Here is a 57671-nt window from a genome sequence, read left to right as displayed (position 1 = left end):
AGGCGCTGATATGTGATAAGGCGCTCAGCATACCGGCGTCCAACGACGTAAAGCTCTCGGATGACGACCTGGCGGGCGCGCAGGCCCTCTTAAACGTCTCGGGAGAAAAACGCCCGTCTCTCTTCCAGCGGATAACAAGCACGGAAAAATCGATTTGCCTGAAAAAGCTGGACCTTGCCTACAGCGGGCCGACCGACGACCTGGACGGCTTTATGCAGGATTGGGCCAGCAAGCTGAAAGCTTTATACGACGAGAAAAAATAACTAATAAAAAGGAGTTGATTTCAAAATGAAGCACTTAAGGGCACTCATTATTCTCGCATTCCTCACCGTGTGCACCGTGGTGTTCGCGCCTTCGGCGTTTGCTTTGGGCGAGAGCACGACTCTGACCGTTAAAACGGTGATCGACAACGCCTCGGAATACCCGACACAGGTCGCCGGCCTTTCGGCGAGGTATACGGCGTCACGGATTTATCTGATGAAGTATTCCGCCTCCACCGCCAACGCGCCTTCCGGTATCGACAGCAAGGTATTCGATATCGTCAATAATCAGTCGACCGCGATAAAATACAATAGCGTTTCGGGCGCCAAATGCGACACCTTCTGGTTCTGCGCCAATCAGTATACGGACAAGCACCTGAGCCTTAAATCCGTGGAGTACACAGCGGCGAATAACCTGAAGCAGTACCAATACGACCCGGCTTCTTCCCCGAACCAGTATTCGAAGACACCTTTCAACTGGGTCCAGACCATCGACAGCAAGAAAGTGTCGAGCATTACGCTCCATTTCCAGTATAACCCCGATATCGGCAGCGCCGCGCCCGACCCGGACCCCGACCCCAGCTACACAAAGACGGTTGACTATCTGGGCGACGGCGCCGCAAATCCCGATACGACGGTAAACGGCGTCAATGATTACCGGCTCTATCTCGACCTTTTGACACAGCAGGCGATGGAAGATAACAAAGCGGACATCGTCTTTGTGCTGGACGTCAGCGGCTCGATGGGAGACGCGCTGGCGTCCGGGCAGACAAAGATCAATCTTTTGCGGTCCACGATGACGGACGCTATCAACAATTTAACGACCAATCCGAACAACAGGATATCCATCATTAAATTTTCCAGCGGCTCGGAGGTCCTTGTTTCCGGCAGTTCAAACAAAAATACGCTCCTCAACGCTGTTTCAAGCCTGACGGCAAACGGCGGCACGAACTACTATGCCTCCCTGGCCGACGCTGTCGCGCAGGTCAACGCACTGACGTCGAGCGACAACCAAAACCGCGACAAGGTCGTTATTTTCCTGACAGACGGCGATCCCACCTTCGCGTCTCCGGCGGTAGAGACCACGACGAACAACACCTATGCCGGCATGATATTCGCCTGTGATTCGGCGAGAAAGTTCAGCAATGTCGACAAATTCTATTCGGTCTTCATCGGAGACAACTCAGGCAGCGCCTCGACCCTGCAGACCATAACGCAGATGGTTCCTGTCAGCAACGAAAGATACATGGTGCAGGCCACCAACGCGCAGCAGCTGACGGATACGTTCAACCGGTTTATGTCAAAGATGAGCAATTCCCTTTACCACGTGACCCTGACGGACGGCTTATCCGATTATGTCGCCTATACGGGCGGGCTGAAGGTCACCAAAACGACCGGCAGCGGCGCTCCCGTTCCCCTGACGCTCGGCGCCGATTATTCGGTCAGCACCGGCGCCAACGGCCTGTCGGTAACATTCCTGGATACGCTGAAGGCGGATACAAGGTATGCCATGTCCTTCAATGTCAGAAGCAGCGACAAGGCGCTTGACGAGTTTTACGACAGCCAAAGCTATCCAAATCTCGGAGACCCGGGCACCGATTATGCCGGCAATGCCACAAGCGCCGGGAGGGCGGGCTTCTACTCCAACTCGGCCGCAACGCTGAAATATTCCTTCGGAACAAGCGGCTCGGCGGAAAAGGCATACAACAAGCCGGTCGTTCAGGTAGTGGAGCCGGCGCCGATCTCCGCTGAGATCAAGCTGACAAAGGTCCTGAACGGCATGGAGCTGAAAGGCGGCATGTTCAATTTTGACGTCACACAGGTGACGGACCAGGGCGACGTCCCGCTGGGCACCGTGTCCAACGCCGACGACGGCAGCATCAGCTTCGACACGCTGGACAAAATGATCAGCATCAGCGAGCCAGGAACGTATACATACAAGGTCAAGGAAGTGATCCCGGCAACGCCCCAGACGGGCATGGTTTACGATACGAGGACACTCGACGTCGTCGTGACTGTCACGAGAGCCAATGACGCTTTGGTGACGGAGGTCAGCTACCCATCCGGGCAGGAATTTGTCAACTCCTACGCCCCGCAGCCCGTGTACGTCACGCTGGAGGCGCATAAGGAACTGAGCGGCAAACCCCTGGCGGCAGACATGTTCAGCTTCAGCCTGCTTGAAGGCAACGGCACGGCAGTCGATACCCAGCAGAACGACGCGCTGGGCAACATACAATTCAAGCCGCTCCCCTTCACCCACGCCGGAAAATACACGTATTTGATACGCGAGGCCGTCCCCTTCCCCGTCGACCCCCGCATCAACTATGATCTGAAAACAGTCACCGTGACAATCACCGTAACGGATATAGGCGGAGTTCTGGATGCCGACGTCGCGTATTCCCCGGACGCGACCTTCCGGAATGAATACGTCTACGCGGCGGCGGACGCCACCGTTCAGGTCAAAAAGATCCTCACCGGCATGCAGTTAACCACGGGCATGTTCAAATTTGAATTAAAGAATCTCGACACGGGCGCCACGATGACCGAAAGCAACCTGGCCGACGGCACAGTCTCCTTCAAGCTGAAATACACGACCCCGGGGACCCACACCTACAGCATCCGGGAGATTACCCCCACCACCCCCTTGGCGCATATGACATACGATACGCATACGGTCAAGATCACAGTCAATGTCACTGACGACGGCAGCGGCGCGCTGACGACCACGACTGTTTATCCGGAGGACCCGAACTTCTATAACAGTTATCAGATCCGCGGAGGCATTTGGTAAAGACTGCTCCTGAAATTTCACACCCATACACCCGGGAAGGCGGCAGGTTTCACGACCTGCCGCCTTCCCACTGTCCAAAGCCTGTGCTCCCCGCGCACCGGCAGGTATTTTATTATGATGAAGATCATATAATAAATAAAGCCTCACCGCCCAAAAACATCAGCAATTGCAGCGACTTTTAAAATATTGCTTGCAGCGGCATTATTCTCTTGACATTATCGCATGTCTGTGCTATTCTATGTAAGCATCAAAAATACAGCAGCGACAGACGCTGTTGCTGCAAGCTTTCAACTTCATATCGCGGAGTGGAGCAGTCCGGTAGCTCGTCGGGCTCATAACCCGAAGGTCGTAGGTTCGAATCCTGCCTCCGCAACCAAAAACAAACGTCAATATTGATACAATGTTGACGAGTGAAAAAGTCCAGTTTTACTGGGCTTTTTTGCATTCCATATGAAATTTAGGCTGCGTTTCGGGGTGGCCTTTTTCTGTTTTTTGAACTTATATCGTGAAAAGATGCACCCCGCCCCGCTACGCGCGCCTACCTATCATGAAAAGGTTTGGATTTTCGTGAAAAGGTTCGAGGTATCGTAAAAATGTGCATCCACAGAGAGCTTTTCCATTATGCTAACAGATTCTTAACAATAGCTTTGCTGACTTGATATTATTCGTTTGAGCGTATACAATAATGTCAGCAACGGAGGTGCCTATATGGACTATATTATTCCGAAAGAAGCCGCAAAAAAGTGGGACATTTCCGAGCGCCGAGTACAAAAGCTATGTGAGGATGGCCGCATACCCGGTGTGATACGATTTAGCCGTGTATGGGCTATTCCAAAAAACGCTGAGAAACCCGCTGACGGACGAATGAAATCCGAGCGCAAGAAATCTTAGAACTACAGGGAAAATACAGATTGCTACTGTATCCTTTCTGTGGAGGGATGATTATGTCAATACGAATTCTGCTTGTCGAGGACGATGAGCATATCCGCAATACAGTAAAAGCCTTTTTATCAGAGGCGGGATATAAGGTGGATGCCTGCTTGGACGGAGACGAAGCGCACAACAAGTTTTACGACAACACCTACCAGCTTGTCATTCTCGACATCCTGCTGCCGGGAATGAACGGTCATGAGCTTTTGCGGGAGTTTCGCAAAATAGACGACACCCCCATTCTGATGATGACAGCTCTTTCCGATGAGAAGAATCAAATCAAGGCGTTTGACGCGGAAGCGGATGATTATGTGACAAAGCCGTTCAAGATCCAGCTTCTGCTGAAACGAGTGGAAGCCTTGCTCCGGCGAAGCGGCGCATTGGCAAAGGAAGTCCGTTGCGGCAAACTGACGCTCCTGCCTGAAGATTTCAAAGTTACCTATAATGGCGAGGAAATTGTTTTGACTCTCAAAGAGTTTGAAATCCTAATGCTGTTGGTTCAGAGCAGGGGCAGGACGCTATCTCATGAAATTATTCTATCCCGCGTTTGGGGCTATAATTTTGACGGAGACGGCAGCACCGTGCATACGCATATCAAGAATCTGCGGGCGAAACTGCCGGAAAACATCATCAAAACAGTACGGGGAGTGGGCTACCGATTGGAGGAAGAATCCTAATGAAAAATCGCGGGATTTTTACTAAGGTATTTACTTATACAATAATCTCTCTATTGCTGCTTGTCGGCGTGACGGCGGCACTATTTTCGCAACAGTTTATGTCATTCTACAGAACGAAACAGGCTGGGCAAATCATAGCTTCATACCAGCCTTTGGTGGAACAGATTCAGGGAAATAGCAACAGCGACGTTGCTGAATTGGCACGGCGCTTTTATGAAAGCAATCAGTCTTTTGAGTTCAATATTGTTGATAAAGATGGCAACTCAATATATGCCACGCCGAATGCCGACACGTCGAACAATTTTAACGGTGATTTTTATTATGTTGTGCATAACGATAACAGCTTGTCCATTGTTGCCCAAAGCATGACGGGCTTAGAATCGTTTTATCGGGAGTTAATCATTCGTGGAGTCGCCGTGTTTGCCGTAATGCTTGCTCTCTGCCTCATCTGTGCTTTTGTCTTTGCGCGGCAGATGACCAAACCAATCAAGCGCCTCGCGGACAGCGCCGGAAAGATGGCCAATCTCGAAGAAGTCCCGCCGCCGTTGGAGCATAAAGATGAACTTGGCACATTAGCCCGCGACGTTTATTCCATGTACGTCAAGCTGAAGGAAACCATCACCAAATTAGAGGACGAAATCCTGCGGGAACGCGAATTGGAGGAATCGCAGAGGTATTTCTTTTCGGCAGCTTCCCATGAACTGAAAACGCCTATTGCTGCTACCAGTGTACTGCTGGAGGGAATGCTCGAAAATGTGGGCGATTACAAAGACCACCCCAAATACCTGCGCGAATGCGTGAAGATGATGGATGCGCTGAGCAAGATGATATCCGAGATACTGGAGATTGTCAGCTTAAACGACGGGAGGATCATACCCGCTTTTGAAAAACTGGACATACGGCATACAATTGCTGATATACTGCCTGACTTTCAGACTTTATCTGAGGCAAACGGCCAGCGTATTGTCACGGATATTCCTGACGGGCAAAGCTGTCTTGCCGACCCCCAAATGCTCCAAAAGGCACTTTCCAACGTCATATTGAATGCGGTGCAGAATTCGCCCGTAGACGGCGAAATACGGATATGGAGCGAGCCTATGACCCAACAACACCGCCTTTGCGTATTGAACACAGGAGCAAGGATTGACGATGCTATTCTGCCAAAGTTGTTTGATCCGTTCTACCGCATGGATCAAGCACGAAGCCGGAAAAACGGACGAAGCGGCTTGGGGCTGACCATTGTGCAAAAGGCGCTGGAATCTATGAAAATTGATTTTGCTTTGGAAAACGCCTAGACGGTGTTTTGTTCTGGATGGACTTGCCAAAGGCATAAACGGCTATAAGGAGAAAGAGATATTGAAATCGGGAAAGCGAAACACCCTTACAATCATATTGTTCGTTGTATATATGCTGCTACTGACAGGAGTAATTCTTTTCAAACTACCATTTTATTCCGAAAAATTATCTGACGGGATACGCGTAATCAATCTGATTCCTTTTCAGGGGTCTTTCGATAAAAACGGAGTTATACTTTTTCGCGAAGTTATTTATAATATACTTCTTTTTATACCGTTGGGCATCTATATTTACATGTTAAAAAGTAAATGGCCTTTTATGAGAAAGACTCTTCCGGCTATCGGATTATCCTTAACGTTTGAAGTGATACAATTCATTTTTGCAATCGGAAGAAGTGATATTACTGATGTACTTGGCAACATGCTTGGAGGGGTAATCGGCATTGGCATTTATGTTCTATTGTCCAAGATTTTTAAAAACAGGACTGTTAAGGTTGTAAATGTATTTGCCTTGGCAGTAACTATTTATGTAGTATTGCGCTTTGCCTATCTATTTTACCTCAGTCATTTTGTCATGAGGCAGTTGCATTAAGTTCGACATATTGTATCACTTGGCCGACAGGGTTATCCCTGCCGGTCTTTTTTTGTTACGTCGCTACAGACAAACTACAGATTACCTACAGGGAAAATACAGATTGGCTTGCCATAATGAGAACCATAGTGAACACGAATACCTATTCATTGGGAGGAAACCGAATGTATATTCTGATAAACGCAATGAGGAATCTGCTCCGCAACAAAGGGCGGAACATCCTGATTGCTGCTGTAACGCTGGCAATCATCATCTCTACAGTGGTCACGCTGACCATCGGCAACGCCTCGTCCAAAATCATTGAGGACACTCGACTGCGTGTCGGCTCAAAGGTGAATATCGCCATAGATTTGCAGGAACACGGTAGCTCCGGGAAGATGGAAATGCCGGAGGTTGGCATTGACGATTTTTCCTCATACGCGCAGTCTGACTACTTGAGCAAAAGCATCTTGAGCGCACAACTCTATTTGTATAGCGCGACTACATTCGCTGTCGATGACGATAGCAAGGCGCAAGGTGTATGGGAAAGCAACGACGGAACCGGGGAAATAAGAAAAGCTGGAACTATGGTGCTGATTGGAAATTCCGATCCTGATACGCTTACGGATTTCAGCGTGAATGGCGGCAAAAAGATTCTGCCCGGCGGCAAAATGTACAGCGGACTGGACGAATGTATCATCAGCTCCGACCTTGCTGAACTGAACGGCATTTCTGTTGGCGATACTATTTCCACGCGGAGCGTATTTGAACCCGTAAAAGACTTTGGCCTTGTTGTAGTTGGCATATACTCTGATGAAACAGCGGCTTATCCGGGCCCCGCGTATGAAGAAGCAAAATTCTTCGTTTTCAATCGGCGCAACGAAATCATCACAAGTTTTGAAACGGTAATGTCCAAGGGGTTCGAAACTGACGAAGGAATACAAATCAATGCTGAATACTATTTGAAAAACCCTGATGACATTTCCAAATTTGAGGCAGAGGTTCGTGCAAAAGGGTTGCCTGATGATTACAGCGTATCCATCAACCAAAGGGAACTCGACGGTATTACAGGTCCGCTGAAAAGCATGGCAGGTATTACCTCGACCTTTATGGCTGTTATCTTGATACTCGGCGCGATAGTCCTTGTTTTGCTTGCCTTTATCGCTGTCCGCGGGAGGAAGTACGAAGTCGGCGTCCTACGGGCAATGGGCATGGAAAAAGCCCAAATAGCCGCTGGCATATTGTCAGAGGCTGTTTTAATCAGCCTGATGTGCTTGATAATAGGGCTTGGAATAGGCGGCGTCGCCTCACAGCCAATAGCCGACAGTATCCTTTCCGGTCAGGTGGAGGTTGCCGCCGTAAAGACAAAAGCCGATTCCGAAAATCTGCAATTTTTAGTTATGTCAGGTAAAACGGAGTTTGTAAACGGACTTAACGGATACACACCTGTCAGCGAAATTCAGGTTGCGCTTGATGCGCATACCGTTATCCAAATCACCCTTATCGCTCTCGCACTGGCAGGTCTGTCCGGAGTAATTGGGATTGCGGTGATAACGAGATATGAACCCCTGAAAATTCTCAGGGAACGGAATTAGGAGGGTCAGGGATATGAGTACACTTACTTTGCAAAATGTTTCCTATAAGTATGAAGGCAGCGAAAGACTCGTTATCAGGGATGTCAGCATGAGCTTTGAACCCGGAAAAGTTTACACCATCATCGGCAAGTCAGGCGCGGGCAAATCCACTCTGCTGAATCTGCTCGCGGGGCTGGACGTTGCCACCACCGGGCATATCGTCTACGATGGAGTGCGTTTGGCTGAAATCAACCGTAACCATTACCGCGCCCGGAAAGCGGGAATTATCTTTCAAGGCTTTAATCTTCTCACCAACGCCACCGCTCTTGACAATATCCTGTTATCCATGCACATAAGCGGCGTCAAAGGCATAAATAAAAAGGCTCGGGCGCTTGAGTTGTTGGAAAAGGTGGGCATTTCTCCGGAAAAAGCGAATCGTAAAATACTCAAATTATCCGGCGGCGAGCAACAGCGTATCGGCATGGCCCGCGCGCTGGCGCACAATCCGGAACTGATTGTCGCTGATGAACCCACCGGAAACTTGGATGAAGACACGGCAAATAGAGTTTTGGGAGTTTTCGCTTCTCTTGCTCACGAAGAAGGAAAATGCGTGATTATTGTCACACATTCCAAAGAAGTGATCGCCATCGCGGACGAGATTTGGAGCGTGGACGAGGGCGTGTTTCGCCCGGTTCCGGTCAACGAGGGGTGAGCCTATGAAAAAGTATTTCTATGTGATTGAAAACGCCTTGCTGAACCTGGGCAAGAACAAGGGGCGAAACTTCTTGCAAGGTGCGATGATTTTTGCCGTTATCGCAACCACCGTGATTGCGCTTTCAATCCACAACACCTCGGTCACTCTTATAAGCGAGTATAAAGCCCGCTTCGGCAGCGAGGTGAGTATCAGTCCCGAACTTATGCCCAGCAATCTGCCGGGTATTACAATGGAACAGGCTTTAGCGTTCTCGCAGTCGGAGTATTTGCGGGATTTTGAGGTGAGTGAGCCGGACGATAGCTCGGAGGCAGTCGATGCAGTATTCTATTTGAAAACGCCGGAACTGCTTGAGGCTTTCGCTGCGGAAGTCCGGAGCAAAGGCCTGCCCGACGGTTACAAAGTCGATATTGATAGGGACGCCTACGCTCGGATGGTCACGCCGCTTGAGGGCTTGCAGGACATCTCGTTCACGTTCCTGCTGATTGTGCTTGCGCTCGGCGCGGCGATTATGGTTCTGCTTTCCGTCATTGCCGTCCGTGAACGCAAATATGAAATCGGTATTTTGCGGGCGATGGGCATGAAAAAAAGAAAGCTGACGATGGGTCTTGGCGTGGAAATTATCGCCATAACCTGCGTTTGCTATATATTCGGGATGATTGCGGGGTTCTTGCTTTCACAGCCTATATCGGATGTATTGCTGGCAGGGCAGCAATCGGCGGAGCTTATGAACGCCGTAGCCGCGCAGCCGCTTACATCAGTCAAAATATCCGTCAGCCCGCTTACGGCGTTAGAAATCTTTGGCGTGGCAATATTATTGGCCTCCATCGCGGGTATTATCTCGGTCAGACAGGTTACAAAATATGAACCCATTAGAATCTTGATGGAACAAAATTAAGGAGGCGGCATATGAAATGCTTAGAACTCGCGGATGTATATTACCGCTACGAGGGAAGTGCGGATTATGTCTTAAAGGGTGTCACCGCTTCCTTTGAGAGCGGCAAGGTCTATACGATTATCGGGGAATCCGGCGCGGGGAAATCCACTTTGCTGTCCTTGATTTCCGGCTTGGACGTGTGTACGGAGGGTGACGTTTACTATGAGGGAAAGAGCCTGCGGAAGCTTGACCGAGATGATTACCGCGCAAAAAGCGTGGGCGTGATTTTTCAAGGTTATAATCTCCTCACGAACTTCACGGCGGTCTATAATATCACCCTTTCCATGAGCATCAGTGAAAGCGAGATTACCGACCGACAAGCGAAAAAGGAAGCGGCTTATGCCTTGCTTGATAATATGGGTGTTGACCGTGAAACCGCAGACCGTAAAATCCTCTGCCTTTCAGGCGGCGAACAGCAGCGCGTGGGCATTGCACGGGCTTTATCTCACAACCCGGACGTGATTATCGCAGATGAACCAACGGGCAACCTTGACGCGGAAACCGAGGGCGCGGTGCTCAATATCTTTACCCGTTTGGCGCATGAGAACGGCAAATGCGTGATTATCGTCACCCATTCGGAAAACGTAACCGCCATTGCCGATGAAGTCATCGGGATTCGCGCGGGAAAACTTCTGTCCGGCACGGAATATCGCGCAAGCCGCCCGTGTCATGTATCGTACCCAAGTCAAGAGAATTTAGTAACAAAAATAAAGGAGAATGAACAACGATGAAACGAGTATTTGCTGTGATTTGCTGTGCCTTGTTAATTATGACGATTGCCGGATGCGCGTCAAAAGGAACAGACCCCGCGCCAAATGGAACTGGCACCGCCTCAACCGGCGCGATAAAAATAGGGTTCGCAATGCCGGTTTCGGATGAGATCAACATGAACATGCGCGGCAGCTACGAGACATACGCTGAGACGCTGGAAGGGGTGGAGTTAATCTTCACCAGCGCCGAAGGCGATGCCGAGCAACAGATTACAGATGTCGAAAACCTCATCTCTCAAAACTGCGATGTCATTATCATTCGCCCAGTCGATGGACAGTCTATCGGCGTTGCGTGCGACGCTGTCGTTAACGCTAATATTCCGCTGATTATCGATGAGTTTATAGTCGACGCAATGAACTACAATGTTCGAACTGCCATAGACCAGGCTGACCATGGCAGGGTGCTCGGCAGCTATCTTCAGGGTCTGCTTGATAAGGGAGCCATCAAAGCGGTGAAAATCGGATATATCGCGGGGGACAGCGATTCCCTGATGATGAGTCGCCGGGCGGGCATATCCGACACTTGCGCCTCCGCAGTATTTGTCGCCGACGGCGTAGCGAACAACTGGTCTGCCACCGAAGCTCAGGCTATTGTCGAGAACTGGATTTCCAGCGGATTGATCAACGACATGAACGTAATTGCATGTATGGACGACGCTTTGGCGAATGCGGCAATTACGGCGTTGGGCGACAATTATCCGGATATAATCGTATTGGGTGCTGGCGGCACCAACGTGCTGGCACAGCAAAACATAGTGAGCGGCAAGATGAAAGCGTCTACCTATCAGGACAACGTCATCGCCGCTAAAAACATGTTGGATGTCTGCTTTGATCTGGCTAACGGCGTTGAGGTTAAGTATGACGATCCAGAAAACAGACTGCTCAACCTGCGGAGCATCTCTCTGATGACTGCCGACACAAATGAATAAATAAACATATTTAGATGCTCTCTTGACTAAGGTAATGATACATGCTGTGATGGCGACACGGAAGAATATTCAATGATATTAGTCGTTTTGTCATGGATCGTCCACACCTCTGATGTTAGCAAACATACTTTATCCTTTTGACCGACAGGATTATTCCTGCCGGTCTTTTTTTATTACTGCCGCTACAGACAAACTACAGATTGGCTACAGGGAGAATACAGATTGGTTTGCCATAATAGCAACATGACAAACGCGAATTCCCGTTTTACGCCATATATAGGAGGACTACCGTAGTGAAAATGAAAAAGCTAATTGCATTCACTTTAGCGCTTTTTCTCGCAATTACCCTCGCCGCTTGTGGCGATAGCGGCGATACGCAGAACGACAACACGGCCACGAAGCCTGATTCGCTGCAAGGAGATGCAGGCTTCAACCACAAAGAAGACAATGAGCAATCTTCTGGGCAGACTTCTGAGGCAAATACTAATTCGCAACAAGAAGATGTAAATTCCGCCTTTACAGAGGACATTGATAACATTTCGGTAGATATTATAGCAACAAACGCCTATGTACTAGATGTTGATACCAACTCTGTTCTTTTTCAGAAAAACAGCGATGTACATATCGCTCCAGCGAGCACAGCCAAGATGCTTACAGCTTTAACAGTCTTAGATTATTGTTCCCTTGACGATACGATTACAGTTGGTTCGGAGATAGACCTGATTGCCTCTAATTCTTCCAGAGCAGGGCTTAATTATGGGGATACGCTGACAGTCAAGCAACTCTTAGTTGCTATGCTGCTGCCTTCCGGAAATGACGCTGCGTACACGCTTGCTGTGAATGCGGGAAAAAGGATAGCCGGTAAAGATGGCCTTGGGGTGCAGCAGGCTGTTAAAGTGTTTATCGATGCGATGGATCTGAAAGCTAAGGGAGTTGGAGCAACTTCTTCCAATTTTATCAGCCCGGATGGCTATGACGCGGACGGGCAGTACACAACTGCTTTCGACCTTGCGCAGATAGCAAAAGCGTGTTTAGGCAATGATGCGCTGTCTGAAATTATGAGCAGCTACAAGATATATGATACATGGAGAAACGGGCGGGAAGTTACTTATTACAATACAAACAATTTGCTTAACCCTGATAGCCAATATTATTATTCCAATGCTGTCGGACTTAAAACCGGCAGTACCGGGGATGCAGGTTCCTGTCTTGTTTCAGCAGCTGCCATAAATGGACAAACATATATTTGTGTTGTCATGGGATCCTCTGCGGAAACCAGATTTTCAGACTGCCTGACTGTTTTTAGTGCAATAGACCCAACAATATCTCTACCCCAAGAAAATCATGCTGCCCCTTCTGCCGCGCCCGGCGGACTGATGAGGCGTTGAAAATGATTTTAATGAAACGGAAAGGCCGGTATTTAACTTCCCTATAAAAATGACGGCAGCTTTTAATTACACGAAAGCTACCGTCATTTTTGTTCCCACAAATAGGATTGTAAATAATTTTCCAAAATCTAAAAACCTTTCCGGTTCGGGGTATCGTAATGTGTTCTAGTATAGTGAGGAGGCAAAACATGGGCCGGTATTAATAAAAACCGCATATGAAGGGGGGGAAGCCCAATGCCCACTCCCCCGGATAGAGCGGAACGTCTGACTGCCATGTTTGACAGCTATTGCAAAACTGTTTTGCGCAACGCCAGCAGAAACGAAAAACGCACGCTGAAAAACCGTAAAAAGCATGAGGTTATAGTGGATGAGCGGATGCAGTATTTATTTGACTCAAACACTTATGTGGATACATACTCGTCCGAGCGGCTCGTGATTTGGGTAGATAAATTCTCCTGTGTCGTATTCAATGATACGCTATACTATGCTTTCCGCTATACTGTATCATGGCATTGCCCAGCAGGTTAAACGCGGTTTGCATCGCGACTATATTAGAAATACAGAAGTCATGGAAAACCTGCGCGGCAAAATTAATATTACCGATTCAATAAAACGGCAGACCATGATAACAAGGCAGTTGGTGTGTGATTTTGATGAACTCGGTGAGAATACAGCGTTGAACCGAATTCTTAAATCCACTGTAGTTCTTTTGCTCAAATTTGGTGATATAAAAGCCGATAATCGAAAGAATCTAAAAAAAGTCTTATTGTTCTTTTCGAGAGTAACGACCATTGACCCGATGAAAATCAATTGGAACTTAGGGCGTTTTCATAAGAACAATGAGCATTATAAAATGCTCATCAATATCTGTTATTTAATAATTAAGGGGTTATTAATGACAGAAGAAGGCGGGCAGTATAAGCTGCGCCATTACTTGGATGATCAGCAGATGAATCGTCTCTATGAGAAATTTGTGCTCTATTATTATCGGAAAGAACACCCGGAACTCTCAGTCAATGCCGGATATATAAATTGGAATGTTGATGACGGTATTGATGATTTTCTGCCGAGAATGAAGTCAGACATTATACTTTCAAATGGAACGAAAGCACTTATTATAGATACAAAGTATTATAGTCACACCACACAGACAAATTTGCTCTATGGAAGCACAACTCTTATTTCAACTAACATGTATCAAATATTTACTTATGTAAAAAATTACGACCGGCAGTTAACAGGGGATGTTAGCGGCCTGCTGCTATATGCAAAGACCGATGAAGAGATAACTCCTAATAATGATTATATTATTGGAGGGAATAAAATCAGCGTAAAAACCCTTGATCTTGGTGGAGATTGGAAAGAAATAAAGCATCAGCTTGATTCAACTATATTGCTTTTGCAATAATTGGAGATAGATGTTGATGGATAACCTGACTAAAGAGCAGCGGAAAAAGAGCATGACTGCTATAAAGAGCAAAGATACCAGCATAGAGCTGCTGCTCAGAAAAGCATTGTGGGGGGAAAAGATACGCTATCGAAAGAATTTTGCAGGATTACCGGGAAAACCGGATATAGCCATTACTAAATATCATATTGCAATATTCTGTGACAGCGAATTTTGGCATGGTCATGACTGGGAAAATGCAAGGGAACGAATACATACAAATCGAGACTACTGGATTCCTAAAATAGAAAAAAACATACACCGTGATCAGCAGGTTAATAATGCCCTAGCTGAGAAAGGTTGGACTGTGCTTAGGTTTTGGGAGAAACAAATACGTAAAGATACTCAGAGCTGCATTAATACTATTATTATTGAAATAGAAAAGCAAAAATAAACCTTTTAGTGAACGACGGCTGCCGTTTGGTATAACCGCCGTTTTATGTTTTAACCCTCATTTGAACACCAGTATCTAAATTATTCCTTGCACCATTAATACTTGAAACAAGGAGGTGAAACGTATGGCCAAGTATTCGGATGAAGAAATCAGAAATATGAAAAAAATTACTTGCAAGATCGCTGGGGACTATCTCGGCATTTCTCCAATGGCTGTAAGCATTGGCATGAGAAACGATTTGTTGCCTATTGGCTTTGCCCTTCATAACGAAGACCGATATGCAGATAGTTGGAGCTATAATATTATTGCGGAACGTCTTATCGCTTATAGCAATGGGAAAATAAATGAAGTCCAAGTCCAAAATATTGAAAAGAATCTGAACACAATCATCTCGCAGTTCGAAGAAATGAAACGTGACCTGGTTTTTCTATTAAGCGAAAAAGAGGAATAGGAGGGATAAAACAATTTGATGCTATCCTTGGGAAGAATCTTGAGCAAGAGCTTCCTGTAAATGAACTTGATTTGAAACCAATTGACGATAAAAATACTGAACCTCCCATACTGGTTGTGCCCGAAACGGCACCGCCAGAACCGGAGGAAATAAGTGTACCCGTAAAGGAACCAATAATTGAGGTCAGAAAGGAGGAAATCGCAATGCCAGAAAAACCTGTATTCGAAATGACACGAAAGCAGTTATATGACGAGATTTGGGAGATATCTGTCGCGGGAATGGCGAAAAAATATAATATCCCTTACTCTCAACTCATGAAGCAGGTAAAAGAAGCAGCTATACCGATTCCTCCGTGCGGCTACTGGACCAAGCTCAATTTTGGAAAGCCTGTTACAAAACTTGATTTAACGGACCCGGCTGATGCGGTCGTTTCTATCTTCAAGGAAGCGCCAAGTGTGCGGATAAAGAAAATAAAGGACAAACCAAAGCCAAAGAAGGCCGCAAAAGCAGGAAGTAAGCCACCCGAGAATAAACAAGACCATACCTCTCCGGACAAGCCTGAACCAAAAGAAACGATTGCTCCCCCAATTATAATCGCCGCTCCGGCACCAGAGAATAGTTCAGTTCCAGTAACCCCAACAATTAATGAGCCAGAAACATATACGCAATATGGTCAGACCTATAATGTATATAACCGCGAAACGCTTTATAAAGAGGTATGGGAAGCGCCGGTGACCGAGGTTGCAAAGCGGTATAAGGTTTCCGATGTTGCCATACATAAGGTTTGCAAGGCGCTGGAGATTCCAACGCCGCCTGCAGGTTATTGGGCAAAACTGCGCGCCGGAAAACCGGTTACTGTTATTCCTCTGCCCAAAAGCGATAAGGCTATGCAGAAGTCCGGAATCCGGACAGGCGTGACCTATCAGCCGGAAGCCAAGAAAGAAACGCTTGAATTCTTAGGCGAGGAAGATCGTTCTATTATCCTCACAGTCGCTTCTCAAATTTTGCTTCCGAATGATGAAGAGCGTATGCATTCCAAAATTATCGCGCATCGAAAAGCCGTCGTAGACTGGAAGAAACAACAGAAGAATACCGATAATAGGGGATGGAATAGGCGGAATTCCGAACCGGCACCGTTTTTGGCTGATACCGTATCGGATGAAGCACTTCCTCGGGCATGCCATATTATCGATGCACTGATAAAGGCAACGGAACCGCTGGATTGCTCATTGACAAACAGTCTTGACTTTGTTGTAAATGGAGAAATAGTGCAAATTTACTTTTCGGAATCAAAGGACGAGGTTAAGCATATCCCCACAAAAGAGGAAAATATGCAGCTTTTGAAGTATGAGGAGGAGCGGAAAAGATATTCCTGGGCAACTAAGCCACAAATACGCAAGTACGACCATGTGTTTAACGGTAAGCTCAGCCTGACGGTCAATGGTCAAAGAAACTTTCGCGATTGTAAATCATACATATTGGAAGAACGCCTTGGCGACATAATGATAGAATTATATGAAGCTGCTGAAGCAATCAAAATGGCCCGAATAGCACGTGAAGAAGCAGAACGCAAGGCCCGTGAAGCACGTGAAGAAGCGGAACGTAGGCGTCAGGAGGAAGAACGCCGTAAAGAGGAACGCCGAAAACGCTACAATGCAGAAGTTGACCGGACGCTCGCTCTGACGAACCTTGCTAAAGATTACGATACCGCCTGCAATATACGGCGCTATATCGCCGTTGTCGAAGCATCGGGACCACCAAGTTCAGAAACTACAGAATGGATTGAATGGGCAAAGGCTAAAGCTGACTGGTACGACCCCATGGTCGCCAAAGAGGATGATTTTTTCGGAAAACGTAAGCATGAGAAAGATGCTAAGAGCAAGAAACTCAAGCATGATGGCTACTGATGGTGGCATCGAAGCCCTATTGAGGTAAAACAATGCGTATATGGTCGATACAACCTGAAGAATTATATGAAAAACTCAAAATTAAAAAAGTACTATATTGTGACCCCAGCCAGTCAGAACTAATTACCGAATGCGGATTTGGCCCAGCTTACATCTGGCTTACCCAACAAATGAAGGCGCGCATTGGTTCTCCCCCGGAAGGTGCAACGTACCCATTCTGGGCATGGCATACGATTGAGTGGAAGCACCAGAAACCCGATTTGCGCCGTACAGAGTTTCGTGCATATGGAGGCAATCAGGTCTGCTTAGAACTGGAAATACCAGATAACATGGTACTTCTCAGTAATGAAGATATGTGGCATATCGTTTTGAACGACGGATATTACGGCGATTGCTCAAATGATCGGGAAATGGAAATTGAAGATCGCTGGTTTGAAAGCCTCCCTCCCGATAAGCAAATCGCCGTAAAGGTAAAATCATGGGAGAAGATCTTTAACGTATCCCCGCCGCTTGATAATACTTGGGAGAGCCGAGAAAAGTACGTGCAAGCCACTTTTTGGGAATTGCGGCTGGATCAGGTGGCTGCTGTACGGCGCTTTCATGGACGTTTAAACGCTTAAATACTGAAACGAACATATTTGAAATGCACCATGGACGTTTAAACGCTTAAATACTGAAACGAACATATTTGAAATGCACCTTTGAAATCAAAAGCAGCCGCGCTATATTGACGTGAGCAAACGCGAAATTGTATCAAGCGAGGTGTAAGTAATGAACTTTCCTGAAAAAGATTTGCATGGTAAATCTTTCGGTGAAATGATATGTGATTTGGAGATGGACGGCAAACTTGGACACTTCAAAAACTGCGGTTTGTTTCAAGCTAAAGATTCAGACGGTAATATGTTTTTCGGAACCCGCGATTTTTGGATTGAGGCTGGTGTAAATCAGCTTCCAGTTTTCATACAATACTTAGGAAATGAAGAACAGAAAATCGAGAACATTCCAGATGCAATTTCGTTTGTGAAGGCCGTACTCGACAGTTTAGCGGATGAGTTAATAACACAAATTAAGGCAACAAATACTGACTTAATGCTGAGGAAGCTATTTGTGCTCTATGAAGACACATATGCGTTTTATTGCAAAGACCACAAAACGAGAACGGAGCTTGCCGATATTAATTCTGATTTTTCAGAACCCACATTGGAAAACAATCGTAATATCACGCTGACACTGCTTGATGGCTTGAGTATTATGATTGAAAACTGTGCCGTATTCCAGGATGGGAATGGCGGGCATTGTGAAGGCGTAGATATGAAATCAGCGGATGAGCTGTTTGACAGCGACTTGCTGATTAAAACATATCTGTATGGGCTTATGTCACAGTATCATACACTTCTAAACTTGAGTAAAAATTCTAAAAAGAACTACACATACTGTTCTGGAATTACTGTAAATTCGAATAATAAAGTACCGGTTGAAGGTATTGTATATCATCCGCTGATTTACACGAGCATTATGCTCGCGGGTAATCAAAATGCGCTGACACCAAAAGACGAAAAAGCCTATTACGCGAAATTAAATGCCACACCGATAGGGCAAGGCTTTCAGAGCATGTATGGCATTGGCTTTTTAGAAGTGATTGCGGCATTTAATGTGTTGGAACAGGGTTGTCAGGGTGGAAAAGCTACTATTGTGCCTGTTGATGATTTGAAGAAGCATATTACTCGATGTACTCGTGGTATCAATCCGGACAGATTGATAGAACATTTCTCTATTACAAAAGCAAAGCTGCTGCAATATATTTCAGAAAAAGAACCCTACATATTTAGGGTAGGATGCAATCAATATAGGCTGGATATCCGTCCGATTGTATTGCTGGATAATGGTATGGCTTATATTTCGATGGCTGCACTGTCCAAAGCAAAGAATATGTGGGCAAGCTATGCCGTAAAACGGGGGTAAGCCCTATACTGGTATAGAGGTGGGGCATGGTGATGCTGTAATTGACGGCTTTGGAAAACGAGAGGAAGAACTCGGTGATCAGCTAGTTGATCTTCTCTATGAAAAACTTGAGCAGCACTACCCTGATGCGAAATTTCAAGATAAGAACGTTAAATATCATCGGATTTTTGGTAAGAAAAAAGACAGATTTCAAGATAATGAAGATTATGATATTGTTTGTTATTCGGGCGATGAGTTATTCCTCATAGAATCTAAATACTTTTCCGACTCCCCCACACCGAATCTAGCTATTGGTGATTACAACAAGATATTTAAAGACGGTCGCTATTATGAGCATTGCAGAGCAAGATATGATCTGGTAGAATCAGAACCAGACAAGATGAGGTCTTTTATCAGAGCAACAGACGACGTAAAGGCTCATTATTTGTTTATTTCATCTAAACCATTGGAGATTGAATTTCAAGATGAAGATAAGATTGTTACTTTCTTAAGTGTTGCCAATTTTGACAGGTACATTGAGGGAAAACTGGAAGCTGAAGATGGGAGCATTTTAAGGCCCACACATGAAATTTAAGCAGTTCATTTTGTGTGAATAGGTATGTTCTTGACAAGGGATGGGCTTCGTGAAAAAGTGCACACCTTCTTTTGAATTTGCACACACAAAAAACGAAAATGCACCCGCGCGCGATTGACAGGAACAACGTGAAATTGTATCAATATTATCGTTATTAGACAGTGAAACAAAGTGTAATTCATACGAATTGCACTTTGTTTTTATTTTTGCCGGCTGGTCATATATGTCGGATTGACAGACAAATTCATATCTACTTGCTGTTCTTTGCGAAGTATGCCACGGCTTTCTTTAGGATTGCGACCTCTTCCTCTAAGCTCGGATACGTCTCTGGGCTTTCGCTAATCCGGCTTCGTCGGGCTTCATATAAGCGGGAATTCACAACAACAAATTGTGGCTATATGGATAAAATTAGACATTTTTAAAGTCGTAGGAAAGAAAATTCGTCCATAATTCCTGTTTAGAATTATTAACAATATGTTTACACATTGTTAATATGATGATAAACTGTAATAAAGATGAAATATGATATCCAAACGATACCAAACTATATCTATCTCGAAATCAAAACGATACTAAACCGTATTAAATGCAAAATCTCGAAGTATTTGACCTATGTAGAAAGGTCTGCATTGGTATAGGAAACCGGTAGTTTGTATCAAAGGGGAATTTAGGATTTTGCCGAAAACTGAATAGTTCCAAGCCCGCGCCGCCTACGGGAAACTATGGAGGTCGGGCCTAAACTCCTTGGGGTTTACGGGGTATCGCCGGAAACGGCGGTGCCTTCCAAAATTGAGAAGGAACAAATTGCTGTGCGTCATGTAATACCAATTAAATCTTGGGAACATAATATGTATATGTTTTCAAAGAGGTTGGCTTTACAAAATCTGATATTTATACCAATATCAACTGGTATAAACGGTAATTGCTCCCTTTTCGGGAGCATTTTTTATTTTATAACCTGTTGCCGGGAGCGTTTCAGGTACAGGGCAAAACCGTATGGGCAGCTTTGTTAAGGCCGTGCGCCCATGTTGAGGTTTTATGGGTTTAAGAGAAGGTCCCCGCACATAACCCTTTTCTTATAATAAGCTGTCACCTGCGTCGAACGACTAAAAGAAGAGTAGTAGAAAGGATAAAGTGAAGAAAGTGTTTTTATCAAACTTTAAGAAAACAACAAAGAGATTATTCATTTTTCTGGTGGTTGCGCTGCTCGCGTTCTGCCCACTAACGGGTTTTACAGCCTATGCCGGGGAATCCGATGGTGGCTCCGCTCCCGTGGAACCCGCTCCCGTGGAGCCTGTTCCCACGGAGCCTGTTCCTACAGAGCCCGCTCCTACGGAGCCCGCTCCTACGGAGCCCGCTCCTACGGAGCCTGTCCCTGAACCGACGCCAAATCCCGTACCAGGGCTTTATGCAATCGAAATTTTCATCACTGATCTTGAAGGGTCGATTATCGACGATTTGGGCGAGGCCAACGGCACGGTTACGGCGGACTTTACCGAGGCCGCGGAAAACGACGAAATTACCCTGACAATCACGCCGGAGAACGGCTACCGACTGGATACGCTGATGCTTTCCTACGGCGAAGAGGCCCGCGAAATTGACGTTTCTGAGATCGAGGGCGGTACATATGCCTTCGCCATGCCCGCCAATGATGTCGCCGTGACCGCCAGCTTCGCCGCGGAAGTTAAGCCGCTGGCCAAGTCACTGGCGGACGGGCCATACTCCATCAACATAAATACTGTCACAAATTATTTCCCAGATGACAATGACTCAAAATATAGTGTATTGAGCGCTGTCACGGCAGATGCAACCGATGATAAAGCTGAAGCGGGACAAGAAGTCACTCTGACGATCACGCCGGCAAAACGGGCGTCATTAGGATACGAGCACTCCCTCAGAGAACTGACGCTGACCTACGAAGGCGAAGAGCCGATCAAGGTTGACGTTCTCAAGGCTGTCACGAACGGCAGAGCGGGAGGGCAGTATACCTTCACCATGCCCGCGAAAAACGTTACCGTGGACGCGGTGTTTGGACCCTACACTTTTATGTTTCCCAAAACCTTGGAAGGCGGCGAATTCAAGACTACAAATTTATTAAACGATTGTGCTAAACACTTAGGGTTTTCGGAGGACGGTAAGTACGAAATATGGGGATGTCTCTCAGGAATATCTGTTTATTTGGCAGTCACAGCGAAGGACGGCTACATCCTGAAAGCCGATTCCGCGAAGTATACATCCGAGGACGGCACCGAGACTCTTCTTCCAGTCAGCGACATAAATAAAATAACCGTCACCGACCGCATGCCGAAAGCCGACATTGTTTTTTCGGCGGACTTCATTGCAGCGGAGACCAAGTTTAACATTGGCGTCGGCGAAATCGCCAACGGTACGGTGAGGGCGGATAAAACCCAAGCCATGGCAGGTGAAGCAATCAAGCTGACTGTTACGCCGAACAAGGGTTACACGCTGGCAACCGGTTCGCTGAAATATACATATGCCGGCGGCAAACTCAGCGGAAACATTACAGTCCCCACCGGCACTGTTTTCACCAACGCCGCTCCTGTTACCCTCACGATGACCATGCCGCAGACCGATATTGTGGTTGCGGCGGAGTTCGGACCCGCGACTATCATCACTTTTGACCCGACTATCAAAAACGGTTCGTTAGCTGTACCGTATGGTGCTCTAAAACTGTCCGATAATTCTTTTTTGAGCACACCGGGCACTCAATATTATATTTCAAATAATCCGAACACGGGTTACATGATGAAAGTCGGCTCGCTGAAATACACAGCAGACGGCGGCCTAACTTATCTTCCGCTTCTCAATGACACCCCCTTTATCGTGCCTGCTACCGACGCGACGATAACGGCGGAGTTTGTGGCCTCCGGCAGCGTAGCCGTCGGCACTGTAGAAGTCGATTATAATGGAAACGAAACAGAAATCTTCGAGGTTCCGATAACCTTTACAACGCCGTCAAGCGGGGGTGTTCAAAGGTTTGAACCTAGGCTCCAATATGAGGCGGGCGGGGCTGTGGCATTCAAATACCTTCGAATAGGCGGAACAAAGCTATTGGAAGCGGGAGCAACCAGCGGAACGGATCCCGTAACCGGATGGGTTGCTTCAAACCTGACAGTGCTTGAATATAGTACTAACAGCTTCCATTATTTATACCTTGCCCCCGGCAATGTGACCGAGAATCCGGACGTAGACTTTGAAGAGAATACGCAGTATACCGTCTATGTCGGCTTCGCCCTGAAGCCCAATTTAGTGGTTGGAGAGATACCCATTACAAATACTTCAAGGTTCAACACTGGCATAAATCCCATAAATACAAACGGCGCGATAAAAATTAATTGGACGGGAGCCACGCCCCCGTTTACCACCCTTAAAGGCGTCAACACCTACTACCTGTCGAATCCGGAGCAGTTGATGTGGTTCGCGGATGAAATCAACACCAAGCATAGTACGACATCCGCAGCGCTGCTTAATGCCAACATTGATATGACCGGTTACGCAGGCCCGAACGGCGAAAAGTTCGAGGGTATCGGCACGGAAGAATATCCCCTTCAGCAAACTTTTAACGGCAACGGAAAAACAGTCACATACGAGTTGACCCACGACAGCGGAGACGGTCCCGTGGGCTTTGTCAGAAATACCACGGCCGCCGTTCAGAGCCTGACAGTCAACGGAACCATAACCGTCACAGGCGGCTCACCGGACGCGGGCCTCGCCGTCGGCAGGACTTCAGCCGCTGTCTCGGGCGTGACAGTCAACGGAACCATAACCGTCACGGGCGGCACTCCAAACGTGGGCGGCGTCGTCGGCAGAACTTCAGCCAACATAACAGGCAGCACAAGCAAAGCGACCATCAGCGTATCCGAAAATGCCGGCGGAAATATAGGCGGCATCGCCGGCCTCTTCGATAACGGCAGCACAGCTACCGGATCGCTAAACACCAACGTCCACCTTGGAACGGTAGATGTCAGACCGGGAAGTACGGAAGCCGTCGTCGGCGGCATCGTGGGGAGCGCAAACGGAAAAGTGAATTTTTACTCAAACGGCAACGGAGGCGCGTGGAGCGCCGCTTCTCCGGATTCGGGCGGCTCTGTTCAGGGCCGTGGCGTTACGGGCGGCATTGTCGGTTATATGGGCGCCAGTTCCACTACCGGAAACTATCAAAATACAAATTTCGGCACTGTCAGCGGCGGGGGAACATCGGCGCTGGGCAGCGCCACCGGCGGTATTTTCGGGATCGCGGGAGAAAATGTCACCGTCATCGGCCATGCAACCAAGGATGGTAGTTATTCAAGCAACCGCTATAACAACTTAAACATGAACTATGGAAGCGTATCGGGAGATACGCGCTATGTCGGCGGTATTGTGGGTGAGCTGCGGGGAGCCTCTACTATAATCCGGTACTCGTATAATGAAGGCGAGATAACGAGTTCTTCCGCTCAGCCCGGCGCGGCCGTCGGCGGCATCGTCGGCGGCGCAGCGGGCGGCGCGGGCCTGACCATCGAAAATAACATCAGCAAGGGCGGCGTCAAGGCCACAGGCGGCGCGGCGCGCGGAGGTCTCATCGGCTATGCGGCAAGCACTATGCCCCAGCTCGACTCGCTTGCCGAAGGCAAGCTGAACTATTTTGCCCAGGCTCCGGACTTGGCAGGTTACCCGGGCATGCCGGAAACCCCTGGAATATCAGGTAAGCCTGCGGCATTACTGAGCCCTCTGGGCTATTCGTCCGAGTACAATGGTCCGGGCGGCGACGGTTCAGCGGAAAATCCATACCAGCTTGCCAACTATGAGCAACTGGCTTGGTTCGCCGAAAGCGTAAACGGCACCCGCAGCCTGGGAGGGCAAAGCTATAACGTGATTCTTGTGGACGACATCGACATCAGCGCCTACCCGGATTTCGTGGGTATCGGCACCTATTCAAGGCCCTACATGGGCGTATTTGACGGCGGCGGTTTCTCTATAAAACTCGCTCTGGAGAACGGAGGCTCAGATGTAAGCAGCGCAAGAGATTTTGCGGCATTGTTTGGGTACTGCGACGGTGCGACCATCAAAAACCTTACCACCACCGGAACGGTAAATAGCGCCCGAAACGCGGCGGGCGTCGCGTATAAATTAGAAGACGGAACCATAGAGCATGTCCGCAACGAGGCGAAAATCACGGCGGGTCGGATAGCGGCCGGTGTGCTGTTAACCGGCGATGGCGTAACATTAAAGGATATAGTAAATACCGGCGACATCACCTCCACCAAGGCCTTATTGCTCCCGAATGAAATTGCTAACGGATCGCCGCCTGCCAATTGCACCGGCCGCGCGTCGGGTGTCGTAGACAGTTTAATCAGCCACAGTGCCACGGTTGACCGCTGCGTAAACGAAGGCAACATTGCCGCCGCTTACCAAGCCGCGGGCGTCATAGGTTCAATTTCCACTTCTTCTATTTACAATCCATTCGTAAGCGTGACAAACTGTAAAAACTCAGGAACCGTGGAGTCCTTTGCCAGCCTCAGCCTAGACTCAGGCGCTTGGCTTAGCGCCACGCACTTTCAATACCGTTGTACTGCCGCCGGGATCGTCGGCTGGGTTGCCGAGGGGACATTTGTGATCAGTAATTGCGAAAACAGCGGCACGATAAAGTGTTCCGGCAACAATGTGGCCGGTATTCTTGGCAGCGTCGGAATTGGAAATGGTTTTGTCGAGACCAACATCACCGTGAAAGACTGCAAAAATACCGGGGCTATCATCAGCACCTATACAGGAGGTTCAAACTTTAACAAGATCAGTATCGCCGGCATTTTTGCAAACGCCGCGGGGTCGACCGGCACAGGCGCCCCGCAGTCAACCGGCGTCACAGTGACCGGCAATGAAAATACCGGCCCTATCAGCGCAGACGCCCGAGTGAAAGTCGGCGCGATCGTCGGGCGCGACCCCGGGAGTGCCGATTATGACTCCAGCGGCAACAAGACGAATCAGTTTTACGGAGATGACGAGGAGGATGCCGGCGTAGAGAAGTCGACTCTGGGACAACCCGGCAATACAGATGACCCAGGCGACGGTGGTGGGGCGAATCCGACTGTCCCGGGAAAAGACCCGGAAGCCCCCAAGGTCCCAGTCGCCGTAACTCCCGATGGACCGGCGGAGGTCCAGAAAGTTCCGACAGCGGAAGGCTCTGTCACAGCGCAGGACACGAGCTACGAACGTCGCCCGGCGTCGCCTGCGGAACGGATAAACTTAAAGGAACAGCCGCAGGAGGAGGCTCTGCGCGCTGATGAAGCCACAAATGAGGAAACGCCTCCCAAAGATCAGCCAAACGAAAATTCTCTGGACGTAGCAGCGAGCGACATGGAGAGGACTGTCGAAAACAGCCCGTTCGTGGCCGTGGCGCTGGGCGTCGCCGGAGCGGGGGCTTTAGGCGGAGGCGGATACGCGTTGTTCAGATCATTAAGACGCAGGCGCGTAGGATAGCGGAATAGAGGGTCAGGCTATTCCACGGCAGATAAAAGTAAGGCTTCAATGACGCTGAGTCCCCGACTCAGCGTCATTGAGCGCCGCTTTTAACCGCTGTCCCTAAACGTAAAATCACAAACTATGGCTGGCTGCGATGCCTTATCCGCAAATCTATCATACGGGAAAGTGAACAAATGAGTGAAAGAACAGGTCAGACAATGAACGGACCCACAGGCACGGAGGTGCTGTCGGAAACCGGGAATCAAAGGAAGCTGCCAGAGGAATGGCTCGCGACCAGAAGAAAAGTAGCAAAGGTAGAAACCGAGATCAAAAAAGTAATTATCGGCAAGGATGAGATCATCCGAAAGGTGCTGATGGCAATACTGGCAAAGGGCCATATCCTCCTTGAGGACAAGCCGGGCGTCGGCAAAACGAAATTGGCCCTGGCCTTCGCAAAGACGCTCGATCTGAGGTATACAAGACGCTCCTTTAATTACGATACGACCGCCTCGGACATCGTCGGGTATACGAAGCCTGTTGACGGCGGGAGCGTATATATGCCCGGCGATTTAACGGATACGAACCTTCTCCTGGCCGACGAGCTCAACAGGACCAGCCCCAAAACTCACGCGGCGCTGCTTGAGGCGATGGAGGAGAACGTCATGACGGTGGACGGCGTGCTCCACCACCTTCCGAAGCCCTTCATTGTAATCGCGACGCAAAACCCCTACGGCTCCGCGGGCGTGCAGCTCCTCTCCGATGTGCAGCGGGACCGGTTTATGACGCGCCAGAGTATCGGAAACCCCGATCTTGAAAGCATGACTCAAATCATCATGGACAGGACCGGCCGGGAGCCGATGGATTCAGTAGAGATATCGCTGACGCGCGACGAGCTGAATCAAGCCATATCGGACGTTTCCGGCGTATTGGTGAAAAACGTGATAGGCCGTTACATATCCGCGCTGATCATAGCGACCCGAGACCCCGAATTGGTGAGACAGGAAGCTACCCCCCGCGGAGCGGTGCATATGGTCAAAATGGCACAGGCCCGAGCGTATTTATGCGACCGCAGCTATGTGATCCCGGAGGATGTGGCGGCGGTATTCGCCGATGTCTGCGAGCATAGGATCGACCTGCACCACGAATCAAGAATGAGCAACCTGAGCCCTATGACGGTGATCAAGAAAGCTCTGGATGACGTAAAAATGCCGTCGCTGGAGGATTTTAAGAAAAGCAACTAGCACTGAAGGAGATCAAGTTATGCGACGTGTTCTATTGGCCGCCTGTATCATCGCGGCTGCTGTGCTTTACATATTTACCGGCGCCCTATATGCGTCGTTACTGGCAAGCGCGGTGCTGGTATTGCCCTGCGCCGCGCTTGCACTGGGAGCCATGAGCGCAAGAGGTGCGCGCTTGTCTCTTATCATACCGGCAAGGATAAGAAAGGGTGAGCCCGCCCGCTGCAAGCTCATTTTAGAAAACTGTTCGGTCGTGCCCATATCGCTTGCGGCGCTGAGGATTACCATAAAGAACAACCTGACAAACAAAGAGCAGGAACTCGCGGTCGCACTCTCAGCCGCCCCGAACAAAAAAATCGAGTACGGATTCACCTTTGAAAGCTCCACCTGCGGGCAATACGAGTTTATTTGCGAGGAATTCAGGGTAGTAGATTTCCTGGGCCTGAGGGGCATACGCAAACATGTTGGGATAAAGGAAACAAAAGTGTCTATGCCGGATACCTTCCAGACGTACGTATTCCTTTCCGACGCCAATTCAAGCCTCGTGGACGGCGATTCGTCGAGCATAAACAAAAAGGGTCCGGATCATACGGAGCCCCTGCAGTATAGAGACTTCGTGGACGGAGACCCCATGAACCGCATTAATTACAAGCTCTCGTTCAAGCACGACCGCCTTATGATCGCGGACGGGTCGCAGCCGCGCAAGGATGCGTATTTAGTATTGTGGAACGGCGGCTTATCGCCCGTGGGAATGTCGCCAAGCGTTCCCGACGCGTTGGCCGAGGCTTTCATTTCCATATGCTCGTCCTTTGTTGATGCCGGCATACCGTACACAGCCGCGTGGAAAAGCTCCGAGCCGGACGGGATAACGCAAATGGAGGTCGCCTCCAGAGACGATATGTACGATGTCATAAAAGGCATCATGGGCACAGGCGGAGTTGAAACGCAGGTGAATGAATACTTAAGAGCATTCGGCGGAAAGCATTATCCGGGCGTCGCCTATTTTTCATACAGATCGCAAAGCGAATTGGGTATGCTGAACGATATAGGCCATGTAACGCCGTTTATATGCAAGCAGGAAAACGAGCCCGCGGACGGCGAGGGCTACTTTTTTACACCCGGGAACTGCAGGAGCATGCTGAGCCGGGTATATATTTAATACTGGGGAATGGGTGAGGTATGAAGGATAACAAAAAAATCCTTGACAAAACAGGCTTTTCCTTAACTCCGGACGAGAGAAAGGAAACCGGGTACATACAAAGGTTATTGACCGCCCTCATTTTATACGCTGGTTTTTCCGGGTGCATTTGGACTGTTCTCGGCTTAGGCGGTATTGGCGTAAACCCTGTTCCGCTCCTGGTGATCGGCTGTATCTATTGCGCGGCGTTCTGCGGATTCAGAGGCAGATGGCGGGTCATACCCATACTGGCTGTCATCGCTCTTATTGTATATTTTTATTTGGCGCTGTCCTCTATGTCGGACGGCTGGAACGCGGTGTCAAATCAGGTATGCCAGACTTTTGAGGCCTATTTGGGCCGTATATTGCCGCGCTACGCCATAAACGGGGAGCATGTGGTCCTTAGCGCCGGCATGTTTTTGGCAACGGGCTCGGCGGCATTGGCGATCCTGTGCGGGCGCACGGCGCAGGCGGCCGGCCCCTTCAGCCTCTTATCGGGTCTGTTGGCGCTTGTGTTATGGGCGGCGGCTCTTATATTCCGAGTACCCTATCCGCCTGTCTGCGCAGCGGCGCTTATAGCCGCCGCAGCTGTTCTTGCGGGATTGAGGATACCCGTGCGGAGTGTGTTTTACAGAAGCGGCTCAAATGGCGGCGGTAACCGGCTGTTAATGACCATAGCGGTTTTATTATGCATATCCGCTCTCATGTCCTTTCCTCTCAACGAGCTGAACAAAAACGCCGATGGAGAGCGCAGGCAGGCGGCGAGGGCCATAGACTCTTTCAGGTACGACGCGGAAGAGGATACGGCGCCCGAAGGCGATTTCAGCCGCCTTTCAGAATATCCTTCGATGAGCGACGCCGAGTTTTACGCAGCTCGATATACGGGAGATATCTACTATCTCAGAGGCTATGTGGGAGAAACCTATACAAGCGACGGCTGGGTGAGTCTGGAGCCCGGACGCAGGGCGGAATACGCCGGTCTTTTCAGTTGGCTCCATAACAGAGGCTTTTACGCGCAGAACCAGCAGTCGGTGCTCCGGGATGCTCTCGGGAGGGATACCGAAGCCCCTGTGGAGGTCTCTGTAGTGAACGCCGGCGCGTACTCCAAGTATCTCTACGCTCCTTATGAGGCGGCGATTCCGGACGAGCCGGACATTTATCGCATCGGCGACGAGAACCTTCTTGCCGGGGGCTTCAGAGGCGAAAGAGAATATAAGCTTATCCTATCAGGCGGCACCGTATCGGACTACGAGCTGCTTTATAACGAGCTGAACAACGCTTTCGGGCGCGGCGACACAAACGCCGTGGAATACCTGAAAAGCGAGAACGGTTACCGCGATTTTGTATATGAAAACTATCTTGAAATACCCGAAGAAGCCCGTTCGTCAATACAGGACTTCCTGGACGGCTTTGTCCCGCCGGAGGACGGACTTACCTTTAATGACGCCAAAGCCATTGCCGACTCATATATAAACTCGTTGCCCTATTCCGATATGCCCGAAGCCTCTTATTACAAAGGGGATTTTATAACGGATTTCCTTTCGAAGAGCAGGGAGGGCAACAGCCTGCAATTTTCAACGGTAGAGACCCTTTTATTCCGTTATCTTGGTATCCCCGCAAGATATGTGGAGGGATATATATTGACGGAGGACGAGCTGGAGACCGCTAAGAACGGCGGCGCCGTGACCATACGCCCTGAAAGCCTTCGCGCATGGACTGAGATATACAGAGACGGTGTGGGATTTGTCCCCTTCGAGCTTGACCCGCCTGAACTTTACCTGCATGATCAGATGATGACCGATCAGATAACGGAACCTGAACCACCGGAGGATGAGCACTCCGACCCTCATATCATGCTGCTGAGGATATTGCTGCTGGTGCTGGCGGTGATCGTGATACTGCTTGCCGCCGGCTTTGCAATATTCGCTATACGCCGGGCATACATTCGCCGCCATTATAAGAGGATACTGACGATCACGGACAACAGTGAGGCCGTAAGCCTTACGACGGCATATTTGATATGGGTCGTCTCGCACGCCGGCATTCCGTATAAAAATGGCTCTCTTCACGATCTGTGCCCGGAATTTGAAGAGCTGTTCGGTCGGGATATGCGCCAGAAATACGCCGAGGTCATCGGCATACAGCAGCAGGCCATTTTCAGCGACCTGGTCATATATGATGAGGAAAGAGCTATGGTAACCGGGTTTTTAAACGAAGTTGTCGGGCTGATTGGAAAGCAGGCCGGCCTTCCCCGCCGGTTCAGGCTCAAATGGGTCGATTGCGTCATATAGAAAGGCATTTTACCTTAGCGAAGCGTACTGGCAGCACTTTCGTGTCTTTTTAAATGCCATACACAAAAAGGCAGCTGTGGCGGCCCAATACGAAGGCGGGAAGGGCCACCGTTTGAACAGTGTTTTCTGGCCTTACAAAATTGAGTATTCCAGCAAGGATGATAAATTCCGAGCTCTGTGCTATCGGCGCCACGGTTTGCGAAGAGTGCGGTGCATCCTCAATCTGGGGCGCGTCGTATCAGTTCGCATGGCACAGGTTGAGGGCAACATAACCGACGCGATGCAGGAGATCAGGCCGGCTGAGCGGTTTGGCGAAGTGACGCTGGAAATCTCTAAGGAGCGCAATGCGTTGGAGCGGTGTATGATCCAGTTCGCTCATTTTGAGAAACGGACTGAATATGACGCAGCGGCCAACCGTTATACCTGTATCATCAAATACAACATTATGGACGAGTCGGAGCTTGTCATCCGGGTGCTGTCCTTTGGCCCGACAGTCAGGGTGCTTGGCCCGGAGCACTTCCTTCAGGAGATACATCAAAGGGTTGATAGGCAGACCATACTTATAAATCAAAATCGTCAGCAAGAGCCTACGGTTTTGTAAGCGTTAAGGCTGAGACCGCATAGGCACGAATCGCGATATAACATAAAGCCGTCCGTTGTAGGGTAACCCACCTGCAGCAGACGGCTTTTGCGTTTCATATATTGGGGTTTTACGCCCATGCATCAGACTATGCCGTGTCACGAGAATGTCAGTGCTTCGCCGGTATCATTCTTCTGTTTTGCGGAAATCCATGCCAACATAGGTTCGTACTGGATTCCCGGGTTCTCACTTATAACCTTGTACCCGTTAAAATTGCACATAACAGAGGGGCAGGTGTGTGCATATTAACGATTACCTCCAGCTTGAAAATTTAGCCAATACGTATCTATAATATAGTAAATGACCGTTAAAGGAAGGCCTGCATAATAATGGAATACCAGAACGTCACCGGACGAATATACGACATACAAGGCTATGCGGTACACGACGGGCCGGGGATTCGCACGACGGTTTATACCAAGGGTTGTCCGCTGCGCTGCCTGTGGTGCCATAGCCCGGAATCGCAATATCATTCGCTTGAACTGGGCTATCTGCCGGTAAAGTGCCTGGGCGTTGACCTGTGTCAAAACGCGTGCGTGAGCGCCTGCCCGAACGGCGCTATATCGGCAGGCGAACCTGTTCGAGCGCTTGACGGGTCTGGCGAGCTCCGAAAAGCAATGATCGACCGTGCAAAATGCACAGGCTGCCTGAAATGCACCAAAGCGTGCATCACCAAGGCGCTGTACCCGTCAGGCAGGGACACGACGGTCGACGAGGTCTACGAACGCCTCGATAAAGACCGCGGGTTCTTTAAAAATGGCGGCGGGATAACCATTTCCGGCGGCGAGGCGATGGCACAATTTGAGTTCACCCTCAATCTGGCGAAAAGGCTGAAAGACAGCGGGCTGCACATCTGCCTTGATACCACGGGGTTCGCGCCAACGGAAGAGTTCAAGCAGATTTTACCATACATAGACCTGTTTCTGTACGACATCAAGCATATGGACACATTGATGCACAAGAAGCTCACCGGGGTCGGAAACGAGCTGATTTTGACCAACGCGCGATTTCTCGCTGAACACGGGGGCGCGCTGCAAATCCGCGTACCGGTCATACCGAAGCTGACCGATAAAGAGGACAATTTACGGGCGACTGCGGCGTTTTGCGCTGAGCTCGGCGAGGCGGTGAAATTGGTGCAGCTGCTCCCGTATCACGCGACGGGACGGATGAAATACGACCGTTTAGGCTGGCACTATAAGCTGAAAAATGTTGAACCGCCGACCGAGGATTTTATGAATAGGATTCTCGCGCTTTTCCAAAGCTACGGGCTGAGCGCGCAATTGTATTAAATTGAACGCGTTTAATTTAGTATCATCACGTTAATTGCGCTATAGCTCAACCAATTGAAATGTCGTGTAATAAATTAATCGCGCCGGGTCAGGCGCGACAAGGAGGATATTATGGAGAACTTCGACATTTCCATCTCCGAGCGTATTCTTGGGCTCAAAGCGAAACGGGAACGCATCAACAGGGACTTGCACCTGAACATCGAGCGCAATCGCATCATCACAGAGTACTACAAGGCGCACGAGAACGAGTACCCGGTACTGAAACGTGCCGGCTACCTCTATGCGTGGTGCGCGACGCGGGAGATCAACATCGAGGACGACGATATTTTTCTCGGCGATGCCGGTCCCCATTGCCGCACGGTGCACTTTGACATCGAGCAGACCAGTCAAAGCTGGCTGCGCGGCTGCTTCGGCGACACCGACGAGCGGTTCCGCGCCGCGTGGCAGGTGCCGGGAAGTATCTGGGTGGACGACGAGGACCGCCAGTGGCTGCTGGAAGCGGCGGATTACTGGGAAGGCAAAGACATCGGCGCAACGGCCCGGGGGCTGTTTCCCCCGGAGTTCACGGAAAATGCCGGACCGGTTCTTAAGGATCTGACCGGTTCGTATCCGGGACACTTCAACCCCAACTACGAGCGGGCGGTGACGGTCGGGTTCGGCGCGGTGCGTCAGACCGCCATCGAAAAGCTGGACGAAATCCGGAAACACACAACCGCAGACAACGTCCGCAGCGAGCTGTTCTACCGGGGGCTTATCAAAGTCTGCGACGGGATGATCCTGATGAGCAAGCGTTACGCCGAGGGATGCCGCAAGAAAGCGGAAACGGCAACGCCTGACCGTCGTGCGGAGCTGCTTAAAATGGCCGACTCCTGCGACTGGATCGTTGAAAATCCCGCCAGAAACCTGTGGGAAGGCTTCCAAACCATATTCTTTTATCAGTATCTGATCACAGCAGACGGCACACACTGGGCGGATTCTCCGGGGCTGATCGACAGCTTTCTCGGACCGCTGCTTGAAAACGATGTGAACACCGGCGCGCTGACCCGCGAACAGGCGCAGGAGCTGTGCGACGCGTTCCTGCTGCACTACGGCGATCAGATTATCATGTTCCCTAAGCCCGATAATGACCGGCTTATTGAAGCGCACAGGAACGGAAAGACAATGTTTGACCTGCAGGGCGGCATGCAGAACATCGCCGCAGGCAGCCTCATTACCCTCGGCGGCCAGAAAACAGACGGGACGGGCGACTACAATCTTGCCACCGAGATGCTGCTGCTGTCCTACTACCGGCTGCGTGTTGCCGAGCCAAGCCTTGCGCTGCGCATCAACAAGCATACGCCCGACCGCATCTGGGAGATCGGCATCGCCTGCAGCAAGCGTTCGGGTGGTTTACCGCAATTCAACAACGACGATGTAATTATCCAGACGATGCTTGATAAGGGCGTGCCGCTGGAGGATGCCAGGCGATATGCCGTTTTCGGCTGTGTTGAGCCGGCCATCAGCGGCAAGGAGTGGTCGATGGCCGCCAACTGCGGCGGTTTCGGCGGCGGATCAAGCCTTATCAACATACTTCAATACGTCATCCACGGCAACGTCAACCCCATGATGGGCACTCCGGGAATGCTGCCGTGCAAAAAGCTGTACGAATACGAGTCCTTTGAGGAATTAAAGGCAGAGTTCGAGCGGCAAGTCAGGTTTTACATTGACTACGGGGCACGGCTGTACCACTTCGCCGCGCTTGTATTCGACCAGGCGTGGCCGTGCCTTTCCGCCTCCGTGATGACGGAGGGCTGCCTGGAGTCTGGCAAGGACGTCACCTGGGGCGGCGCCAAGTACAACGGCATGGGCTCCATGCTCAGCGCCGTTGCGACGGTCGGCGACAGTCTGATGACGATAAAGAAGCTCTGCTTTGACGATAAAACCGTCTCGGCGCGTGAGCTGTATGACGCTTTGCAGGCCAACTGGGAGGGCCATGAGCTGCTCCGCCAGAGAATTTTGAACGAGGTGCCGTTCTACGGCAACGACAACGATGAGCCCGACGCGCTGGTCCAGTGGTTTACAAACCTCTGGGCAGATCATTTCAATTCGCGGCCGGGCGTCAATCACGGAACGAATAACTGCGGGGCACTGGACCTCTACTGGGTCTGGGGCGGGAAAATGACGTGGGCGACGCCGGACGGGCGAAAAACAGGCGACCCGCTGTCGCCCTCAAGCGACCCGCGCCAGGACGCTGTCAAGAACGGTCCCTTGGCGTATGTCAAGAGCGTTGCAAAGATGCCCTGGGATAAGATGCGCTGCGGCGGCGCGATCAACCTGCGCTTCGACGCAAACTCCGTGCGGGGCGAGGATGCCACAGCCAAGGTGCGCGAGCTTATCCAGTCGTACTTCGCGATGGGCGGCATCCAGTTCCACTTCACGGTGGCGGATACCGCCATTATGCGCGCGGCGCAGAAGAACCCCCAGGATTATCAGGACCTCATCGTGCGTATCGCGGGTTTCTCCGCCTACTTCACGCACCTGCCGTTTGACGACCAGGAGAACTATATTGCCAGATACGAGATCGGCGTGTGACAAGGAACACCCGTCCCCCCGGCTGTAACAACAGACAATTTGCTGTATACCCGAAAGGAAACGGGGGACGAAATGTCCCTAATTTCAGTTACTACAGATAATTGTTCTTAGCCGGAGAGTCCAGCTGCGGCTGATCTCTCCGGCTTCGATCTTTACTCTGGCTATTCAACTAATAACATACGCTTAGTATACGCACCTTCAACGGTGTTATGGCACTTTAATTTGTTATCATATCCTGCAGGAATACCGCAACCATCTTTGCAGCCTGTGCGCGTGTGGCGTTGGCTCTCGGCGCAAAGCTTCCGTCGCTGCCGCCTGAAATTATGCCTGCCTGCTGCATCGCGGTTACAGCATCGGAGGCATAGGAAGAAATCTCTGCGCTGTCGGTGAAAGTTACTGCACTTGTTGTCTCCGGCAAGGTATAGCCCGCAACTTTTTCCGCATAGCGTGCGACCATCACCGCAGCATCCTGGCGGGTGATAAATGCGTTCGGATCAAACTTTCCGTTCGAACCGGCAGCGACGCCGTTTTCATACGCCCACCTGACTGAGGCGAAATACCAGTCATTCACAGACACGTCAGAAAAGGCTGAGGATGTATAGACGCTCAAGTCGGCGCCGGAGAGATTGGCAAGAATCGTCACAAACTCTGCTCTTGTGATATTGGCATCCGGGCTGAATTTCCAGCCGCCCGTGCCGTTTATGATTCCCCGTGCCCCGAGGTAGTTGACGTAATCCGAGAACCAGCCGGACACATCGGTGAAGCTCACGTTGTTATAGCCTACAGCGTAGGAAGAGAAGTGGGAGGTCTTAAACGTGACGATACCCGTTGACGCGTCATAGACGCAATCGGGAACCATAATGAGTTCGCCGCTGCCGGAAATATAGTAAACGACGATTTTACTCGCGTCCTCACCCTCGATGTGCGTATACGGTACACTTACAGTCGCTGTGCCGCCGCCGAAGCTTGAGATGGTCGTGCCGCCGGAGGTTATCTTCAAGTCGTAAACCGGCCTGCTGCCTATAACAGCCTTGCCCTGGTCCGAAAGGGCTGTGGCGCCCGGCTTTTGTGCCGTAATCGTGATGTCGCCCGCCGTTTTTTTGCCGATTTCGGTCAGTGCGGCTCCATTAAAGGTGACTGTCGCAACAGAGGACGAGATCGTCAGTGCATTGACACCGTCCGTCAAAGATGAGACTGCGGCTTGTGGGATAGTCACAGACATGCCTTTGGCCCCGCTTCCGGTATCGATGTTGATTTCAACAGCAGCTTGCGACTTATGTTCCTGCGCGATCTCGCGGGCCGCTTTCACCAGGGCCCCAATCTGATCCTTACTCACGCTGGCTGCCGCCACGCCGTCCGAACCGGTGATTGCCGTGAAGGACTGCGCCGCGGTGGCCTTGTTGTTGTTTGTTGTAACAGTAATAGCGCTGCTGGGATTTGCTATCCCGGTGCTTCCGCCGCCGTAATAACCGCCCGGGTCGGAGATGCCTGTGTCTGCCGCTGCGTCCAGGACGGCTGTGCCGCCCGCCAGCTTCCAGCTGAACAGTTTAAGACCGGAGGGAAGGGAGACTTTCCAGTTATTCGCCAGCAAGGCTGTGGCTTGCGCCAGAGTAGCCGTATCAGCGATGCCGGTATTAAGCAGAGTGGTCACGTCACCGGCATTGATTTGCGCCGCTGTTTTTCCGATCAGGTCCCGCACAGCACCCTTGCCATCCTGCTCACCCACGACGATGGTGCCAACGCTCAAGCCAGGGAACTCGGTGTCACCGGCCTTTTGCGTACGCCCGGTATTATAATACCCGGGAAGCATCAGGCCAATGCCCGTGTTGCGCCCAGCCAGCGCGCCCACATCGCCGGTACTGCCGGTGGATATCAACTCGATATCCGCGAAGTTGTTGTATGACACGGCGGAGTGGAAACCGCTCAGGCCTCCAATGGCAGTCTTATTAAGGGATGCGGAGGATACGATGCTGCCGGAGATACGGTTATTGATTATACCTGCCCGGGCAACGATACCAGTGAGGCCGCCGGCATAAGCCCAGGCCGCCTTGGAGGAAGCCGTGATGTTCACATCCACGGCGCAGTTGGTAATGGTGCCCCGGATGACGGAAGCCGCCAGTCCCGCCACATAAGCCGCGCCGGAGTTGCTGGCGACGGACAGCTTCCCAGCCACAGTCACATTGTCGATATAACCCGAGGAGCCCACGGCACTGCCATTGGCATAAATGGTCTGGTCGACAAAGCCCGTCAGTGCACCGGCATAGATACGGCTGCTGCCGTCGTTTGCGGTGGAGATATCGACATTTCTGAGAACCAGATCGGTGACTGTGCCGTTTTCAATGTAAGCAAACAGTCCTGCGTACTGATAGAGCGCCGGCTCTACGGCAGAGCCGATAGTAAGGCCCGAGATGGTATGTCCATTTCCGTCGAAGCTGCCGGAGAAGGGATGGGGCGCGGGGCCGCCGGCAGGAATCCATTCCTGGGTCAGGACAACGTCCGCCGTCAGCTCAATGACTTTCCCCGCAAAATCCTCATCCGTGTTGACCGCAGCGGCAAAGGCCCGCAGCTGTGTCTCGGTTGAAATGCGGTATGGCGAGGCCTGTGTACCGGAGCCGCCGGCGAAAATGGTGGGATCTGCCTTGCCATAGCCGGTGATATCTCCGACTTTTGCCTTTTGCAGCGCGATATCCGCAGAGGATTTCAGCCGCTGCATGGTCGCAGTGGTCGTATCCAGTGTATCCGTCCCCTGCGCGCTGATGATGACGGCAACAGATGAAGCATAATCGGCTCCGGCATCCACCGCGACGATCTTCCCTTCATGAACTGTCAGCTTAACAATCAACATTCCATCCGTCGACCGGCCGTAATACACGCCGTCCACATAGTTCGGCTGGACAACAGGGAGCTCAATGTCGGGTTCCACATATGTAACGGCTGCCGCTTCGCCCGTGGGCAGGACTGTTGCATCCGTGAACATCCACCCACGCAGTGTGACACCCGGATAATCTGCCGCCAGGTTGATGGGGAAAACGGAGAAATTGCCATTGAGCTTGGATGCAAAGTCTCCGCTGGCCAGTGCGGACTCTGTCAGGCCCTCAATCTGATAGGAGATGCTACCCGAATAAGGCTCGCCCTCATCGCTGATTCCGGGGCCTACCAGCCACCCGGCCGCCACGACCGGATTGACCGTTTGCTCCGCGATGGTCTGAGAGGACTCCGTGCTGAAATAGCTGTCATAGAGATTGCCGATGCCGGTAACCCAGCCTGCCAGAGCGCCTACATAATAGGAAAAGGTGTCTGAGGAAGTATCGCCGGTGGCATAGCAATTGACCATATTGCCCGCGTGAACACCTGTAATCCCGCCCGCGGCGGCCATGCCCTCATACTCCACCCCGTTTTCCGTACCCCGCTTTGCCGTACCGGAGACGTCGCCGGTGGCAAGGCAATTTGCGGTTAGGGCCCGGTTATTCAGACCGACAAGGCCGCCCGCTTCGGCAATGCCCCCGACAGCCTCCGCGCGGACAGCCGCGCTGCCCATGCTGTTGACCAATTGTCCTTTATACTGCATGCCGATGGCGCCGCCCACAAAAATATTGGCTTTGTCATGGGTGGTTTTGCCCCACATTGTACCCGAGACGGACACGCCATCAATCAGCGAATTAGCGCAGTAACCCGCAAGGCCTCCCACATAGCACGAAGAATTGCTCACCACGTAGATATCGGCCTCAAGCTTCAGGTTTCGAACAACTGCCCCGTCCAGCACGCCGAAAAGCCCATAGTAAACGCCGTTGCCTGTATCCTGCAAGGGGGCTTCGGCTGTACCGATGACAATGCTCGAGATGGTTTTACCGTCGCCGTCAAAGGTACCGGAAAACGCATACTCGCCCACACCCACCGGCGTCCATGCGCTGGTCAGCGCAATGTTGTCCGTGAGCTTGATATGCTTGCCGGTATAATTGATCTTGTCGTTGAGCGAAAGGGCGAAGGCTCGAAGCTGCGCCTCGGTCGCGATTTGATAGGGGTCTCCTTCCGTGCCGTTACCGCCGTCAAAGATGGAATCATCCGTTTCCGAGGGTACCCAGAGGGCACCGGTGAGGACGGCCTTGCCATTGGCCAATCCCCAATCGAAGAACTCGCCGTTGACGACAGCGATAAGCTGAGACATGGTGTCCTTAAGGGAAGTCCCGCAGAATGCCTCGACCTTAGCTGAGGCCGTGCTCTGTGCCGTGGGAGAGAGATTGCTTCCCAGAAGGGATATAAACTCGGCGGAGGCCAGAGCGGCAGCACTTTTGCCAAGAACGCTTTCATCGACCTTGCCGCTTACGTTCTTAACCGCTGTATCTAAGGCATTGTCATAATAGCTGCTCATCACGATGCCGGCGGTTACGATATTACCCGCCAAGCCACCGACACGCACGTTTGAACTCACATTCTGCACAACGCCGCCGGCGGCATAACAATTATAGAACACACCGCCGATGGTCCCCGCCAAGCCGCCAGCGTTGGCACTGGTGCTGCTGGAGGCCACAGTCACATCACCCAGGGCATAGCAGTTCATCGTCAGTGTATTGATGCTTGGATAGCCCAGAAGCCCTCCGGCATTGAGGATGGCTGATCCTGTATCCACCGTCACGTCGACATCCGCGCCGGAGTTGGTCAAAACGCCGTACTGGTTTGTGAAGCCGGCAAGACCGCCCACCATGGCTGACTTGTTGGCAGTCCGTACGTCCACCACACCCGAGGCGAAACAATTGTCAATGACAGTACCCTTGCCGCTGGCGGAATCTACCTTCGCATAAGCCAGCAGGGCCCCGCCATAGGCGACAGAGGCAGCGCTGACATCCGTATAGATGGCGATATTCGTCAGCTTGATGCCACGCAGGACCGCTGTGTTCAGCACATAACCGAACAGACCGGCATAGGCCTCTGTGGACCTGCTCTCCGCACTGCCGATAGTAAGGCCGGAGATGGTGTGGCCCTGGCCGTCGAAGCTACCGGCAAATGGATTGCTCGTACTTCCGACAGGCGTCCATTGTCCTGAAAGTGCAATATCCTGTCCAAGCTTGATGTACTGGTCGGCATAGCTGTTGCCGGCGTTCACCTGTCCTTGAAACCATGCAAGCCCCGCCGCGCTGGAAATCACGTAGGGATCAGACGATGTTCCGGTTCCTCCAGAGAATCCATTGGCCGCCGCGGCCGCCGCCTTGTCCAGAGCCCCGCCGACCGCGCCCTTGATCGCGTTACTGCTGAGAGTTGCCCCGCTGACAACGTCAACATCCACGGACTGGGCTGATAGTATTTTCCCTATCATTCCTAAAGCATTTTGCCAGATATCCGGCGTCTCGCTTTGACTGACAGTCTCGATTGCTGTAATTTGGCCGCCTGCTATCGTCACGCGCATTTCCACCGGACCGTTGCGTCCCTGTGCGAAACCGTCGTAACTGCCGTCTGCCCATTTCGGCTCTGCTGCCAGTGCGCCACCCATCGACGACAGCATAAGCAGCACTACCAGTAACAGGGATAAAAGCTTTGTGCCTCTCCTTCTTATTGTTTTCATAATAATCTCCTCACTTTTAGTTAGAATAATCTAACTTCTGGATATTTTTTTGGTCAGGCAATCCTGACCAATCAGAACTTTTAGTTAGATCAATCTAACTTTGACATGTTTTTTTGATCAGGTAATCCTGACCAAGTCAGATATTACCACAAGGCGGACTGTTCGTCAAGGAATACTCCATCAAACAGAAAACCTGTCGCTCGGACGATTCAACCATCTGGTCTTAATATGCATCAAATTTATAAACAAAACAAACCCGAACCCTTCTCCCTATGGAAAAAAGTTCGGATTTGGCCTGCCTTTTGTTATGATAAGTGGGTAATTGGGAACTTCCTATATTTACAATTCGTCAAATCATGGCGGTATAAATCTCGGCACGAAACCGTTCTATTTACAGGATAAAATATAATATTCAAGCAATATTGGAAATCGAGTATAATTGTCGTGTTATAAATCCATTGCTTATCATTTCAAGGATTGCGAATAAAAAGGAAGGAAGAATAGGGGAAATGAAGAATTTTTTGAAATGGAACGCGCATAGCTCCACGTTAATTACTGCTGGAACAATTGCCTCAAGTCTTGGGCTATTAGCGTTGTCCTTTGAGATAATTGTCGTGCAATTTTTTCGTTTTTATATGTGGAATAATGGCATAGTATACTGGAGTCCTCAGGTAAGCGTCAGCGGTTCTCGAGGTACTTCTGCGAGTGATATTATTTCCACTGCCTGGATTAATGTAGCGTTCATAATTACAGTTATTGTTGCCCTGCTGGGAATGATACTGTTATTTGTTGGCGTGATGGGAAGGCTGTCCGGGAAATCGAGCGAATCGAGATGAGCGCGCTAAATGTTTTCATGGTGGCGGCACGCGCGTCCCGGAGTTTTACCTGACGCCGGAAGCTTGCTTGAGCTCTTACAGTCTGTAGGCCACCTCATAGGCCTGGTTAATCACCGTCATCAGATTGCCAACCTTGGCGGCGTCGCCCAGCACATGCACCTTACCGCCGGGCAGGGCATCGCCGTCAAACGGGACGTAAGAGGTATAGCCAACGGACAAAATCACGGAGTCCGCGGGAATGAACTGCGCGCCTGTCTCCATTTTGACCAGGACGCCGTTATCCCTGATTTCGGACAAAGCGGCGGACGTGTAAACGTCGATCCCATAGTAACGGACGATCTCCCGCAGCATTTCGGAATTGGCCGCGGAGAGGCCCATGATCTTCAGGATATCGTCCTGCATTTCCACGATGACCGCCTTTTTCCCCTTGAGGGCCAGGTCATACGCGATTTCGCAGCCTGTCAGGCCGCCGCCGATGATCGCCACCGTATTGCCGGCCTGCTTTTTGCCCATCAGATAGTCAACCGCTTCGATCGTATTGATGCCGTCAAAGCCGGGAACCGGCAGCTTTTTGGGGACGGAACCCGTGGCGACGATGATCTCGTCGGCATTAAGGCCTGCAAGCTGCGCCGCGGTGATTTCGGTATTCAGACTGACGGTGACGCCGAGCTTCTTCAGCTGGCGGCCATACCACTGAATCAGCGCCTTGTCGTGCTCTTTGAAATCAGGGGCCGCGGCGGCAACGAACACACCGCCCAGACGGCCGCTCTTTTCGTACAGCGTCACGTCATGGCCGCGCATCGTTAACAGGCGCGCGGCCTCCATGCCGCCGATGCCGCCGCCGATCACGGCGATTTTCTTTTTGACCGAGGCCGGCCTGAGCGCCAGCTCCTCTTCACGCATGGTAACGGGGTTGATGGCGCAGGCGCCCATAGGCCCGAAGCCGCAGGGGTTGCCCTTGAAGTGGCTGATCGGGAAGCAGCCGTTGTGGCAGCCGATGCAGGGCCGAATGTCGGCAAGCTGTCCGTCGCGGACCTTGTCGCACCACTGGGGGTCGGCCAGCAGCGCCCGGGCGATGCCGACGGCGTCCACCGCGCCTGATTCAACGGCGCGCGCCGCAATATCGGGGTCGTTCATCTTCCCGGCGCACACGACGGGAATACTGACAAAATTCTTGATGTACGTGACCTCCGGCAGATTGCAGGCCATGGGCATGTAGACGGGCGGATGGGCCCAGTACCAGGAATCGTAGGAGCCGTTGTCCGCATTGAGCATATCGGCGCCGGCGGCCTCGAGGATGCGGGCGGCCGCAGGGCTCTCCTCCATGCTTCTGCCGAATTCCACATAGTTTTCGCCGGGGAGCGCGCCCGCGTTGAAGCCGCGCATCTTGCTGGCCACGCTATAGCGCACGGAGACGGGATAGTCGGCCCCGCAGGCGGCCTTGACCGCCTTAATGATTTCGGTGGCAAAGCGGAGGCGATTTTCCAAAGAGCCGCCGTACTCGTCCGTCCGGTGGTTCGTGTTCAGGATGGAAAACTGGTCCAGCAGGTATCCCTCGTGAACGGCGTGGATCTCCACGCCGTCGATTCCCGCCCGTTTGCACAGCGCGGCCGTTTTACCATAGGCATCGATGATCTGACGGATTTCCTCACGGGTGAGCCCCCGGTGCTTGATGGCCGGGTCCCAGACATTGGGCAGGCCGTCGGACGGCGCGACCATGACATCCTTGAAAGCGTCGGCGCGCATGTCCGCGCCGGGGATCATGAACTGCACCCGGCCAAAGCCGGCGCCCAGCTGCATAAAGAATTTCGCGCCGTATTGGTGGATATCGTCCATCAGGCTCTTGACCGGCCCCATGAACAGCGCCTCCGACTCGTACAGCCAGCCGCCCGTCATACCCTTTACCCCGATGACGCCCGGGATAATCAGCCCGACGTTGGCCTTGGCGCGTTCCAGGTAATAGGCGCGGGTTTTCTCTTCAAAGTGTCCGTCAAAGCCGATGGGATTTGTACCGCCCATGGCGCACAGGACGATTCTGTTTTTAACCGTGATGCCGCCGATTTTCATAGGCATGAAAAGCGCTTCATACTGACCTGCCATATTGAGCCTCCGATATTAATTTTTTCCCAGATTATCACAAGCGGCGGACAAGTTCAATCATGTCCTCCATGAAATCTATCTAATATAAGCTAAAGCAAAATTGCGGCATGAAAATTCTGGCAGATAATACTTATCCTGTGTTACTATATATACAAATTGCTTATGGAGGTATTTTTATGGCTCAATACGGCGCGGAAGTCTATCATAACTACGATATGCCTCACCAGTTTGAAAAAAAGGGTATTGCCAAAGCAAAAACAATGACCGAAGCTCAAAGAGAAACTAAAATAATACGCGAAACGGACGTCATCGTGGTTGGCGGAGGTCCCGGAGGCATTGCGGCGGCAGTATCGGCGGCGCGCGGCGGAGCGAAGACGATTCTCATTGAAAGATACGGTCATCTCGGCGGCATGTCCACCGGAGGTCTTGTCAATATCATCCCGAATTTAAGCGATATCTATGGCACGCAGCACATCGGCGGTTTTTGTCAGGAAGTTATAGACAGATTGGCAGCGCGCGGCGCGGCATGCTTCCCCGAAAAATGCTTCTGGGGTAAAAGCGAATCGTCGGTTGTCGATACTTACCTCAAAGCGAATATGATGCATTTCTACATCAGAAAAAACAAGGAAGGGAAATACGTCGTATTATATACGGCGGTCATTGACCCCGAGGTTGCCAAAGACGAGATGAACACGATGCTCTCGGAAGCCGGCGCCGAGCTGCTCCTGCACACCTGGGTAACCGCGCCCATTATGGACGGCAATACGGTAAAAGGCGTTATTGTGGAAAGCAAGGCGGGGCGGCAGGCGCTCCTCGGTAAGGTTGTGATCGATTGCTCCGGCGACGGCGATCTCCTGCCGGGGACGGGCGCGGAAACAACGGATTATATGATACCCGGCTCCAGGATCGCCCAATTTGGCTTTGTCTATTGGATTGCCAATGTTGACCTTGAAAAGTACGATGACTTTATGAATACCGCGCCCGAGCAGTATAAGGAGGCGACCCAGGCAATCGTCAAAGCGGGAGGCCTGCCGCACTTTTCCAGAGGCCTTTTAAAGCAGCATGAAGGTGTTGTCTGGGTTCATCGTCTTATAGGCTCCTTACATCAGACGGAGCCGGAGGAGATGACCCATATCGATGTGACGACGCGAAACCAATCCGTCAGGACCTGGGAATTATTGAGGAAATACATGCCGGGCTTTGAAAAAAGCTTTATCATGCTGACCGCGCCGCAGCTTGGGACCTCCGGCGGGCGCAGAATTGTCGGCGAATATTTTCTCACCGGGCGGGATATGGACACTGACCAGCCGTTCGACGATACGATCGCCGTCTTTGCGGATAACGACCGGGGCGAAGCGTCGCTGCTGCATCCCAAAACATATATTCCTTATCGGGCGCTGGTGCCGAAGGAAACGGAGGGGTTGCTCGTGGCCTGCCGCGCCTTCTCCGCCGATCACGATTTCAGTGAGTTTTTCAATCTGATCCCGCATTGCATGTGTTTCGGTCAGGCAGCGGGAGCCGCGGCCGCAATTGCCGTAAAAGACGGTGTCGGTGTCAGACACGTCAGCTTTACCGCGCTGAGAAGCGAATTACTGACACACGGCGCTATATTGCCGTGAGCTGCAGGTCCAATAACGGGATCGGCTGTGAAGACCGCCGCCGCGCCCCTTTTTACATTGCAGTACCCCGGCGTCCGCGTTTAAGCGCAGACGCCGGGGTACTGTTATTTATTATGGAGCTTCCGTCTGCTATTTACCCATGATCTCCTTGATCTGATCGTCGGTGAAGTCGTATTTAAAGAAATGGCTGTAGAAATATGAGATGTCCTTGGCAAGCTCCTCGTCCGGCACAAGATCAGGATACAGCTTGTTGATCGCCCACAGGATTGTCAGAGGCTGCTCCGTTGTGCGATTGCCCCAGACGTGCGCAATGCGCGGGACGATGTAAATGGCGCCGTTCTTGACTGCGGTGATGCCGGCCAGGCGCGCATCTTTAAGGACGGCGTCCTTCTCCGACGAGGTGGACACGAACATATATTGGGGATTCCATTTGAGCAAATCCTCCAGGGTGTATGTCAGCGACTCTGTTGTTGAATCCTTTCTGGCGGTGGCTGTGACGCTGATCCCGCCGGCCTTGTCGATCCACCATTCAGCGATTAAATGCGGCTGCGCAAACTGGCTGGGAGTACCGTAAACAACGGTCTTTTTATCCTCCTGCTTGATGTTTTTCGTGAGGTCCGCCGCTTTGGCCATCATGTCGTCGAAATACTTGAGATAATCGGCAGCGACATCCTGTTTGTTAAGGATGTCGCCCAGGAGCGTGATGCACTGCTTGACGTCCTCCGTCTTCGTCCAGGAAAGCTGGATGACCGTCAGGCCCTGTTTCTCAAGCTGCTGCGTCAGGCTTGAATCCATCGTCAGGCACAGATCCGGCTTGGCCGCGAGGATATTTTCCATCAGCAGCTCACTGTCAGCGCCCTGGAACGGCGTAAGGTCCTTAATCTGCGGGGTGAACAGATATTGATACTTTGTCCAGCTGGGGCTCTTCACAAAGGAGGGCGAGCCTTCGTTGCAGATCAGGTCGCCGGCACCCATCGTCTCAACAAAAGCATTGAGAACACCGATCGATCCAAACGTGCCGATCTTTTTAATCTCGGCGGGCAGCGTGACGGTGCGCCCCGCCATATCGGTGACCGTGCGCTGTGCCGGTGCGGAAGCGGACGGCTCTGAGGACGCGGAGGGCTGTGACGTTGTGGCGGCGGGAGGCGTGCCCTCCGCCGGGCCGCTCTGGGCACACCCGGCGAGCAGGGCCGCGGCGAAAAGAATTGCCAGCAGCAGCGTGGTGATCCGTTTGATTGATTTCATACCTATACCTCTTTCGTTTTTAATTATTCATAACCGGGATACAGACTTTCGTCACGGTATCCTTCGAATCCAGCTTCGCCTCGGCGACGCAGACAGGCGTCGAATACAGCGCGGTGAGATTCTCGGTGGTTACGACTTCTTCGGGCATGCCCTGTGCCATGATGACGCCGTCCCGCATGAGAACTGCTTTGCTGCAGGCCAGAAACGCATGGTCCGGGAAATGCGAGGTCATAAGGATGGCATAGCCCTGTTCAGCCAGTACTTTAATGACCTTCAGCATTTTCACCTGATTGCAGTAGTCGAGATTTGCTGTGGGCTCGTCCATGATCAGAATCCTCGCCTGCTGCGCCACAGCCCGCGCGACGAGCACCATTTGCTTTTCCCCGCCGCTCATTTCATTGAACTGGTATCTGCTCAAGTGGCTTATTTCCAGCTTGTCCATCGCTTCCTCGGCGCGCCTGCGATCTTTTTCCGTCGGCCGGCTGCCGAGCGCCAGATGCGCCACGCGCCCCATCAGGACAATCTCGCCGGCCTCGTACGGGAATGTTACGCTTGATGCCTGGGGGACATAAGCCATCATCTCCGCCCGTTTTTTTGCGGAGACCTTCGACAGCTCCTGCCCTTCCAGCGCGATGCTGCCGCCCTTGATTTTGTTCAGGGAGAGAATGCATCTGAGCAGCGTCGTTTTCCCCGTCCCGTTGGGGCCGAGAAGGCAGAGAATGTCTCCGCTCCGGAGCTCCAGGGAGATATCCCTGAGGATGGGCCTGTCCGGGCGGTAATAAAAGCTCACATCACGGACTTCCAGCACTAGGACCACCCCTTTTTGACCCTTGACAAAAGCAGCACAAAGACGGGCGTTCCCACAAGGGCCGTCAGGACGCCGAGCGGGAGTTCGACGCCTTCCACGCCGCGGATGATATTGTCTATAACGAGCAGGAACGCGCCGCCGATAAAAAATGACGCGGCCACCAGCTTCGAGTAATTTGCCCCGGTGAGCATCCTGGCAATATGCGGGACAACCATCCCGACCCAGCCGATGATCCCGCAGATACTGACCGCGCACACCGTCATCAGCGTCGAGCTGCCGACGACGATCATCTTGACCAACGGTACATTGACGCCCATTGTTGTCGCCTCGTCCTCCCCGGCGGCAAGGGCATTGATCTGGTTTCGGTATAAAAATATGAGCAGAAGGGATAGAAACATCGCCGGCAGTAAAAAAAGAACATCTTTATTCGCTCCTTTCCCGAGGCCCCCCATGAGCCAGAAAGTGATTGACGGCAAAGCGTTTTCCGTATCGGCCAGCGTCTTGACAATCGACAACAGGGACTGGAACAGGCTCGAGACGACGATGCCGGCCAAAATCAGCACTGTAATCGTCTGTTTCCCGAAGACATACGCAATCAGGTATGCCGCCAGAACGGCCATCAGGCCGAAAATAAACGCCGACGTTTGTATCTCCCACCACGTCGCGTTATGGATCATGGCAAGCGCCGCACCGAACCCGGCCCCGGCGGAAACACCCAGGATATCCGGAGATACCATGGGGTTCTTGAACAGCGTCTGATAGGAGGCCCCGGACACGGACAGCGCGCCGCCGACCAGAATACCGAGGGCAATCCGGGGAAGCCGAACCTGTAAAACAACGGTCTCAAGTGTCGCGTCCCAGGTCTGGGGGATATGTATAAATTTGGACAGGATGATCCCGACAACGGTTTTTGGCGGGATCGGATACCGCCCCACCAGAAACGATCCGAAAAACAGGACGACCGTTAAACATACAAGAATGATGATTTTAGCGCCAAAATATTGGCTGCTTCTAATTCTCAAAGCTTCATTCTCCCTTATTTGGCGATGTTCCGGTTTCGGCTGTGCCGTGTGATTTTAGTTGGCGCAGACTTTTGGCCGCGATTGTACGTTCCCCATAAAGGAGCTTGACGCGGACCTTTCCGCCCGCTTTAAACTGTGCCGGATCGCCGGTCACGGCTACGGACGCCGCGGCGTTGATGAAATTGTCCACGGTGTCGCCCATACGCTCCACAATACGCGCCGAGTACCCCTGCCCGGTCATCTCCAGGCGAAGTCGGGGTTCCCATATGCTCTTCCCTCCTCCGCGCGTCGGAAAGTCCTCTGCCAGCGTTGCCTCAACGGTCTGCCGTTCATAACAGGGGCAGCCCAGCCAGTGTTCGATGATGGGCGGCAGGAAATATTCCGTCATGATGATCGCCGCGTGGGGCGGGCCCGGGATGCCCAGCACGGGCTTGCCTTCAACGCTGGCCAGAAGCAGGTTTTTGCCGCCGGGTCCCAGCAGGACGCCGTAGCACGAAATCCTGCCCATTTCGCGCACGGCGGCAACCGTGTGATCGCCGTAACGATGCTCGCCCTTGCCCACACCGCCGATCACCACCAAAATATCGCAGGTCGGCAGCTCCCTGCGGATGGCTTCGGCAATCGCCGCCCCGTCGTCGGGCACGAGCCGCGAAACCATCGCCTCGGCGCCGCATTGCAAGGCCGTTGCCCGCACATAAATGCTGTCGCAGTCGATGCTCTGGCCGGGGGCCGGAACCTCTCCCGGCGCTTTCAGGTCGTCGCCCACCGGGATGACGGCGATCCTCGGCCGCCGCTTCACCCGGACGGCGGTGTGCCCGGTATACTGCAGGATTGCCAGATGTGACGGCGAGAGCTTCTCATCCGCTTCCATCAGCTTTTCGCCCCCGGCAATCGACGCGCCCTTCAGCTGGACGCTCTGGTAGAGGACCGGCAGCTGAAAAAGCGTGGCGGTACCGTCGTCGTTCAGACAGCACTGCTCCGCGTGCGCGATGGAGTCGAACTGCTCCGGGATAACCGAGCCCATCGGGCAGTGGCGGAACGCATCCGGCAGCAGCGTATGATTCCCCGACGCAAATTTATCCTCGCAGTGCGCCCGGCAGACGGCGATGCCGTCATGCATGGCGCAGTTGGCGGCCGGAATATCGAATTTGGCATAGACCGGCGCCGCGGACACGCGGTTCAGCGCGTCCGATAACTCTACCGTTTCCGTTTCGACATTGGAAAAACAGATGCCGTCAAGCCACATATCAAGGGCTTCGCCGACGGTTGGCACCGGCACAATTTTCTGTGTACATTGGTAGGAACAATCCTTACAGGCATCGACGCACGGTTTCGGCGGAACGACAACGCTCCCCTGCATCGCGCAGCACCTCCTTAATTTTATATTGCAGGCGGTATTCCGCGGCACAGCGCGTGCCTGCGGAATACCGGCCCGGGGCCCGGACCGTTATCAGGTCAGGCCGTTGCTTTTCGCCCCATCATACTGAGGGGCTATGATCTTCCAGTCCGCGTCGGTAAGCTTGTAGTTCAAGAACGTCGCGTAGAATTGCTCGGCATACGCCTTGACGTCGATATCCTTGAACAGGTCGGGATACATGACTTTAGCCATCCACAGAACACACAAAGGCGCCTCCGTGGCACAATCCCATTGCTCGATTCCCGACGGAATCAGGTATACATCCCCGCTCTGGATCGCCTTCATCTTTGCGTACCGCTGGTCGGCCGCCCAGGCTTTATAGCTGTCCAGGGTTTTTCCATCGGCATTGCCGCTCATATTAATCTGGAAAATGTAATCGGGGTCCCACTTGACAATCTGCTCAGCGTCTACGTCAACGAAGAATTTACCCGTACTTGCCGTCGAATCCGCGGACAGATTGATCCCGCCGGCCATTTCCACAACATAGCCCCAGACGCAGTTATTGCCGTAAACCTGCGTCATGTCGGACCTGATCGGCAGCACCCTGATCCGGCCGGAATCCGGGATGTCCTTCACACGTGCCGATACGAGGTCAAAAATTCCGTTCGCCCAGGCGTAATACTTGTCCGCGACGGCGGTGGTACCCGTTAACTTCGCAACAAGGTCGATTTCGGCGTAAGACTGCTGAAAGACGTCTTTCGGGTTGTCGATATTGACGCCGTCGACCAGAACGGTCATACCGAGGGATTGCAGCTTTTCATTTGTTTTGGCGGCGGACGAGGGCGATATAATGACGTCGGCATTCGCTTTCAGCAGCTGCTCGGTGTTAACGTCGTCAAACGAACCGTAATCGGGGATATCCGCAAGCTCCGGGAAGGCATATCTCAGCCACGGATACTGCGTCGTATCACACATTGCGGCGATCTTATCCGTCTGCCCGAGCAGTATGGAAGCGCCAAACGCGCCCTTCCAGGACGTAATGGCATAGCTTTTCAGGTTCGAGGGCGACGGGACCGTCACGGTGTTGCCCATCAGGTCTGTCAGCTCGACCTGTCGGGGCTCTTCTGTGGCGGCCGGAGAGGCGGTGCCGGATACCGGCGCGGTTGTCCCCGCGCCGCCTGCCGGATCGTTGGCATTGCCGGCGCAGCCCGTGAGCACGCCGACCAGAAGGACGGCCGCCAGCAGCAGCGCGATTTTTGTGCGAAGCTTTTTCATATCTACTTCTCCTTTTTTATACTCGGTATATGCGAATACCGCGGGAATTTATATCGATGCATCGCTGCACTGATAACCTCAAGCCAAAATAATGTCCGTGTACTCTGCATAATAAAAAAGCATCCGCCTCACAGTCGGATGCCCAAAATTTTTACCAAAGCATAGCAAATATGCCTTTAGTAACGTCGAGAAAACAGGCGCTCGATTTACAAACCAAGCGCCTGAAATTCAATCAACAGGTAATTTTCAGGCTTCTTTCCTCGCAGGACTCAAAATCCTGTGTCATAAGAGGCAGCAGCGTTTCCGCCGCTACCCTGTGAGTTCAACACTCAGGATTAACCGGCATAGTTGCCCGTAGCCGGAAAACCTCGAAGCTGATATTCAATTCAGATGATTTCTGGTTTCGGACCCATAACAATCAGCGGCTGATCTGTCGCGTTTTTTAACCCCGCAATAATATATCAAATAAATAAAACTAAATCAAACTTAATATATCTATAACTAAACAAATTAGACTTATTCTAACAGTAAATCTAATAAAACGCCGTTGTTTTTGCAACGCAATCGAAAAAATATTGCACAAATCCGTCGAATATTACAAGCAACAGCCTGTCAGAAACGCCGGAAAAGTCTCCGTCGGAAAAATAAACGGGGGCTGGTCAGCGCCGTGCCGCGCTCCGAGCTCCGGCGTTTTTTGATTTCATGGCCATATCGGTTTATAATAGCAACATCCTGATAAAGATGGGAAGGGAGCTTCATGATGGCAACGAAAAGCGCGAAATATCCGGAATTAGTGGGGCGTTTCATCGGTTACGCGAAAACAGAGACCCGCTCGGATGAAAAGTCGGGGGCGACGCCGAGCACGCAAACGCAGGTCGCGTTCGCGAAGGCCCTGCAGGCGGAAATGGCGGAAATCGGCCTGATAAATGTTCATTATCTTGAAAAGAACGGTTTTGTCATCGGTACCCTGCCGGCGACGCCGGGACTGGAGGGCAAGCGCAAGGTCGGCTTCATCGCCCACATGGACACGGCTGATTTCAGCGCGGTGAACGTGGACCCCCAGCTCGTGGAAAGCTATGACGGCGCGTCGCCCATTAAGCTCGGAACTTCCGGTTATGTGCTGGACCCCGCCGAGTTTGCAAATCTGAGAAACTACGCCGGCCAGAACCTGATTACGACCGACGGGACAACGCTGCTCGGCGCCGACGATAAAGCGGGGATCGCCGAAATAATGACGGCGGCCGCGTATTTGGCAAAGCACCCGGAAATCGGGCATGGCGAGGTCCGGGTGGGCTTCGGGCCGGACGAGGAGATCGGCGTTGGGGCGGATAAATTCGACGTTCGTGACTTCAACGCCGACTTTGCGTTCACTGTCGACGGCGGCGCGCTCGGGGACCTGAATTACGAAACCTTTACGGCGGCGCAGGTCGTGGTAAAAATCGAAGGGAAGAACGTCCATCCGGGGACCGCGAAGGACGTTATGGTGAACGCGCTGCAGCTGGCCAATGATTTCCACGCGGCGCTCCCTAGCGCGGAACGCCCCGAAAGGACAAGCGGCTACGACGGTTTTTACCATCTGACAAGTATGGACGGCAAGGTCGACGCGGCAAAAATGACATATATTGTGCGCGATTTTACGGACGAGGCCCTGGAGAAGCGCCTCGGCGTAATGAAAGACGCCGCCGCAAGGCTCTCCGGGGACCGAATCAGGCTGGAGATCAAATATCAATACAAGAACATGTCGGAGGTCATCAAAAAGGACATGTCGGTCATCGCGTTGGCCGAGGCGGCGATGCGCGAGGTGGGCGTGGCGCCTCGTATCGCGCCGATCCGAGGGGGAACCGACGGCTCAAAGCTTTCATATATGGGCCTCCCCACGCCGAATCTGTTTGCCGGCGGAGAAAACATGCACGGACGCTTCGAGTTCGTCAGCATTGAAACGATGGAAAAAGCCGTAGACACCATCGTGAAGATTGTTGAGCTGAACGCGAAGTGATCGGTTCATCCCCGTACATTTTATTAGCCGGTGGACGATGAAGAAAGCTTGTTGAAGCCGCCGGCGGGGCCGAAGTTTGTTATACAAATAAGCAGCGCGGTACTCGTAATGAGTACCGCGCTGTTATGCCGCTTTTCGTCATATTCTTTTGAAATTGTATTGCATTTTACTTTTTTTTAGAATATAATACAAATAATATTTCCTATATATAGGACATCGTCCCATATTTGGGACGTTAGGAGAGTCTCATGTATGATAAGACGCTGAGAATATTGGAATATGTTTCGGGGAATCAGGAAAACAGCACAATCCAGGCCATCAGCCGTCAAACAGGGATCTCAAAGAGTACGGTTCATCGTATTATAAAAACCCTGGTGGACGACCAGGTGGTCATTCCCAGGCCCAAAAGCGGGTATAATCTGACGCCGAAATTATTCGCGATCGGCCTGAACGGCCTCAAGCAAAAAAACGTTATGGATCTTGCCGTACCAATCCTGCGGAACATATCCCAGTCCACAAAGGAAACGGTTTCTTTCTATGTGCTGTCGGGTACGGAACGCATTTGTGTTTACCATGTAGAAGGCGAATACCCTTATTCCCGCACAAAGATCGGGGACCGGGGGCCGCTGTTGAAAGGGTCCGTCGGGATGGTCATGGCCGCATTTATGGACAGGACGGAGCTGTCAGGAATAGCAGACCTCTATATGAAAGAGGGTACGCTCACGCCGGAGCAGATTCAAAGCGCCATGGAGCGGCTGACGCTCGTTAAAGAACAGGGCTACGCCGTCAGCATGGGTGCCAGGCACCCTGGGACCGCATCTTTAGCGGTGCCGATTTTCGATATTTCCGGATATGTGACGGCGGCACTCAGCATTGCGACCAATATCGATCGGATGACTCCGGAGGTCATAAAATATTATTCTCAAATCCTATCGGATGTCGCCAAGCAAATTTGTATGTAAGCACTCTACGTACTGCAAGGAGATACTTACAGGGGTTTTATCATCAGCTACTGGGTAAAAAAAGGGACTACATCAGGATCAAAGTTATCGGAATTCATCTTCTGTCTCAGTGGAAGCAGTTATTCGAAAGCGGTGTGATTGATATGTTGGAACCCGGATATCCTATCCCGAGCAGAATAAACGCCTATTTAGAATATAACGGCTATAGCAAAGCAAAAATCGCCAGAAGAATCGGGGTCCCCCCCAACGAGTTTTACGACATGCTGATGCTGCGCAAAACGATGACGGCCGACACTTTGGTCCGCCTTTGCGTCGTCTTGGGCAGAACGGCCGAATACTTTGCCAACTACAAGATCAGGGAAAAGTTCGAAGCAAGCTGACAATACGCCTATTAACCAAGAAAAGCTCCGCATTCCGTCAGGTTGCAAAGCTTCGTTGCTTCGATGCTGCCGCGGTATCCGCGCCAGGCACTCAAGATAAATTACTGCCCTTGTTTGATATGCTTACCATACTTCATATTGACGTAATCCCGGATATCTTCTTTAAGCTGGCTGGAAACCGCACGATATTTCATGATGATTTCCTTTTCATCCGACTGAACGACGACCATCGGCTCACTCATATCCAGGTTCAGCCATTCATCCAGGCTTGCGTCATAAAACTTGCTGAGCTTATGCAGGGTGTCAATATCCGGCTCCGCCCTGCCGTTTTCATAATGTCCCAGCTTGCTCTCGCTGATACCGATTCTGGCCGCCACATATTTTTGTTCATAGCCCCTGGCCGACCGGGCTTCTTTCAATTTTCGAGCGATACTAAGACCTAATTCAGTCAAAATTCTTCCCGCCTTCTGCTATAAATTTATCCGGGATCATAGAAATATAAATCATTTAGTGCTGGAGATTTCGACTTTCCCATAGTTCTGCCGTCTATTGTACGTCTTTTCCGTCAATTATTCAACATGCGAATTTTACAATTAAAACCATTTGGATCTGCTTCAAATCAAGCAGGAAAGCCAGAAATGTTTTTGCGCATTTCTGGCTTTATGCCGTTGCCGGTCAGGCTGTCAGCGGGATCTCGGGTCCGTTATTTTCCCGCTTATGGCGCTTGCGGCGGCTGTGGCGGGTGAAGATAGATAAACGGAGCCTTTGGCGCTGCCCATACGCCCCAAGTAATTTCTGTTGTTTGTGCTCAGGCAGTTTTCTCCGTCGTTGACCAACGCGTGTATTCCGCAGCCATTGCAGCCGGCGTTGCAAATAATACAGCCCGCGTCGGCAAATACCTGTAAATAGCCCTTTTGAGAAAGCTCCGCGATAACCTGATTGGAGGCGGGCGTGATCAGGCACTTCAAGTCTCTGGGAACCGTATGTCCCCGCAGGATGCCGGCGGCGATTTTGAAATCTTCAGTCCGGCCGTTCGTACACGAACCGATGATGACCTGCTGTAACGGAACGCCCTCCACCTCACCGACCGGCACGCCGTTGGCGGGACTGTGCGGCTTGGCCACATAGGGAACGAGCTCAGACGCGTCAATTCTGATTTCCTGAATATATTTCGCGTCGCTGTCACTTTGGAAGAGGTCCATGTCCCCGCGCTTTATTCCCCGGGCTTCCAGATATGTAATTGTTTTTTCGTCCGGGGCTATGATGGCGTTTTTCGCGCCGCCCTCGACCGACATATTGCACAGCGTCAAGCGCGCTTCAACCGACAGGTCCGCTATGGTGTCGCCGCAGAATTCGAGTGTCTTATAAGTGGCCCCGTTCGCCTGAATCATGGAGAGCAGCTTCAGAATAATATCTTTAGAATACACATGCTCCGGCAATTTCCCCGAGACAACCACTTTAATCGCTTCCGGCACCCGGAACCAAAGCTCGCCGGTGGCGAAGACGGAGCACATTTCCGTCGATCCTATCCCCGTTGAAAACGCACCCAGGGCGCCGTACGTCGTCGTGTGCGAATCCGCGCCGACCGCGACCATGCCGGGGCGAATATGTCCGCCCTCGCAAATGAGCTGATGGGATATGCCGCGAATATTGAAAAAATGTTCGATTTCATAATCCCGTGCGAAATCGGCGTTTATTTTTAATGTATCGGCCTGCGCAAGCGTCGTCGGAGGTGCGAAATGGTCGATGCAGACGAAAATTTTCTTTTTGTCCCAGACGGGAATCCCAAGCTCTCTGAATTCGTTAAACGCGATAGGACCGGACGCATCCTGCGTCATCGCCAGATCGATTTTCGCGTTAACGATCTGACCGGCGTGCACCTCCTTTGCGCCGCACCCCCTGGCCAGTATCTTTTCGGTAATGGTCATACCCATACATCGTCACTCCTTATCTGGTTTTTTGAGACCGGGTCTGGATTCGCCGCAGGTTCTACTTTTGTCTAAAACGAAGCTTCAGCAGCGGAAGCAATCCGCCCGCCTCAAGCTGATCGATTAAATAAAGCGGAATGGGGATTCCCTGATGCGCGGTGTCCTTGGTCAGGTTATAGATGACGCCGTACTCCAGATCGACCTCCAGCTCATCGCCCACATCCGTCTTCGCCGCGATATCGGGGCACTCGATGCAGGGCAAGCCGATGTTAATGGCATTCCGGTAAAAAATACGGGCAAATTCCTCGGCGATAACCGCCTTCGCCCCGGCGGCTTTTATGGCGATCGGGGCTGTTTCACGGCTTGACCCGCAGCCGAAATTCTTTGCCGCGATGACAAAGCCGCCTGCCGATATCTTTTCGGCAAAATCGGGGTCGATATTCTTCAGGCAGCCCTTTGCCAGATCCTCCGGTCTGGATGAAATATGGTACTGCGGCGGGTTTATATCGTCTGTATTGATATGGCTCCCGAATTTCGTCAGCGCTTTCCCTTTAAGTGTTTCCATGCGTCTCTCTCCCTGTCAATGTGATTTGTTGTAATTGCCTCAAAATATTTGGTGCTTACACGCAGTGGCAGGCGACGAAATGGCCGTTCCCCACGTCGCGTAATTCAGGCGGGACCTCGGCGCATCCCTTTTTCGCCATGGGACACCGGGGATGGAACGCGCAGCCGGACGGCGGATTCAGCGGCGTCGGCACGTCGCCGGTGAGAATGATCCGGCGGCGCGTCTCCTCCGCCACCGGGTCCGGCAGCGGCTGGGCCGACAAAAGCGCCCGGGAATAGGGGTGCAGCGTATTGGAATACAGCGCCGATGCGTCCGATAGCTCCACGATTTTGCCCAGGTACATCACAGCCACCCTGTGGCTGATATACTGCACGGCCAGCAGGTCGTGGGAAATAAACAGATAGCTGAGCTGCGGGTTTTTCGACTGCAGCTCCATCAAAAGATTTAGAATCTGCGCCTGCATGGACACATCCAGGGCCGATATCGGCTCGTCGCAGACGATGAGCGTCGGGTCCCCCGCCAGGGCGCGGGCCACCGCCAGCCGCTGCCGCTGCCCGCCCGAGAACTCGTGCGGATACCGGTCCATCATGTCCGGGCTCAGGCCGGACATGGTAAACAGCTCGGCGACCCTGTCGCCGTACTCCTTCTTGCTGCCGGTCAGCCGATGGATCTTCAAGGGCTCCCCGACGATGTCGCCGGAGTTCATGCGCGGGTTCAAAGAGCTGTAGGGGTCCTGGAACACCAGCGCCATCCTCCGCCGGAACTGGCGCAGCTGCGCTTCCGACGT

At 51.7% G+C, this 57671-nt stretch carries 41 protein-coding genes, 1 tRNA gene, 1 pseudogene and 2 riboswitches (1 of these 45 running past the window's edge); of the genes and pseudogenes, 32 read left to right on the top strand and 11 right to left on the bottom strand.

All coding sequences use genetic code 11. From position 1 onward, the window contains the following. The 27 genes and pseudogenes from BUB60_RS15805 to BUB60_RS15675 form a co-directional block, all read left to right on the top strand. Positions 1 to 263: the final stretch of an ABC transporter substrate-binding protein gene (locus BUB60_RS15805; RefSeq protein WP_073081045.1), read on the top strand. The gene continues 1018 nt to the left of window position 1, outside the view; only the last 263 of its 1281 coding nucleotides appear in the window; its start codon lies beyond the left edge, outside the window; it ends in the stop codon at positions 261 to 263. 25 nt (positions 264 to 288) lie between these two features. Beyond that, the gene (locus tag BUB60_RS15800; protein ID WP_073081042.1) at positions 289 to 3051 is read left to right on the top strand and encodes a Spy0128 family protein; all 2763 of its coding nucleotides are present in this window, start codon (positions 289 to 291) and stop codon (positions 3049 to 3051) included. Between the two features lie 299 nt (positions 3052 to 3350). Continuing rightward, positions 3351 to 3427, top strand: a tRNA-Met gene (locus BUB60_RS15795). A 332-nt stretch (positions 3428 to 3759) separates the two neighbouring features. After that, entirely contained in the window at positions 3760 to 3942 is a 183-nt protein-coding gene (locus tag BUB60_RS15790) for a MerR family transcriptional regulator (RefSeq protein WP_073081041.1), read from the top strand. Between the two features lie 53 nt (positions 3943 to 3995). Then, on the top strand, positions 3996 to 4658 hold the full coding sequence (locus BUB60_RS15785; RefSeq protein ID WP_073081039.1) for a response regulator transcription factor: 663 nt from the start codon (positions 3996 to 3998) through the stop codon (positions 4656 to 4658). Further along, positions 4658 to 5991, top strand: a pseudogene (locus tag BUB60_RS15780) (HAMP domain-containing sensor histidine kinase). The gene BUB60_RS15785 and the pseudogene BUB60_RS15780 overlap by 1 nt, the downstream one beginning before the upstream one ends. Before the next feature lie 23 nt (positions 5992 to 6014). Beyond that, positions 6015 to 6545 carry a VanZ family protein gene (locus BUB60_RS15775; protein WP_073081037.1) on the top strand — a complete coding sequence of 177 codons (531 nt, stop codon included), beginning with the start codon at positions 6015 to 6017 and terminating at the stop codon, positions 6543 to 6545. A gap of 164 nt (positions 6546 to 6709) precedes the next feature. Next, a complete protein-coding gene (locus BUB60_RS15770) occupies positions 6710 to 8119 on the top strand; it encodes an ABC transporter permease (protein ID WP_073081035.1) in 1410 nt (469 codons plus the stop codon). 13 nt (positions 8120 to 8132) lie between these two features. After that, on the top strand, positions 8133 to 8810 hold the full coding sequence (locus tag BUB60_RS15765) for an ABC transporter ATP-binding protein (RefSeq protein WP_073081033.1): 678 nt from the start codon (positions 8133 to 8135) through the stop codon (positions 8808 to 8810). Between the two features lie 4 nt (positions 8811 to 8814). Further along, entirely contained in the window at positions 8815 to 9708 is an 894-nt protein-coding gene (locus tag BUB60_RS15760) for an ABC transporter permease (RefSeq protein ID WP_073081031.1), read from the top strand. 11 nt (positions 9709 to 9719) lie between these two features. Next, positions 9720 to 10478 (top strand): ABC transporter ATP-binding protein, encoded by a 759-nt coding sequence (locus BUB60_RS15755; protein WP_073081029.1) that lies wholly within the window; start codon positions 9720 to 9722, stop codon positions 10476 to 10478. Continuing rightward, the gene (locus BUB60_RS15750) at positions 10475 to 11446 is read left to right on the top strand and encodes a sugar ABC transporter substrate-binding protein (protein ID WP_073081027.1); all 972 of its coding nucleotides are present in this window, start codon (positions 10475 to 10477) and stop codon (positions 11444 to 11446) included. The genes BUB60_RS15755 and BUB60_RS15750 overlap by 4 nt, the downstream gene beginning before the upstream one ends. Before the next feature lie 299 nt (positions 11447 to 11745). Next, positions 11746 to 12834, top strand: coding sequence for a serine hydrolase (locus tag BUB60_RS15745; RefSeq protein ID WP_143162386.1), 1089 nt, complete (start codon positions 11746 to 11748; stop codon positions 12832 to 12834). A gap of 469 nt (positions 12835 to 13303) precedes the next feature. Further along, positions 13304 to 14242 carry a 5-methylcytosine restriction system specificity protein McrC gene (locus tag BUB60_RS15740; protein WP_084726546.1) on the top strand — a complete coding sequence of 313 codons (939 nt, stop codon included), beginning with the start codon at positions 13304 to 13306 and terminating at the stop codon, positions 14240 to 14242. Between the two features lie 16 nt (positions 14243 to 14258). Continuing rightward, positions 14259 to 14675, top strand: a complete 417-nt coding sequence (locus tag BUB60_RS15735) for a very short patch repair endonuclease (RefSeq protein ID WP_073081021.1) — start codon at positions 14259 to 14261, stop codon at positions 14673 to 14675. Positions 14676 to 14799: 124 nt separating this feature from the next. Then, positions 14800 to 15126, top strand: a complete 327-nt coding sequence (locus tag BUB60_RS15730; RefSeq protein ID WP_073081019.1) for a hypothetical protein — start codon at positions 14800 to 14802, stop codon at positions 15124 to 15126. Positions 15127 to 15329: 203 nt separating this feature from the next. Further along, complete coding sequence (locus tag BUB60_RS15725; RefSeq protein WP_073081017.1) at positions 15330 to 17033, top strand: hypothetical protein; 1704 nt, start codon at positions 15330 to 15332, stop codon at positions 17031 to 17033. 32 nt (positions 17034 to 17065) lie between these two features. After that, positions 17066 to 17653: a DUF3841 domain-containing protein gene (locus BUB60_RS15720; protein ID WP_073081015.1), complete on the top strand. Its 588-nt coding sequence runs from the start codon at positions 17066 to 17068 to the stop codon at positions 17651 to 17653. Positions 17654 to 17804: 151 nt separating this feature from the next. Next, entirely contained in the window at positions 17805 to 18995 is a 1191-nt protein-coding gene (locus BUB60_RS15715) for a hypothetical protein (RefSeq protein ID WP_073081013.1), read from the top strand. A 19-nt stretch (positions 18996 to 19014) separates the two neighbouring features. Then, positions 19015 to 19569, top strand: a complete 555-nt coding sequence (locus BUB60_RS15710) for a hypothetical protein (protein ID WP_073081011.1) — start codon at positions 19015 to 19017, stop codon at positions 19567 to 19569. A gap of 681 nt (positions 19570 to 20250) precedes the next feature. Continuing rightward, a riboswitch (molybdenum cofactor riboswitch) is annotated at positions 20251 to 20385 on the top strand. 318 nt (positions 20386 to 20703) lie between these two features. Next, positions 20704 to 26046 (top strand): InlB B-repeat-containing protein, encoded by a 5343-nt coding sequence (locus BUB60_RS15705; RefSeq protein ID WP_073081009.1) that lies wholly within the window; start codon positions 20704 to 20706, stop codon positions 26044 to 26046. A 176-nt stretch (positions 26047 to 26222) separates the two neighbouring features. Beyond that, positions 26223 to 27269, top strand: coding sequence for an AAA family ATPase (locus BUB60_RS15700; RefSeq protein WP_242941228.1), 1047 nt, complete (start codon positions 26223 to 26225; stop codon positions 27267 to 27269). Between the two features lie 19 nt (positions 27270 to 27288). Further along, entirely contained in the window at positions 27289 to 28425 is a 1137-nt protein-coding gene (locus BUB60_RS15695; protein ID WP_084726544.1) for a DUF58 domain-containing protein, read from the top strand. A gap of 722 nt (positions 28426 to 29147) precedes the next feature. After that, on the top strand, positions 29148 to 30734 hold the full coding sequence (locus BUB60_RS15690) for a transglutaminase-like domain-containing protein (protein ID WP_159435441.1): 1587 nt from the start codon (positions 29148 to 29150) through the stop codon (positions 30732 to 30734). 112 nt (positions 30735 to 30846) lie between these two features. After that, the gene (locus BUB60_RS15685; RefSeq protein ID WP_479725501.1) at positions 30847 to 31335 is read left to right on the top strand and encodes a WYL domain-containing protein; all 489 of its coding nucleotides are present in this window, start codon (positions 30847 to 30849) and stop codon (positions 31333 to 31335) included. 368 nt (positions 31336 to 31703) lie between these two features. Further along, positions 31704 to 32663, top strand: a complete 960-nt coding sequence (locus tag BUB60_RS15680) for a glycyl-radical enzyme activating protein (RefSeq protein ID WP_073081001.1) — start codon at positions 31704 to 31706, stop codon at positions 32661 to 32663. Positions 32664 to 32774: 111 nt separating this feature from the next. Beyond that, positions 32775 to 35234, top strand: coding sequence for a pyruvate formate lyase family protein (locus tag BUB60_RS15675; RefSeq protein ID WP_073080999.1), 2460 nt, complete (start codon positions 32775 to 32777; stop codon positions 35232 to 35234). A gap of 217 nt (positions 35235 to 35451) precedes the next feature. Here BUB60_RS15675 and BUB60_RS15670 read toward each other — a convergent pair whose 3' ends face one another. Then, entirely contained in the window at positions 35452 to 40791 is a 5340-nt protein-coding gene (locus BUB60_RS15670) for an S-layer homology domain-containing protein (protein WP_073080997.1), read from the bottom strand. A 509-nt stretch (positions 40792 to 41300) separates the two neighbouring features. On the opposite strand from BUB60_RS15670, the gene BUB60_RS15665 reads away from it, so the two are divergent. Next, positions 41301 to 41627 (top strand): hypothetical protein, encoded by a 327-nt coding sequence (locus BUB60_RS15665; protein ID WP_073080995.1) that lies wholly within the window; start codon positions 41301 to 41303, stop codon positions 41625 to 41627. A 75-nt stretch (positions 41628 to 41702) separates the two neighbouring features. On the opposite strand, the gene BUB60_RS15660 is transcribed toward BUB60_RS15665, so the two are convergent. Further along, positions 41703 to 43727: an FAD-dependent oxidoreductase gene (locus BUB60_RS15660; RefSeq protein ID WP_073080992.1), complete on the bottom strand. Its 2025-nt coding sequence runs from the start codon at positions 43725 to 43727 to the stop codon at positions 41703 to 41705. A gap of 176 nt (positions 43728 to 43903) precedes the next feature. Here BUB60_RS15660 and BUB60_RS15655 point away from each other — a divergent pair, with 176 nt between their 5' ends. After that, complete coding sequence (locus BUB60_RS15655) at positions 43904 to 45346, top strand: FAD-dependent oxidoreductase (RefSeq protein WP_073080990.1); 1443 nt, start codon at positions 43904 to 43906, stop codon at positions 45344 to 45346. Positions 45347 to 45475: 129 nt separating this feature from the next. Here BUB60_RS15655 and BUB60_RS15650 read toward each other — a convergent pair whose 3' ends face one another. The 5 genes from BUB60_RS15650 to BUB60_RS15630 form a co-directional block, all read right to left on the bottom strand. Beyond that, complete coding sequence (locus tag BUB60_RS15650; RefSeq protein WP_073080988.1) at positions 45476 to 46591, bottom strand: ABC transporter substrate-binding protein; 1116 nt, start codon at positions 46589 to 46591, stop codon at positions 45476 to 45478. 19 nt (positions 46592 to 46610) lie between these two features. Beyond that, positions 46611 to 47399, bottom strand: coding sequence for an ABC transporter ATP-binding protein (locus BUB60_RS15645; RefSeq protein ID WP_084726542.1), 789 nt, complete (start codon positions 47397 to 47399; stop codon positions 46611 to 46613). After that, a complete protein-coding gene (locus tag BUB60_RS15640) occupies positions 47399 to 48421 on the bottom strand; it encodes a FecCD family ABC transporter permease (RefSeq protein ID WP_073080984.1) in 1023 nt (340 codons plus the stop codon). Before BUB60_RS15640 ends, BUB60_RS15645 begins: the two co-directional genes overlap by 1 nt. 4 nt (positions 48422 to 48425) lie before the next feature. Then, complete coding sequence (locus BUB60_RS15635; protein ID WP_073080971.1) at positions 48426 to 49781, bottom strand: molybdopterin molybdotransferase MoeA; 1356 nt, start codon at positions 49779 to 49781, stop codon at positions 48426 to 48428. A gap of 90 nt (positions 49782 to 49871) precedes the next feature. After that, entirely contained in the window at positions 49872 to 51053 is a 1182-nt protein-coding gene (locus tag BUB60_RS15630; protein WP_073080970.1) for an ABC transporter substrate-binding protein, read from the bottom strand. A 235-nt stretch (positions 51054 to 51288) separates the two neighbouring features. Then, positions 51289 to 51439: riboswitch (molybdenum cofactor riboswitch) on the bottom strand. A 371-nt stretch (positions 51440 to 51810) separates the two neighbouring features. Here BUB60_RS15630 and pepT point away from each other — a divergent pair. The 3 genes from pepT to BUB60_RS15615 all read left to right on the top strand — a co-directional run bounded on the left by pepT (position 51811) and on the right by BUB60_RS15615 (position 54391). Beyond that, entirely contained in the window at positions 51811 to 53049 is a 1239-nt protein-coding gene (gene pepT / locus BUB60_RS15625; protein ID WP_242941227.1) for a peptidase T, read from the top strand. Positions 53050 to 53297: 248 nt separating this feature from the next. Then, positions 53298 to 54011, top strand: a complete 714-nt coding sequence (locus tag BUB60_RS15620) for an IclR family transcriptional regulator (protein WP_073080969.1) — start codon at positions 53298 to 53300, stop codon at positions 54009 to 54011. Positions 54012 to 54154: 143 nt separating this feature from the next. Then, the gene (locus BUB60_RS15615) at positions 54155 to 54391 is read left to right on the top strand and encodes a helix-turn-helix transcriptional regulator (RefSeq protein WP_073080968.1); all 237 of its coding nucleotides are present in this window, start codon (positions 54155 to 54157) and stop codon (positions 54389 to 54391) included. Between the two features lie 101 nt (positions 54392 to 54492). On the opposite strand, the gene BUB60_RS15610 is transcribed toward BUB60_RS15615, so the two are convergent. The 4 genes from BUB60_RS15610 to BUB60_RS15595 all read right to left on the bottom strand — a co-directional run. Continuing rightward, entirely contained in the window at positions 54493 to 54843 is a 351-nt protein-coding gene (locus BUB60_RS15610; RefSeq protein WP_159435440.1) for a helix-turn-helix domain-containing protein, read from the bottom strand. A gap of 231 nt (positions 54844 to 55074) precedes the next feature. After that, positions 55075 to 56325, bottom strand: coding sequence for a 3-isopropylmalate dehydratase large subunit (locus BUB60_RS15605; protein ID WP_073080966.1), 1251 nt, complete (start codon positions 56323 to 56325; stop codon positions 55075 to 55077). A 55-nt stretch (positions 56326 to 56380) separates the two neighbouring features. After that, entirely contained in the window at positions 56381 to 56884 is a 504-nt protein-coding gene (locus tag BUB60_RS15600) for a LeuD/DmdB family oxidoreductase small subunit (RefSeq protein WP_073080965.1), read from the bottom strand. Between the two features lie 55 nt (positions 56885 to 56939). Then, the coding region (locus BUB60_RS15595; RefSeq protein WP_073080964.1) for an oligopeptide/dipeptide ABC transporter ATP-binding protein at positions 56940 to 57671 on the bottom strand (732 nt) is incomplete at its 5' end.

Source organism: Sporobacter termitidis DSM 10068, assembly GCF_900130065.1.
Taxonomy (GTDB): Bacteria; Bacillota; Clostridia; order Oscillospirales; family Oscillospiraceae; genus Sporobacter; species Sporobacter termitidis.
This window is presented reverse-complemented; position numbering and strand designations above follow the sequence as displayed.

Bases quoted from the DNA above. Each gene is read 5' to 3' on its own strand.
- BUB60_RS15800 (WP_073081042.1), top strand. From the start codon at position 289: ATGAAGCACTTAAGGGCACTCATTATTCTCGCATTCCTCACCGTGTGC.
- BUB60_RS15790 (WP_073081041.1), top strand. From the start codon at position 3,760: ATGGACTATATTATTCCGAAAGAAGCCGCAAAAAAGTGGGACATTTCC.
- BUB60_RS15785 (WP_073081039.1), top strand. From the start codon at position 3,996: ATGTCAATACGAATTCTGCTTGTCGAGGACGATGAGCATATCCGCAAT.
- BUB60_RS15770 (WP_073081035.1), top strand. From the start codon at position 6,710: ATGTATATTCTGATAAACGCAATGAGGAATCTGCTCCGCAACAAAGGG.
- BUB60_RS15765 (WP_073081033.1), top strand. From the start codon at position 8,133: ATGAGTACACTTACTTTGCAAAATGTTTCCTATAAGTATGAAGGCAGC.
- BUB60_RS15760 (WP_073081031.1), top strand. From the start codon at position 8,815: ATGAAAAAGTATTTCTATGTGATTGAAAACGCCTTGCTGAACCTGGGC.
- BUB60_RS15755 (WP_073081029.1), top strand. From the start codon at position 9,720: ATGAAATGCTTAGAACTCGCGGATGTATATTACCGCTACGAGGGAAGT.
- BUB60_RS15750 (WP_073081027.1), top strand. From the start codon at position 10,475: ATGAAACGAGTATTTGCTGTGATTTGCTGTGCCTTGTTAATTATGACG.
- BUB60_RS15745 (WP_143162386.1), top strand. From the start codon at position 11,746: ATGAAAAAGCTAATTGCATTCACTTTAGCGCTTTTTCTCGCAATTACC.
- BUB60_RS15740 (WP_084726546.1), top strand. From the start codon at position 13,304: ATGATACGCTATACTATGCTTTCCGCTATACTGTATCATGGCATTGCC.
- BUB60_RS15735 (WP_073081021.1), top strand. From the start codon at position 14,259: ATGGATAACCTGACTAAAGAGCAGCGGAAAAAGAGCATGACTGCTATA.
- BUB60_RS15730 (WP_073081019.1), top strand. From the start codon at position 14,800: ATGGCCAAGTATTCGGATGAAGAAATCAGAAATATGAAAAAAATTACT.
- BUB60_RS15725 (WP_073081017.1), top strand. From the start codon at position 15,330: ATGCCAGAAAAACCTGTATTCGAAATGACACGAAAGCAGTTATATGAC.
- BUB60_RS15720 (WP_073081015.1), top strand. From the start codon at position 17,066: ATGCGTATATGGTCGATACAACCTGAAGAATTATATGAAAAACTCAAA.
- BUB60_RS15715 (WP_073081013.1), top strand. From the start codon at position 17,805: ATGAACTTTCCTGAAAAAGATTTGCATGGTAAATCTTTCGGTGAAATG.
- BUB60_RS15700 (WP_242941228.1), top strand. From the start codon at position 26,223: ATGAGTGAAAGAACAGGTCAGACAATGAACGGACCCACAGGCACGGAG.
- BUB60_RS15695 (WP_084726544.1), top strand. From the start codon at position 27,289: ATGCGACGTGTTCTATTGGCCGCCTGTATCATCGCGGCTGCTGTGCTT.
- BUB60_RS15690 (WP_159435441.1), top strand. From the start codon at position 29,148: ATGTCCTTTCCTCTCAACGAGCTGAACAAAAACGCCGATGGAGAGCGC.
- BUB60_RS15680 (WP_073081001.1), top strand. From the start codon at position 31,704: ATGGAATACCAGAACGTCACCGGACGAATATACGACATACAAGGCTAT.
- BUB60_RS15675 (WP_073080999.1), top strand. From the start codon at position 32,775: ATGGAGAACTTCGACATTTCCATCTCCGAGCGTATTCTTGGGCTCAAA.
- BUB60_RS15670 (WP_073080997.1), bottom strand. From the start codon at position 40,791: ATGAAAACAATAAGAAGGAGAGGCACAAAGCTTTTATCCCTGTTACTG.
- BUB60_RS15665 (WP_073080995.1), top strand. From the start codon at position 41,301: ATGAAGAATTTTTTGAAATGGAACGCGCATAGCTCCACGTTAATTACT.
- BUB60_RS15660 (WP_073080992.1), bottom strand. From the start codon at position 43,727: ATGGCAGGTCAGTATGAAGCGCTTTTCATGCCTATGAAAATCGGCGGC.
- BUB60_RS15655 (WP_073080990.1), top strand. From the start codon at position 43,904: ATGGCTCAATACGGCGCGGAAGTCTATCATAACTACGATATGCCTCAC.
- BUB60_RS15650 (WP_073080988.1), bottom strand. From the start codon at position 46,591: ATGAAATCAATCAAACGGATCACCACGCTGCTGCTGGCAATTCTTTTC.
- BUB60_RS15635 (WP_073080971.1), bottom strand. From the start codon at position 49,781: ATGCAGGGGAGCGTTGTCGTTCCGCCGAAACCGTGCGTCGATGCCTGT.
- BUB60_RS15630 (WP_073080970.1), bottom strand. From the start codon at position 51,053: ATGAAAAAGCTTCGCACAAAAATCGCGCTGCTGCTGGCGGCCGTCCTT.
- pepT (WP_242941227.1), top strand. From the start codon at position 51,811: ATGATGGCAACGAAAAGCGCGAAATATCCGGAATTAGTGGGGCGTTTC.
- BUB60_RS15620 (WP_073080969.1), top strand. From the start codon at position 53,298: ATGTATGATAAGACGCTGAGAATATTGGAATATGTTTCGGGGAATCAG.
- BUB60_RS15615 (WP_073080968.1), top strand. From the start codon at position 54,155: ATGTTGGAACCCGGATATCCTATCCCGAGCAGAATAAACGCCTATTTA.
- BUB60_RS15605 (WP_073080966.1), bottom strand. From the start codon at position 56,325: ATGGGTATGACCATTACCGAAAAGATACTGGCCAGGGGGTGCGGCGCA.
- BUB60_RS15600 (WP_073080965.1), bottom strand. From the start codon at position 56,884: ATGGAAACACTTAAAGGGAAAGCGCTGACGAAATTCGGGAGCCATATC.